The 57671-nt window shown below is 51.9% G+C and carries 52 protein-coding genes and 1 CRISPR repeat array (2 of these 53 only partly in view); of the genes, 18 read left to right on the forward strand and 34 right to left on the reverse strand.

The features are described from left to right. Positions 1–152: the final stretch of an SDR family oxidoreductase gene (locus tag MLD66_RS08730; protein WP_247217008.1), read on the forward strand. Its footprint begins 739 nt before the window's first position; the window shows 152 of its 891 coding nt (coding positions 740–891); the start codon falls outside the window, past its left edge; it ends in the stop codon at positions 150–152. A gap of 75 nt (positions 153–227) precedes the next feature. Here the strand turns inward: MLD66_RS08730 and MLD66_RS08735 are convergent, their stop codons facing one another. After that, positions 228–1970 (reverse strand): mechanosensitive ion channel family protein, encoded by a 1743-nt coding sequence (locus MLD66_RS08735; protein WP_247217009.1) that lies wholly within the window; start codon positions 1968–1970, stop codon positions 228–230. A gap of 450 nt (positions 1971–2420) precedes the next feature. Here MLD66_RS08735 and MLD66_RS08740 point away from each other — a divergent pair, with 450 nt between their 5' ends. Continuing rightward, entirely contained in the window at positions 2421–3926 is a 1506-nt protein-coding gene (locus MLD66_RS08740; protein WP_247217011.1) for a class I SAM-dependent methyltransferase, read from the forward strand. A gap of 10 nt (positions 3927–3936) precedes the next feature. On the opposite strand, the gene MLD66_RS08745 is transcribed toward MLD66_RS08740, so the two are convergent. Then, complete coding sequence (locus MLD66_RS08745) at positions 3937–5424, reverse strand: hypothetical protein (protein ID WP_247217020.1); 1488 nt, start codon at positions 5422–5424, stop codon at positions 3937–3939. Next, a complete protein-coding gene (locus MLD66_RS08750) occupies positions 5421–5759 on the reverse strand; it encodes a P-II family nitrogen regulator (RefSeq protein ID WP_247217022.1) in 339 nt (112 codons plus the stop codon). The genes MLD66_RS08745 and MLD66_RS08750 overlap by 4 nt, the downstream gene beginning before the upstream one ends. Positions 5760–5838: 79 nt before the next feature. Here MLD66_RS08750 and rsmH point away from each other — a divergent pair, with 79 nt between their 5' ends. The 5 genes from rsmH (at position 5839) to MLD66_RS08775 (ending at position 8840) form a co-directional block, all read left to right on the forward strand. After that, positions 5839–6684, forward strand: a complete 846-nt coding sequence (rsmH, locus tag MLD66_RS08755) for a 16S rRNA (cytosine(1402)-N(4))-methyltransferase RsmH (RefSeq protein WP_247217025.1) — start codon at positions 5839–5841, stop codon at positions 6682–6684. Positions 6685–6755: 71 nt separating this feature from the next. Continuing rightward, positions 6756–7904, forward strand: coding sequence for a citrate synthase (locus MLD66_RS08760; protein ID WP_247217027.1), 1149 nt, complete (start codon positions 6756–6758; stop codon positions 7902–7904). Positions 7905–8096: 192 nt separating this feature from the next. Beyond that, the gene (locus MLD66_RS08765) at positions 8097–8351 is read left to right on the forward strand and encodes a hypothetical protein (protein WP_247217029.1); all 255 of its coding nucleotides are present in this window, start codon (positions 8097–8099) and stop codon (positions 8349–8351) included. Between the two features lie 4 nt (positions 8352–8355). Then, positions 8356–8601, forward strand: a complete 246-nt coding sequence (locus MLD66_RS08770) for a 2-oxoisovalerate dehydrogenase (RefSeq protein ID WP_247217031.1) — start codon at positions 8356–8358, stop codon at positions 8599–8601. After that, positions 8598–8840 (forward strand): type II toxin-antitoxin system HicA family toxin, encoded by a 243-nt coding sequence (locus MLD66_RS08775; RefSeq protein ID WP_247217032.1) that lies wholly within the window; start codon positions 8598–8600, stop codon positions 8838–8840. Before MLD66_RS08770 ends, MLD66_RS08775 begins: the two co-directional genes overlap by 4 nt. 759 nt (positions 8841–9599) lie before the next feature. On the opposite strand, the gene groL is transcribed toward MLD66_RS08775, so the two are convergent. Together groL and groES are read right to left on the reverse strand one after the other, a co-directional pair. Then, a complete protein-coding gene (groL, locus tag MLD66_RS08780; protein ID WP_247217034.1) occupies positions 9600–11228 on the reverse strand; it encodes a chaperonin GroEL in 1629 nt (542 codons plus the stop codon). 21 nt (positions 11229–11249) lie between these two features. Beyond that, a complete protein-coding gene (gene groES, locus MLD66_RS08785) occupies positions 11250–11561 on the reverse strand; it encodes a co-chaperone GroES (protein ID WP_247217036.1) in 312 nt (103 codons plus the stop codon). Positions 11562–11807: 246 nt separating this feature from the next. On the opposite strand from groES, the gene psaK reads away from it, so the two are divergent. Both psaK and MLD66_RS08795 read left to right on the forward strand, forming a co-directional pair. Next, positions 11808–12062 (forward strand): photosystem I reaction center subunit PsaK, encoded by a 255-nt coding sequence (gene psaK, locus MLD66_RS08790; RefSeq protein ID WP_247217038.1) that lies wholly within the window; start codon positions 11808–11810, stop codon positions 12060–12062. A 222-nt stretch (positions 12063–12284) separates the two neighbouring features. Further along, a complete protein-coding gene (locus MLD66_RS08795; RefSeq protein WP_247217040.1) occupies positions 12285–13505 on the forward strand; it encodes a site-2 protease family protein in 1221 nt (406 codons plus the stop codon). Positions 13506–13512: 7 nt separating this feature from the next. Here the strand turns inward: MLD66_RS08795 and MLD66_RS08800 are convergent, their stop codons facing one another. Then, entirely contained in the window at positions 13513–14529 is a 1017-nt protein-coding gene (locus tag MLD66_RS08800) for a type I glyceraldehyde-3-phosphate dehydrogenase (RefSeq protein WP_247217042.1), read from the reverse strand. Positions 14530–14700: 171 nt separating this feature from the next. On the opposite strand from MLD66_RS08800, the gene murC reads away from it, so the two are divergent. After that, positions 14701–16113 carry a UDP-N-acetylmuramate--L-alanine ligase gene (murC, locus tag MLD66_RS08805; RefSeq protein WP_247217043.1) on the forward strand — a complete coding sequence of 471 codons (1413 nt, stop codon included), beginning with the start codon at positions 14701–14703 and terminating at the stop codon, positions 16111–16113. Continuing rightward, positions 16110–17006 (forward strand): UDP-N-acetylmuramate dehydrogenase, encoded by an 897-nt coding sequence (gene murB / locus MLD66_RS08810; protein WP_247217045.1) that lies wholly within the window; start codon positions 16110–16112, stop codon positions 17004–17006. Before murC ends, murB begins: the two co-directional genes overlap by 4 nt. 183 nt (positions 17007–17189) lie before the next feature. Here the strand turns inward: murB and MLD66_RS08815 are convergent, their stop codons facing one another. Next, positions 17190–18005, reverse strand: a complete 816-nt coding sequence (locus MLD66_RS08815; protein WP_247217047.1) for an FtsQ-type POTRA domain-containing protein — start codon at positions 18003–18005, stop codon at positions 17190–17192. Positions 18006–18226: 221 nt separating this feature from the next. Between MLD66_RS08815 and MLD66_RS08820 the strand changes: the two genes are divergently transcribed. Next, positions 18227–19111, forward strand: coding sequence for a metallophosphoesterase (locus tag MLD66_RS08820; RefSeq protein ID WP_247217049.1), 885 nt, complete (start codon positions 18227–18229; stop codon positions 19109–19111). Between the two features lie 23 nt (positions 19112–19134). Here MLD66_RS08820 and MLD66_RS08825 read toward each other — a convergent pair whose 3' ends face one another. From MLD66_RS08825 to MLD66_RS08870, 10 genes are all read right to left on the reverse strand, one after another. Then, a complete protein-coding gene (locus MLD66_RS08825) occupies positions 19135–21921 on the reverse strand; it encodes an FHA domain-containing protein (protein ID WP_247217051.1) in 2787 nt (928 codons plus the stop codon). 309 nt (positions 21922–22230) lie between these two features. Further along, positions 22231–22896: a HEAT repeat domain-containing protein gene (locus MLD66_RS08830; RefSeq protein WP_247217053.1), complete on the reverse strand. Its 666-nt coding sequence runs from the start codon at positions 22894–22896 to the stop codon at positions 22231–22233. After that, positions 22883–23569, reverse strand: coding sequence for a response regulator (locus tag MLD66_RS08835; protein WP_247217055.1), 687 nt, complete (start codon positions 23567–23569; stop codon positions 22883–22885). The genes MLD66_RS08830 and MLD66_RS08835 overlap by 14 nt, the downstream gene beginning before the upstream one ends. A gap of 58 nt (positions 23570–23627) precedes the next feature. Further along, positions 23628–24791 carry an MFS transporter gene (locus tag MLD66_RS08840; protein ID WP_247217057.1) on the reverse strand — a complete coding sequence of 388 codons (1164 nt, stop codon included), beginning with the start codon at positions 24789–24791 and terminating at the stop codon, positions 23628–23630. Position 24792: 1 nt separating this feature from the next. Beyond that, entirely contained in the window at positions 24793–27480 is a 2688-nt protein-coding gene (locus MLD66_RS08845; RefSeq protein WP_247217059.1) for a phycobilisome rod-core linker polypeptide, read from the reverse strand. Positions 27481–27721: 241 nt separating this feature from the next. Then, positions 27722–29443, reverse strand: coding sequence for a zinc metalloprotease HtpX (locus MLD66_RS08850; RefSeq protein ID WP_247217061.1), 1722 nt, complete (start codon positions 29441–29443; stop codon positions 27722–27724). A gap of 69 nt (positions 29444–29512) precedes the next feature. After that, positions 29513–29995 (reverse strand): chemotaxis protein CheW, encoded by a 483-nt coding sequence (locus MLD66_RS08855; RefSeq protein ID WP_247217063.1) that lies wholly within the window; start codon positions 29993–29995, stop codon positions 29513–29515. 282 nt (positions 29996–30277) lie between these two features. Then, on the reverse strand, positions 30278–30877 hold the full coding sequence (locus MLD66_RS08860; RefSeq protein ID WP_247217065.1) for a glycoside hydrolase family protein: 600 nt from the start codon (positions 30875–30877) through the stop codon (positions 30278–30280). Between the two features lie 73 nt (positions 30878–30950). Further along, positions 30951–31436: an allophycocyanin subunit alpha-B gene (gene apcD / locus MLD66_RS08865; RefSeq protein ID WP_247217067.1), complete on the reverse strand. Its 486-nt coding sequence runs from the start codon at positions 31434–31436 to the stop codon at positions 30951–30953. A 78-nt stretch (positions 31437–31514) separates the two neighbouring features. Next, a complete protein-coding gene (locus MLD66_RS08870) occupies positions 31515–31964 on the reverse strand; it encodes an LptA/OstA family protein (protein WP_247217069.1) in 450 nt (149 codons plus the stop codon). Positions 31965–31996: 32 nt separating this feature from the next. Between MLD66_RS08870 and bioD the strand changes: the two genes are divergently transcribed. The 4 genes from bioD (at position 31997) to MLD66_RS08890 (ending at position 34154) form a co-directional block, all read left to right on the forward strand. After that, positions 31997–32677, forward strand: a complete 681-nt coding sequence (gene bioD, locus MLD66_RS08875) for a dethiobiotin synthase (protein ID WP_247217070.1) — start codon at positions 31997–31999, stop codon at positions 32675–32677. A 92-nt stretch (positions 32678–32769) separates the two neighbouring features. Continuing rightward, positions 32770–33294: a response regulator gene (locus MLD66_RS08880; protein ID WP_247217071.1), complete on the forward strand. Its 525-nt coding sequence runs from the start codon at positions 32770–32772 to the stop codon at positions 33292–33294. 257 nt (positions 33295–33551) lie between these two features. Beyond that, positions 33552–33842, forward strand: a complete 291-nt coding sequence (locus MLD66_RS08885; RefSeq protein WP_247217072.1) for a hypothetical protein — start codon at positions 33552–33554, stop codon at positions 33840–33842. An 81-nt stretch (positions 33843–33923) separates the two neighbouring features. After that, the gene (locus tag MLD66_RS08890) at positions 33924–34154 is read left to right on the forward strand and encodes a hypothetical protein (RefSeq protein ID WP_247217073.1); all 231 of its coding nucleotides are present in this window, start codon (positions 33924–33926) and stop codon (positions 34152–34154) included. A 263-nt stretch (positions 34155–34417) separates the two neighbouring features. Here the strand turns inward: MLD66_RS08890 and rimO are convergent, their stop codons facing one another. From rimO to MLD66_RS08905, 3 genes are all read right to left on the reverse strand, one after another. Beyond that, a complete protein-coding gene (rimO, locus tag MLD66_RS08895) occupies positions 34418–35740 on the reverse strand; it encodes a 30S ribosomal protein S12 methylthiotransferase RimO (protein WP_247217074.1) in 1323 nt (440 codons plus the stop codon). A gap of 313 nt (positions 35741–36053) precedes the next feature. Next, positions 36054–36698, reverse strand: coding sequence for a Uma2 family endonuclease (locus MLD66_RS08900; protein ID WP_247217075.1), 645 nt, complete (start codon positions 36696–36698; stop codon positions 36054–36056). A 17-nt stretch (positions 36699–36715) separates the two neighbouring features. Beyond that, the gene (locus MLD66_RS08905; protein WP_247217076.1) at positions 36716–37114 is read right to left on the reverse strand and encodes a hypothetical protein; all 399 of its coding nucleotides are present in this window, start codon (positions 37112–37114) and stop codon (positions 36716–36718) included. Between the two features lie 356 nt (positions 37115–37470). On the opposite strand from MLD66_RS08905, the gene MLD66_RS08910 reads away from it, so the two are divergent. Then, positions 37471–38943 carry a leucyl aminopeptidase gene (locus MLD66_RS08910; RefSeq protein WP_247217077.1) on the forward strand — a complete coding sequence of 491 codons (1473 nt, stop codon included), beginning with the start codon at positions 37471–37473 and terminating at the stop codon, positions 38941–38943. A gap of 7 nt (positions 38944–38950) precedes the next feature. Continuing rightward, positions 38951–39967: a hypothetical protein gene (locus MLD66_RS08915; RefSeq protein ID WP_247217079.1), complete on the forward strand. Its 1017-nt coding sequence runs from the start codon at positions 38951–38953 to the stop codon at positions 39965–39967. Positions 39968–40898: 931 nt separating this feature from the next. On the opposite strand, the gene MLD66_RS08920 is transcribed toward MLD66_RS08915, so the two are convergent. The 14 genes from MLD66_RS08920 to MLD66_RS08985 form a co-directional block, all read right to left on the reverse strand. Further along, positions 40899–43241 carry a VIT domain-containing protein gene (locus tag MLD66_RS08920; RefSeq protein WP_247217081.1) on the reverse strand — a complete coding sequence of 781 codons (2343 nt, stop codon included), beginning with the start codon at positions 43239–43241 and terminating at the stop codon, positions 40899–40901. Between the two features lie 170 nt (positions 43242–43411). Then, positions 43412–46386: direct repeats of the CRISPR family, unit length 36 nt; unit sequence GTTTCCAATTTATTGAGTTCCCCAGCGAGTGGGGAG. Between the two features lie 180 nt (positions 46387–46566). Beyond that, entirely contained in the window at positions 46567–46845 is a 279-nt protein-coding gene (gene cas2, locus MLD66_RS08925; protein ID WP_281438446.1) for a CRISPR-associated endonuclease Cas2, read from the reverse strand. Between the two features lies 1 nt (position 46846). Then, entirely contained in the window at positions 46847–47836 is a 990-nt protein-coding gene (gene cas1, locus MLD66_RS08930) for a CRISPR-associated endonuclease Cas1 (RefSeq protein WP_247217085.1), read from the reverse strand. After that, positions 47836–48099 carry a CRISPR-associated protein Csx18 gene (gene csx18 / locus MLD66_RS08935; protein ID WP_247217087.1) on the reverse strand — a complete coding sequence of 88 codons (264 nt, stop codon included), beginning with the start codon at positions 48097–48099 and terminating at the stop codon, positions 47836–47838. The genes cas1 and csx18 overlap by 1 nt, the downstream gene beginning before the upstream one ends. Continuing rightward, positions 48089–48433 carry a hypothetical protein gene (locus MLD66_RS08940; protein ID WP_247217089.1) on the reverse strand — a complete coding sequence of 115 codons (345 nt, stop codon included), beginning with the start codon at positions 48431–48433 and terminating at the stop codon, positions 48089–48091. The genes csx18 and MLD66_RS08940 overlap by 11 nt, the downstream gene beginning before the upstream one ends. A 96-nt stretch (positions 48434–48529) precedes the next feature. Next, a complete protein-coding gene (locus tag MLD66_RS08945) occupies positions 48530–49117 on the reverse strand; it encodes a Uma2 family endonuclease (RefSeq protein ID WP_247217091.1) in 588 nt (195 codons plus the stop codon). Between the two features lie 178 nt (positions 49118–49295). After that, on the reverse strand, positions 49296–49961 hold the full coding sequence (locus tag MLD66_RS08950; RefSeq protein ID WP_247217093.1) for a Uma2 family endonuclease: 666 nt from the start codon (positions 49959–49961) through the stop codon (positions 49296–49298). Beyond that, a complete protein-coding gene (locus MLD66_RS08955; RefSeq protein ID WP_247217095.1) occupies positions 49958–51865 on the reverse strand; it encodes an RAMP superfamily CRISPR-associated protein in 1908 nt (635 codons plus the stop codon). The genes MLD66_RS08950 and MLD66_RS08955 overlap by 4 nt, the downstream gene beginning before the upstream one ends. A gap of 21 nt (positions 51866–51886) precedes the next feature. Continuing rightward, positions 51887–52540, reverse strand: coding sequence for a Uma2 family endonuclease (locus tag MLD66_RS08960; protein ID WP_247217097.1), 654 nt, complete (start codon positions 52538–52540; stop codon positions 51887–51889). Beyond that, positions 52540–53037 (reverse strand): hypothetical protein, encoded by a 498-nt coding sequence (locus MLD66_RS08965; protein WP_247217099.1) that lies wholly within the window; start codon positions 53035–53037, stop codon positions 52540–52542. The genes MLD66_RS08960 and MLD66_RS08965 overlap by 1 nt, the downstream gene beginning before the upstream one ends. Beyond that, positions 53037–53714, reverse strand: coding sequence for a Uma2 family endonuclease (locus MLD66_RS08970; protein WP_247217100.1), 678 nt, complete (start codon positions 53712–53714; stop codon positions 53037–53039). The genes MLD66_RS08965 and MLD66_RS08970 overlap by 1 nt, the downstream gene beginning before the upstream one ends. Beyond that, positions 53711–54526, reverse strand: coding sequence for a type III-B CRISPR module RAMP protein Cmr4 (gene cmr4 / locus MLD66_RS08975; RefSeq protein WP_339396954.1), 816 nt, complete (start codon positions 54524–54526; stop codon positions 53711–53713). The genes MLD66_RS08970 and cmr4 overlap by 4 nt, the downstream gene beginning before the upstream one ends. Next, positions 54523–55653, reverse strand: a complete 1131-nt coding sequence (locus MLD66_RS08980; protein WP_247217110.1) for a type III-B CRISPR module-associated Cmr3 family protein — start codon at positions 55651–55653, stop codon at positions 54523–54525. Before MLD66_RS08980 ends, cmr4 begins: the two co-directional genes overlap by 4 nt. Positions 55654–55764: 111 nt before the next feature. Further along, positions 55765–57671: the 3' portion of a type III-B CRISPR-associated protein Cas10/Cmr2 gene (locus MLD66_RS08985; RefSeq protein WP_247217111.1), read on the reverse strand. 1105 nt of this gene lie beyond the right edge of the window; only the last 1907 of its 3012 coding nucleotides appear in the window; its start codon lies off the right edge, out of view; it ends in the stop codon at positions 55765–55767.

Raw genomic sequence — 57671 nt, forward strand, 5'->3', positions numbered from 1 at the left:
TGCAACAGGAGGAAGACCTCGGTACTTTGAAAACCCTATTCAGCCATGAATTTATTTGCGGTGAAAGGGACATTAAACAGTTAGAAAATCACCTTGATATTCAACTCGAACCCCTCGAACAATTCTTGCAACGTTATTTGGGATTGAATTGAGAATCCCAGGGGCACTGTCCCCAAAGTTCGTTTTTTAGAATCGTGGTTTGCCCAAGGGTTTTGCCACCAGCACGATTAGGTGGGCTGGCGATACTTTGCGTCACTGTCCTCCCATACCTGATGCGGACGACCCAAGGCAATCCCATTTTGTGCCAAACTTTGGACAACCCGACGACGAAATTCTCGACCCACCAGCCATTGCTGTCCCGGTTGGGTTTTGAGCCAAACCCGCAGAAGTAACCCCTCATGCCCAGCCGCATCAATGCCTAACACTTCCGGGAATTCCATCAAACTTTGCCGCCAGTCCGGGTCAGCATAAAATTCCTGCGTAACTTTTTTGAGCACCTGGAGGGCTTGGGTAGGGTCGGTTTGACAGTCCACTAAAATCTCAAAATTGACCCGTGACCACAGCCGAGTCAAATTAGAAACTTTGATAATACTGCTGTTGGGAATCGTGATTAAACAGCCCTCGGGATTCCGCAGTTGGGTAATCCGCAAACTCATACTTTCTACCATACCTGTATATTCCCCAATTTGGACAATATCCCCAATTCCAAACTGGTCTTCCCAAAGAATTAAAAGACCATTGATAATATCTTTAATGACGTTCTGTGACCCCAGGGAAATAGCTAAAGCGATCAAACCACCCAAGGCAAATATCGAACTAATTGGTACCCCTAATGTATTAAGTATATAACTGGTTCGGATAAAATAAATTAGCGCATTTTTCACCCCCCGCAGGGTTTCCATCGTCGTCGAAATTCGCAGTGACTTACGGGTCAGTTCACCGGTTTCAAACAAATTATACTTTTCCCAGGCTTGCTGTAACCGGTCAATCAAAAAATCCCCGGCTTTACTGCCCAAACCTGTGACAAACCACATACTCAGCCATAGGATGGGCAGATGTAAAAGCTGGTTAGCAACCGCCCTGGTCTGGGGAAAAATCGCAAGAATATAGGATACTCCTGCCAACCAAACTGCAAATTGTATCCACAGTAAAATATACTCAAATAAAGAAATTACTTTCTTTCTATGTTCGTAGTCAAAATAGGATTTAATGTGGTTGATAAATTCAATTCTTTGTCGGTTTAAGCCGTGAGTATTCGGTGATGGTTGCTCTGGTTGTTTTGGAGTATTTTTTAAGGTCATAATTTGTTTTTGTATATACAATTTACGGCGGTTGATGAAGTATTGCAATCCCAGTAGAATTAAACTAATAAATAATACAAAAATAAGAGCCTGAACCGCTTGGTATATTTGACCTAAGAGGGCTTTGGGTGTCCTCTGGGAAATAGCCTCTTGAAGATTGTTTTGAATAATACCTCGCCATGCTTCAGCAAGTTCGGGGATAGGGATGCCATTGTAAGACGAATCAAGCTCTGTAACCGTCAGAATGGTAATATTTTGTTTTTGGTCTTCTGTCCGACCTAAAATTACGGTTTCATTGTTCAACGTCGCCACAGAAATGATTACTTTAGGCTCACGATTATCGAGTAGGTTTTGTGTGTAAGGTGCCACAATCCGGCGCAAATTGGCTTCAATCAGTTCCGCCCGAATTTCAACTGGGATCAGTTTATTAGCATTATTACGATCTCGCACCGTCGGTGAGGCAATTGTAAATAAACTTTTCCCATCAAATACCACATCAGTAGTTTCGATATTTCCATAACGGGTGACATGACTTGGTAAAACGACCTGGGATTGTTGCTGGGGAATGGGAAGTTGTCCCCAACCCACTTGGACAGGGAATAGCACCGTTGTTAACGTGATTAACCATACAGCGAACATTCGATAGATAAAATGCAATCGCATCGGCATCAATGGTCCTAAACCCATGACTTTCCATAGGTTACCAAAATTTGATAATCATTTGACGATGTTTGCTGAGGTTCAGTCACGTATTTGATGGTTAATCGCCTTGGCAGTATCACAACATTAGCGGGTGGGTTGATTGCCAGAGAGGACATTAAAGGCTTAACTTAGAGGGCATCTCTATTTATTTGAGCCAACCCATACGTTGGCATATCCCTAGTACCCAGAACCAAAGGCGGGGGTGCCCCTGCGACCACTAACTTTGAATTTATAGAGGTTCCCTAGAGTAACAAGCAGGGTGATTAACACTCTGAGATGCTTTTCCCAAGGTATTGGTACTCATCCACACCAGTCCTTGCTGGTCAATCGGGGTGTAAGTACGCCGTGAAACGTGGCTATTTCACAACCATTAGGGGATGGTTTATGCTAAAAGAATGACGTTATTTTTGGAACAACATGGTAGGGAATTGGCAGGATGGTTATGTCATAGAAATCCCTTATACCCAAGGGTTTTATCACCACCTCAGTCCGGCGAATTTGATCCTGTGTTTGTTGGCGAAACAGGTGAAGTTTCCCCCGATTGGGCAACCGTTTACCTATTGCGAATTGGCCTGCGGGCATGGGTTAACCACCAATCTGTTGGCGGCGGCCTATCCTCAAGGGGACTTTTATGCAACAGATTTTAACCCCACCCATATTCATCAAGCCCGGGACTTAGCGGCGGCGGCGGGTTTGAGCAATGTCACCTTTAGTGATCAGAGTTTTCAGGAGTATTTAGAGGCGGATTTGCCTGCTTTTGATTTTATTAGTTTGCACGGGATTTATAGTTGGATTAGTCCTGAAAATCGCCGGGTGATCCAAGCCTTTCTCCAAAAATATCTGAAGGTGGGGGGGGTGGTTTATGTGTCCTACAATACTCTGCCGGGTTGGGGGGTGCTGGCGCCCATTCAAAAGTTGATGAACTTTTATCGGGGGCGGAGCAGTGGGGTAGCGGTAGAACGCTTAAAATTGGCTTTGGAATTGGTGGAATTGTTAAAAACCAATCAAGCGGTGTATTTACAACATCCTTGGCTGGCCAGTCGTTTGGAACAATTAAAAACCCAGGATGTGCATTATCTCGTGCATGAATTTTTCAATGAACATTGGCATCCCCTGTATGTGGATGAAGTGATGACGGAAATGGGTCATGCCAAATTAAGTTATGTGGGTTCGGCGCATTTGGTGGATCATGTGGATGCGTTTAATTTGCCCCCGGCGGCGATCAACCATTTGGCAACCTTGAGTGACCCGGTGTTGCGGGAATTGGTGCGGGATTTTTACCTCAATAGCCAGTTTCGCCGGGATGTGTATGTGCGGGGGCCGGTCGGAATGCCTGGGGAAGCCCAGGCGCAGATTCTACAAAATATGGCTTTTATCTTGACGGTTTTGCCCAGTCTGGTGAAGCTGGAACATCAAACCACGGCGGGACAGGTGCAATTGCAGGCGAGTTTGTATCAGCCGGTGGTGGAGCATTTGGCGCAGGGGCCGGTGACGGTGGCGGAATTGGTGACCCGCTTGGCTCCCCAGGGGATAACGTTACAGCAGATCGGCCAGACGTTGATTGTGCTGACGGGGTTGGGGTATGCCCATCCGGTGGTGGGGGAGGGTGGGTTGTGCACGGAGCGGTTTAACCGGGTGATTGTGGAACGGGCGGAACTGGGGGGGGAATTGCAGTTTTTGGCGAGTCCGGTGATTGGTAATGGGGTGAAGGTTTCCCATTTGGAACTGCTGTTTTTGTTGGCGGCGCAACGGCAGGCACCCCCGGTGGCGTTTGTTTCAGAGATTCTCGCCCGGCGGGGATTGCAACTCACCCACGAGGGCAAGGTGTTGGATACCCCGGAGGCGACCCTGGGGTTTTTGCGGGAACAGGCGGTGCAATTTGCCCAGCACGGACAACCCCTGCTGCAACGGTTGGGGATTTAAGGGGTCGGGGTTAGGCTCGATATTCTCCCATCAGGCGCAGAATCGGTTCCGTGTTGGAAGGGCGCAGACTGAACCAGGCGTTGGGGGTGCTGAGTTTGATCCCATCGGTCATGTCCACGGTGACCTGATCCGGGTCAAACCGTTGCCAGAGATGCGCCAGTTCCGGGTGGTGCGCCTGGGTGGTGTGGGTGTCGGCGGGGGGGATATGGGTGTGCAGGGTTAAACCGTTGCCCGCAAATTCTAGCCTGATATGGGCTTCGGAAGCGCCGAGACGGATGTACTGGTTTTGGATGGTCAATGGCGGTAATGCCTCTCGCCAACGCCGGAAGAGGGTGCGTAGGGGTTCTCCACTGTCCCCCGCCAATGCCAGTTTGCATTTCACACTCCGCCAGGGGGGAATGTCCTGGATCAAGGCAGAAAGAGAACGGCCGGTGCTCGCCAAGAGGCTGAGGATCAACCCCATCGCCCCCATGCCGTCCCGGGCCAGATGCACCTGGGGGACAATGATGCCGCCACTGCCTTCCCCCCCCAAAATCGCCTGATGGGTCTGTACCCCGGCCACCACATTCATTTCCCCAACCGCCGTGCGGACAATTTTCACCCCCGGATAGGCTGTTTCCAGGGCGTGGGTCGTAACTGTATTTACCACCAAAGTGCCGTTGGGATGGCGACTCAACCGCTCCCAGGCGCACAGCACCACCGTGTGTTCCTCGTTGACCGCTTCCCCCCGTTCGTCCACCAACACCAACCGGTCCCCGTCCGGGTCGGCGGCAAATCCTAGGTCGCAGTGGGCCGTACGCACCAACCGTTGCAGGGTAGTCAAATGGGCGGGCAGGGGTTCCGGTTCCCGGCTGAAATACCCGTGCAATTCCGTATGGCAGGCCACCACCTCGCACCCCAAGGCCTGCAAAAATCCTTGCCAGAGCACCGCCCCGCTATTGCAGGCATCCAGGGCCACCCGAAACCGGCGGGCTTGAATCGCCCCGGTGGGGAGCATACGCAGTACCGCATTTTGGTGGGCCGTAAAGGCTTCGGGAGCCGTCACCACCGCAGGGACCTGGTCCAGGGGCAATTCCGGGGCGTGCAACTCCCGGCGGCAGGTTTCCAGGGCTTGCCAATCGGCGGTCGAGAGGAAAAACCCCTGGTGATTGAGAAACTTTAACCCGTTCCACTGGGGGGGATTGTGGCTGGCGGTGACCATTACCCCGGCGTGGCAGTCCGCCTCATGGCTGAGGGTAAATTGCACCGTTGGCGTTAAGGTCAACCCCAAATCCACCACCCGACAGCCCACACTTGCCAAACCCGCCCGCACCACATCCGCCACCATCACTGCCGAATTGCGGCCATCCCGTCCCAACACCACCGTCGGTCGGGGGTAGGTTTGCTTCACCCACACCCCAAACCCCTGGGCATAGCTGAGCAGGGTCGCCGGATTGAGATTTCCCCCCTGCTGGTCCACCGTCCCCCGCAACCCGGCAATGCCCGCCTGGAGTGTCATACGGCTTCCGCATCCCGTTCGCCCGTGCGGATACGAATCGCCCCCTCAATCGGCGAAATGAAAATCTTACCGTCCCCAATTTCCCCGGTGCGAGCCGCCGCAATTACCTTGTCAATGACCAAGTCCACCTGGCTGTCTTCCACAATGATTTCCAGTTTTAATTTTTGTAAAAATTCCACCGTGTATTCCGAACCCCGATACCGTTCGGTCTGCCCCCGTTGGCGGCCAAAGCCCCGCACTTCCGAGACGGTCATGCCCACGATGCCCGCATTCACCAGGGCAATTTTCACCTCATCGAGCTTAAAAGGGCGGATAATCGCTTCGATTTTTTTCATACACTCCTCAAAGGCAAGGTAATGGAATCCTCCTGACCCTGCTGTTTTATCATTGCTCCCAAGGGAGGACTTGTAACCAATGATACCGGATGGGGGGCACATTCCCGTATTACCGCAGGCGGTGCTGGACTATCTGCAACCCCGAGCGGGAGCGCATTTTCTGGATGCAACGGTGGGCTTGGGGGGGCATAGTGAATTATTGTTACAAACCCCGGGGATTCAGTTAACCGCTATTGACCGGGATGGGGAGGCTTTAGCCCTGGCGCAACGGCGGTTGCAGGGGTATCCGGTGACCTGGTGGCAGGGAAATTTTAGCGAGTATCCGGGGGGGGAATTTGACGGCATTCTGGCGGATTTGGGGGTGAGTTCCCTGCATTTGGATACCCCAGGGCGGGGGTTTAGTTTTCGCCACCCTGGACCTCTGGATATGCGGATGGACCAACGGCAAACCCTGACGGCGGCCACGTTGGTGAACCAGGCCAGCGAGACGGAGTTGGTGGCCCTGTTTAGCCGCTATGGGGAAGCCCCCTTTGCCCGCCGCATTGCTCGCCGGATTGTGCAAAACCGCCCCTTTACCGATACGTTGCGTTTGGCGGACACCATTCGGCAGGGTCTGCCACCGGGGGCCCGGTATGGGCGCATCCACCCAGCAACTCAGGTCTTTCAAGCCCTACGGGTGGCGGTGAATGGGGAGTTGGAGAGCTTGGAGCGATTTTTGGAACGGGCACCCACTTGGCTGAAACCGGGGGGGCGGTTGGTGGTCATCAGTTTTCACAGTCTGGAGGACCGGTTGGTGAAATGGGCATTCCGTCGGCATGAAGGGCTGGAAATTTTAACTCCCAAACCGATTACCCCCAGTGCCCAGGAACAGCGGCAGAATCCCCGTTCCCGCTCGGCGAAATTGCGCTCAGCCCAGCGACGGTAACCTTGGGGGCCAAGGGATTGGAACCTGGCATTCTATAATGGGCAAATCGAAAGTCTTGCCATCATTGCCCTATGACCAGCTTCGCCTGTGAATATCGCCCGGGGTTAGAGGGGGTGCCGGTCACCCAGTCCAGCATTAGTTATGTGGATGGTCAGCAGGGCATTTTGGAATATCGGGGGATTCCCATTCAGGAATTGGCCGCCAAAAGTAGTTTTTTGGAGGTGGCTTACCTGCTCATTTGGGGGGTACTGCCGACGGCGAGTGAATTGCACGCTTTTGAACACGAAATCACCTACCACCGGCGGGTGAAATACCGCATCCGGGACATGATGAAATGTTTTCCCGAAAGTGGCCACCCCATGGATGCGCTCCAGGCGTCGGCGGCGGCTTTGGGGCTGTTTTACTCCCGGCGGGCGTTGGATGACCCCCAGTACATTCGGGCGGCGGTGGTGCGCCTATTGGCGAAAATTCCCACGATGGTGGCGGCGTTTCAACACATCCGCAAAGGCAATGACCCGGTGCAACCCCGGGACGACCAAAACTATGCCGCCAATTTCCTCTATATGTTGCGGGAACAGGTGCCCCATGAACTGGAAGCCCGGGCGTTGGATGTGTGTTTGACCCTGCACGCTGAACATACGATCAATGCGTCCACCTTTGCGGCGATGGTTACGGCATCCACCCTGACCGACCCCTACGGCGTAGTGGCTTCGGCAGTGGGTACCCTGGCGGGGCCATTGCACGGGGGGGCGAATGAGGATGTGATGCAAATGATTGAACAAATCGGCACGGTAGATCAAGTGGAACCGTTTATTGAACGATTGCTGGTGGAAAAAGCCCGCATTCCTGGGTTTGGGCATCGGGTCTATAAGGTGAAAGACCCCCGGGCCACAATTTTGCAAAACCTGGCTAAGGAATTGTTTGCGGAATTTGGGGCAGACACCTACTACGATATTGCGGTGGAAATTGAACGGGTGGTCGTAGAACGGCTGGGACACAAGGGCATTTATCCGAATGTGGATTTTTATTCCGGTTTGGTCTATCGCAAACTAGGAATTCCCAATGATTTATTTACCCCCGTATTTGCCATCGCCCGGGTAGCGGGTTGGTTAGCCCATTGGAAGGAACAATTAAACCACAATCGCATTTTCCGTCCCACCCAAATTTATGTGGGGGGTCACGATTTACCCTACATTTCTATTGAAGAACGGACGGATTAGGGTTTTGGTAGGTTCTCAGAGTTGTGGGCAATATAATAATCCTACTTGATTTACATTGGGGCACCTCTATTTATTTGTATTACCAGGAGGTTATCTCGCTGGAATGCCAATATTATTGAGAACTACAGACGGGGGCGGTGTGCGACCCCTGTTCCATTTTCATTTAGGATTGCTATATATAAACGATGGAGAGTGGTAGAATTGGCTGTAGGTTCAGCAGATTTAGCGAGTGATGTGGAGTTTGAACGTCCGAATGATTATCTGGATAATCCAGGGTTTCGTAGTATGCACCGCAGTGTAGAGCAGAGTTTTGATGAAATTTATGTTATAGATTTACACGGCAATACCAAGAAGAAAGCAGTGGTTCCCGATGGTTTCAAAGATGAGAATGTGTTTGACGTTCAGCAGGGAGTATCGGTCAGTTTAATGCTTAGAAAAGGAGTTTAACACCATGACGGCACAGCAAGTAAATCAGCCATCTAGTCTAATTAAGGAAATTATTTTTTTGGTTGAAGAAGATGTGGAAGGCGGTTATTGTGCCCAGGCATTAGGGGAATCGATTTTCACACAAGCTGATGATCTGGAATCTCTGCGATTAATGGTTAGAGATGCTGTGGAATGTCACTTTCTTAATCCAGAGGAACGACCTCGGGTGATTCGGCTACACATTGTACGGGATGAGGTCTTTACTTTATGAAGTTACCTCGTGACATCACAGGGGAAACATTAGCAATTGCTCTCAATCGTTTCGGCTATAAAATAGTACGTCAAACAGGTAGTCATCTTCGCCTCACGACACAAAAGGAAGGTGAACATCATATTACTATCCCCAATCATTCACCCCTCAAAACCGGAATACTTAATGCTATCTTGAAAGATGTTGCTTCTCATTTCAAAATTAGTCGAGATGATTTGCTGAAACAATTATTCGATTAACTAATGACTCAAATCTACCACGTCCACCTCTACGGTACTCGTAGTGGAATTTCAACTGTACCCTATAAATATAGTCATTTCACAAATAGATGCGACACTTTTTAGGCACTGGTAATCGCTCTATCCCCTTCTAGGAAAGGGGTTGTAGGTAAAAGTGAATGTCGCAAACTTGTTTGAAATTACTATACTTAAAAGGCTGTATAACAATCCTATGTGATTAACGAATGGAAATTTCCCAGAACCAAATGCGGGGGCGGTGCCCCTGCGACCCCTGTTCTATTTTTTTATTTAGGATTACTGTATAACAATTCTATGTGATTAACAAATGGAAATTTCCCAGAACCATACACCGCAGGTGCTTCTTGTACGGGGGCGGCGCCCCTGCGACCCGTGTTCTTTTTTTTTTTTTCATTTAGGCTTTTCGGGAATTACAGCCTGTTCACCAATTAAAGGACGGATACCAAGCATCTGATTTCCAAGGGTTAGTGCTAATGAATGAGGCTTAGAGTCGGTGGGTTTACAGCCCTATTCCGTAACTATTGAAAAGGCTGTAACTAGGGTTGCCGTAGGATTGCTATAGCTAGGTAGGTTAAGGTTGTTGCCTTAAGATTCTGGGAAACCAATGTGGGGCTACGCCCAGCGACCCATATCATGTCAACCTTTGTATGCTTAGCTATAGAGCTACAAAAAACCCCCATTGCTGGGGGTCAGGGTTAATCATTCATTAGCAAAATGAGCCACTATTGCTTCAGCGTTGGGTTAGTAGTCAAAATCCCCGCCGCCGGGAGCCGCTGGTGCCTTTTCCTTGGGTTCCGGCTTGTCCACCACAATACATTCGGTGGTCAACACCATCCCCGCAATGGAAGCCGCATTTTGTAACGCCGAACGGGTCACCTTGGCCGGGTCCACAATCCCCGCTTCAAACATATTGCGGAAGGTGCCTTGGGCGGCATCGTAACCCACATCAAAGGCTTTGTCCTTCACCTGGTCGGCAATCACCGCCCCGTTCACCCCGGCGTTTTCGGCAATCCGCATCAGGGGAGCGGTCAAGGCACGGCTGACGATCAACGCCCCGGTCAATTCCTCGTTGCTCAGGTGTTCCTTCGCCCAGGCTTCCAACTCAGGAGCTAAGTGCGCCAGGGTGGTACCACCCCCAGGGACGATCCCCTCTTCCACAGCGGCTTTGGTGGCGTTGATGGCATCCTCCAGGCGCAGTTTTTTGTCCTTCATTTCGGTTTCCGTGGCGGCACCGACTTTGATCACCGCTACCCCGCCCGCCAATTTCGCCAGGCGTTCTTGCAGTTTTTCCTTGTCGTAGGTGGAGTCGGTTTCCTCGATTTGCTTGCGGATTTGTTCGCACCGGGCTTTCACCGCCGCCTCATTCCCTTCCGCAATGATGGTGGTGTGGTCCTTGGTGATGTTCACCCGCCGGGCTTTACCCAGCATATCCATCCGCACGTTGTCGAGTTTGGAGCCGGTTTCCTCGGAAATGACTTGCCCACCGGTCAACACGGCGATGTCCTGCAACATGGCCTTGCGCCGGTCGCCAAACCCAGGGGCTTTCACGGCGGCCACGTTCAACACGCCCCGCAGTTTGTTCACCACCAGGGTCGCCAGGGCTTCTTTTTCAATATCCTCGGCGATGATCAACAACGGTTTGCCCGCCCGCGCCACTTGCTCCAGCACCGGCACCAAATCCTGCACCAGGGTAATTTTCTTGTCGGTGATCAGGATCAGGGCATCTTCCTGGACGGTTTCCATCCGCTCCGGGTCGGTGGCAAAGTAGGGGGAAATGTACCCCTTGTCAAAGCGCATCCCTTCGGTGACTTCCAGTTCGGTGGTGGTGGATTTGCCTTCTTCCAGGGAAATGACCCCTTCCTTGCCCACCTTGTCCATCGCATCGGCGATCATCTTGCCCACTTCCTCGTCATTCCCGGCGGAGATGGAGGCCACTTGGGCAATGGCTTTGGAGTCTTCCACCGGGCGGGCGTGGCTGGCAATTTTTTCCACTACGAAATGGGTAGCTTTGTCAATCCCCCGCTTCAGGGCAATGGGATTAGCACCAGCGGCCACGTTGCGTAACCCCTCTTTGACCATCGCATGGGCCAATACGGTAGCGGTGGTTGTCCCGTCCCCGGCCACATCGTTGGTTTTGGAGGCGGCTTGGCGGATCAGGGCTACCCCCGTGTTTTCGACATGGTCTTCCAGTTCGATTTCCTTGGCGATGGTCACCCCGTCATTGACGATTTGGGGCGCACCGAATTTCTTTTCCAATACCACGTTCCGCCCCTTGGGCCCGAGGGTGACGGCGACGGATTCCGCCAGGATGTCCATCCCCCGCTCTAGGGCGCGGCGAGCTTCTTCGTAATAGAGAATTTTCTTAGCCATGAGTGAAAACCTCCTTCAGGGTTACTTGACCGTAGCGAGAATGTCTTTTTCCGCCAGCAGGACGTATTCCTCACTGCCGATTTTGATCTCGGTGCCAGCGTACTTGGAGTACAGCACCTTGTCGCCGACTTTGACTTCTAGGGGTTGCCGTTTCCCATCCTCATCCCGTTTGCCAGGACCCACGGCGGCTACTTCGCCAATTTGGGGTTTCTCCTTGGCGGTGTCGGGCAGGAGGATGCCCCCGGCGGTTTTTTCCTCAGATTGACTCACTTTCACCAGTACCCGGTCTCCCAACGGGGTGACGGTGGAGACATTCAACGTGATGGTTGCCATAAATGACGCTCCCAATGTCATTAAAATTAGACCTGGAGTTGCTGTCCAGAGGTTTGCGACCCTGACCTAGCACTCTCAGCCTTCGAGTGCTAATTTAGCGTACCCGGTGCCGGGACTTGGGTACGGGTTTCCGAACTGGGGGTTGTGTGAATCAGCGCAAAGTTTTGTGGGGAAGTATGACAAAGGGTGGGGCGGGGGGGCGGGCTGGTTTTAGGATGGGGGTGATTGATTTCTGGAGTGTTGCCCATGAATTCCCTACTGTTGACCGTACCGACGACGGTGCCCTGGTCCCCCAGTGTGGCTGTGGTGATGGTGGGTTGCAATTTGTTTGCGGTGGCGATTGGTTATTACGCCATCGAGGGCAAGGGGGTGGGGCCGGCTCTGCCTTTGCCGGAGTTATTCAAAGGGTTTGGGGTACCGGAGTTGTTGGCGACGGCGGCGCTGGGGCATCTGTTGGGGACGGGGATGGTGTTGGGTTTGGCCAATTCGGGACTGCTCTAAATATCAATTCTGAATTAAGGGCACTTCATAAAAATAGGTGGCAGGGGCGTAGCCCCCGTTAACCAAGCACCTGCGGTGTATGGTTCGGGAGAGTATGGGCATTCCAGCGAGATAAACTGGGTGCAAATCATGATAGGGGTGCCCTTAATCTGGCATTGCATTAGATGAATGCCCTGTCCCGACTTCTTACAATAGAGATAGTGACGTTTGGGGGTACAGGCAATGCAAGGGGGAATCCGGGTCGGTTCATTATTTGGCATCCCCCTGTACCTCGACCCGTCCTGGTTTGTGATCGCCCTGTTGGTGACCTGGGCCAATCGTCTGCGCTGGCGGCAGTTGTACCCGGATTGGCCGGGGAGTTGGGTATGGGGCATGGGCTTCCTGTTGGCGCTGGGACTGTTCGGCTCGGTATTACTGCATGAGTTGGGGCACAGTCTGGTGGCGAAGGCGCAGGGGGTGAAGGTGCGCTCGATCACCCTGTTTTTGTTTGGGGGGGTGGCGACTTTGGAGCAGGAATCCCGTACCCCCATGCAGGCGTTGCGGGTGGCGATTGCGGGGCCGCTGGTGAGTCTCGGGCTGGCGGTGGGGTTCATGGGCCTCACCCAGCAGTTGGGGAGTTCTCCCTGGGGGCGGATCACCCAGGAGTTGATGGCGATGAACTGGATTTTGGGGGTTTTTAACCTGATTCCAGGTCTCCCCTTGGATGGGGGACAGGTGCTCAAGGCCTGCATTTGGCAAGTGACGGGCAGTCCGTTTCGGGGGGTGCAGTGGGCGGCGGCCTTTGGTTGGGCGTTGGGTACCCTGGGGATGGTGTTGGGCATATTTGCCTTTTTGGGTGGGGCGGCGGGAGGGCTGTGGCTGGCCTTGATTGGCTGGTTTATGGCCAGCAATGCCCAGACCTATCGGCAGTATAGTGTCCTGCAAGAAATTCTTTTGAAAACCCGGGTTCACCAGATCATGAGCCGGGACTTTCGGGTCTTGGGGGCAGAATTGTGTCTGCGGGATTTTGTGGATTTGTATTGTTTGCCCGCCCAAACCCCGGAGATTTATTTTGCTGAGGCGGATGGGCGTTATTTGGGCTTGGTGGACAGCGGGCGATTGTCCCGGATTGAACGCAGTCAGTGGGCCACCACGTCCCTGGCGGCGATTGTGATCCCCTTGGACGAATTGCCCAGCATCCGGGAGCAGGACAGCCTGGCCCAGGCAATCATTACCCTGGGGGATGCCCATGCTTGGTTGCTGGTGCGTTCTCCGGCGGGGGGGGTGCAGGGCTTGGTGATGCGGGGGGATGTGCTGAAACCGTTGGCACCCTTTTTGGGACTGAGTGGGACGGACTTGGAGCGGGTGAACCGGGAGGGGCGTTATCCCCAGGGCTTGAATTTAGTCCCCTTGGCGCAAAAAGCCCTGGAATTGTCCGCCACGCTCCCAGAAACCCAGCATTAACCGGGACTCAAGCCGCCCAGCATTTGGCGACGTGTTCGGCTAAATCTACCACCCGTTGGGAGTAGCCCCATTCGTTGTCATACCAGGCCACCACCTTGACCAGGGTGCCATCCATGACCATCGTGAGGGCGGCATCCACAATCGAAGAAGTGTCCGTGCCCCGGTAATCGCTGGAAACCAGGGGTTCTTCGTTGTAGCCGAGGATACCTTTGAGGGGACCTTCGCTGGCCTGTTTCAAAGCGCCATTCACCTCTTCGGCGATGGTGGGCTGGCTGACTTCCACCACCAAATCCGCCAGGGACACGTTGGGGGTGGGCACCCGGAAGGCGATACCGTTGAGTTTGCCATTCAATTCCGGCAGTACCAAACCCACCGCCTTGGCCGCCCCGGTGGACGTGGGGACGATATTCACCGCCGCCGCCCGGGCCCGCCGCAAATCCCGGTGGCTGGCATCCAACAGCCGTTGGTCGCCGGTGTAGCTGTGGGTGGTGGTCATCATGCCCTTGACAATTCCAAAATGCTCATGCAATACCTTGACCACGGGGGCGAGGCAGTTGGTGGTACAACTGGCATTGCTAATAATGTGGTGTTCGTGGTGGTTGTAGTCCTGGTGGTTGACCCCCATGACAAAGGTGCCGATGCCTGAGCCTTTCCCGGGGGCGGTAATCATCACTTTTTTGGCACCGGCGGTGAGGTGTTTGCTGGCACCTTTTTCATCCACAAATACCCCGGTGGCTTCGATGATCAGGTCAATCCCCAATTCGCCCCAGGGCAGGTTTTCCGGGTTGCGGTCGGAATAGCATTTACAGGTTTTGCCATTGACCGTGATCGAATTTTCATCGCTGGTAATGTCGGCATCCCAGCGCCCCAACATGGAGTCATATTTCAGCAGATGGGCGTTGGTTTTGGGGTCGGAGGTGTCGTTGATCGCCACAACGTCCAGCCCGGTGGTCGCCCGTCCCGCCCAACAGCGCAGGAAGTTGCGCCCGATGCGGCCAAAGCCATTAATTGCAACCTTAATCACGGTAGTCCTCAACGGTGATGATGGCGTGAATTTGCCCTACATCTTACCACCGTTTGGGCTTTCCTACTGGGGATCAAGGAAACGAATGGTACCTGGTGCGTCCGTTCCCTCCGGGGAAAATTCCTGGTATGATAACGCCTGAACCCCGCTGTGGTGTCGTAAGGAGTTTGGATGCCACCCCGTGCAATTGACTTTTCGGGCCGTCCCTTTCATTTTATTGGCATTGGGGGCATTGGGATGTCGGCCTTGGCGCATATCCTGGCGCGCCGGGGGGTGCCGGTGTCCGGTTCGGATGTGTCGGTGAATGGGATCAGCGCCCGGTTGGCAAGTCTGGGGGTGCGGGTGACCCCCCAGGATGGTTCGGCTTTGCGGGCGTGGGGAGACTGCCTGCCCCAGGTGATCTGTTCCACGGCGATTAGCGACTCGAATCTGGAATATCAATTGGCGCAGGGGTTGGGTTGCCCGATGTTTCACCGTTCGGAGGTGTTGGCGGCGCTGGCCCAGGAGTACGAAAGTGTCCTGGTGGCGGGCACCCACGGCAAAACCACCACCAGCAGTTTGATCAGCCACATTCTGTTAGAGGGCGGCTGGGACCCGACGATTATCATTGGCGGGGAAGTGAATACCTGGGGGGGCAATGCCCGCTTGGGGCAGGGGCGGTTTTTGGTGGCGGAGGCGGATGAATCGGATGGCACCCTGGTCAACCTGCGGGGGCGGGTGGGGGTGATCACCAATATTGAATTGGACCATACGAACCATTTTGCTGATTTGGCGCAGGTGGTGGCGACCTTTCGGACTTTTGCCCAGCATTGCGGGACGATGGTGCTGTCGGCGGATTGTGATACGGCGGCGCAGTTGGGGCGGGAATTGACCACGCCGGTGTTGACCTATGGGTTAAACGTGCCTGCCACCTACACGGTGGGGGATGTGCATTATTTACCCACGGGGATCACCGCCGAGGTGTGGGAGCGGGAGTGCCTTTTGGGAACCCTGGCCCTGCCCCTGTTCGGGGAGCATAATTTGCAAAATACCCTGGCGGCGGTGGCGGTATGCCGGGAATTGGGGGTGGATTTTCCTTTGATTCAACGGGCGGTGACGACGTTTACGGGGGCGCGTCGGCGGTTTGAACTGCGGGGGCAAGGGGGGGGGATTGAGTTTTATGACGACTATGCCCACCATCCCAGCGAAATTCGGGCGACGTTGAATGCGGCCCGGCAACGGTGGCCCCAGGGGGAACGGCGGTTGGTGGTGGTGTTCCAGCCCCATCGTTATAGCCGCACGGCCAGTTTGCTGAGGGATTTTGGCCCCGTCTTTAGCGAGGCGGATGTGGTGATTACGGTGGACATTTACGGGGCGGGGGAGGCCAATCCCACGGGGGTGACGGGGGAGGATTTTGCCCAGGAGGTGCGCCAATACCACCCGGCGGTGACCTATGCGCCCACTCTGGAGCAAGTGGAACACCATTTGCGGGAAATATTACAGCCTGGGGATGCGGTGTTATTCCTGGGGGCGGGGAATCTGAATCGGGTCATTCCCCGTTTGTTGGCGTTTTATCAACCGAGTGACCCCTTGGCCGTGGGATGACCCCAGGGGCGCTCTGCCGGGAACAGGTGGACTTGGCGGTATTGACCACCTATCGGGTGGGGGGACGGGCCGAGTGGTTGGCTCTGCCCCGGTGTGTGGAGGAATTGCAAACCGCCCTGGCTTGGGCACACCAGTCCCACCTGCCGGTGACGGTGATCGGTGCGGGTTCTAACGTGCTGATCAGCGACCAGGGTTTAGCGGGATTGGTGGTCTGTACCCGTTATCTGCGGGGGGTGACGTGGGATGAACGCACGGGGCGGGTGACGGCGGCGGCGGGGATGCCCTTACCCCAACTGGCCTGGGATGCGGCGCGGCGGGGGTGGGATGGGTTGGCTTGGGCGGTGGGGATTCCCGGTACGGTGGGGGGGGCGGTGGTGATGAATGCGGGGGCGCAGGGGGGCTGTACGGCGGAGGCCCTGGTGGCGGCGCAGGTCTTCCAGGCTGGGGAGGTCATCACCTACCGGAACGCGGAATTGCACTACGCCTACCGTAGCTCTTGCCTGCAAACCGATGGGGGGGTGGTGCTCTCCGGCTGTTGGCAATGTACCCCCGGCCATGACCCCCAATGCCTGCTCCAGCAAACCAGCGATTATCTGCATCACCGGCGCAGTACCCAGCCCTACCATTTGCCCAGTTGTGGCAGTGTGTTTCGCAACCCATCGGCGGCAAAGGCGGGATGGTTAATTGAACATAGCGGATTGAAGGGCTACCAAATCGGCCAAGCCCAAGTTTCCCCCATGCACGCCAACTTTATCGTCAATCTCGGGGGGGCAACGGCACAGGATATTTATGATTTAATCCATCATGTCCAAGGGGTGGTGGCAGAAAAGTGGGGGATAGAATTACACCCGGAAGTAAAATTTTTGGGGGAGTTTCGCCGTCCCCCGGTTTGAATTTATTTATGGGCACTTCTAAGAATGGGTCGCAGGGGTGCTGTCCCCGTTTGTGGTTCTGGGGAATTTTTGTATGCCTACGGCACGCAAGCGAACGTTAATCAAGGGTGATTGCGATATGCTTCCCAATGCCAGGTGGAAACTTGGGGACTCCAGGGGCATCTAGCCAGCAAAAAGAGCAGTTTAATTCGTAACCGCCGGTTTGGTTTTGTCCTGCCGCAGTTCCACCAGGGGGGCTTGGGGGTCACTGAGATCAATGGCGGCAATCCGATTCAGGGGCACTTGCCGGGGTAAATTCCGCAGGCGGTCCAGGGCAACCAATTGCTCCGGGAGTTGTTGCAAATCCCCCCCCAGGCGAATCAAACCCAATTCTGTGTGCAGATGAATATCCCCGACCTGTTCCCAGTCAATCCCCGTGACCCGCACCGGACTCGCCATCACCGCCTGGTACACCTGGGGCCAAAGGGATTTTTGGGTGGGGTGCCAACCCGTCACCCGCAGTGGGGGAAAACGTTTTAACTGCCGCAGGGTCGGGCCATATTCCGCACTCAGTTGATTGCCCTCCCGGTCGAGAAAGCCCTGGTTTTGGGGGGTACAATGCCGTTGACAGACCAGCACCGCCACCGGATGCCGTTCTTCCACCCACACCTCGACCCGACTGGGAAACCCCTGCCGCCGCACCCGCACCTGCGCCACAATCGGTTCCTGCTGGAGTTTTTGGGTCAAAGTCGTGGGGGACAACTGCCAAAGGAATTGGGGGGATTCCAGGACTAACCATTTCCGCACCTGCGCCTCGGTCAATAGCCCTTCCGTGCGGATGGTGATTTGCCCCGGTTCCCTGATTTGCCACAGGGGATGCACCAACAGCCAGCCCAACCCCAAAGCCACCCCCCCACTCGCCAGGGTTTGCCAGACCTCTAGCCAAAAACGCCACTGCCTTTGACGACGCAGGGTTTGCCGTCGTTGGCGAAAGTTCATTCCTGCCGGAGAAGTTCTCATAAAATGTATTTAATCTTAATTCCCAGAAAATGTACAGACGCTGACCGTACTCCCGGCACGCTGAATCCACAATCCCTGGGGGTTTAGGGGCAATGCCTACGGATTTAGTTTAACATTTAACAATTTTTTATTAAAGTTGCCTTAATTTTTATCCCGGCGAAATCGGTTAACAATAGGTAGCGATACCTACGGTCGGGTCAAACGGGTACTGAGGGTTGCCGATGCACGGGTTTCTGGCGGGTTCCCTGAAGGTAGAGCGGGTGACGGTGCCCATCCGGGGTTTGCCATCGGCGTTGGCGGGGTTGCGGTTGGTGCAACTTTCCGATTTTCATTTTGACGGCCTGCGCTTGAGCAAATCCCTCTTGGGGGAAGCCTTGGCCACTGCCCAGGCGGAGCAACCGGATTTGATTGTCCTCACCGGGGATTACGTCACGGACGACCCCAGCCCGATTGGGGCATTGTGCGCTTATTTGGGGGAATTGCGGGCGACCTATGGGGTATGGGCGGTGCTGGGCAACCACGATATTGAATGGCCCGAGTCCCGGCAGGTAGTCACCCAAGCCATGACCCAGGTGGGGATTCGCGTGTTGTGGAACCAGGTGGCTTACCCGGTGGGCCAAGGGTTGGCGGTGGTGGGGCTGGCGGATTTTTGGTCGAAGGAATTTCGCCCTGCTCCAGTGTTGCAATCCCTACCCCCGGAATTGCCCCGCTTGGTACTTGCCCACAACCCCGATAGTGCGGAGGTTTTGCAACGGTGGCGGGTGGATTTGCAACTGTCTGGCCATACCCACGGGGGGCAGGTGGTGATTCCGGGGTGGGGACCCTTGCCCGCCCGTACCCGTACTTGGTTCCAACGGATACCCCGCTGGTTGCGCCGCTGGATTCCTTCCCCCTTGTTCAACCAAAACTGCGACCGGGTGATCCTGCATTGGGAATGGAGCGAGGGCTTGCATCGGGTGGGGCAAAATCAGCTTTATGTGAATCGGGGGTTGGGCACCTATTTGCCGGGGCGGTTGTTTTGTCCGCCGGAAGTCACGGTCATCACCCTGACGCAGGAAGCGGCAGTCAAACCGGAGGAGTCAGCGGCAGTGGGGGTTTTGGTGTGATTGCCTTGTCTGGGTAAAAGCCATTAAACCAAATCCCGGCGTTTTTGCAAAAAGGGCACCGCCACCAACATGACCAGGATCAATAGACCCAAATTGCGCCAACTGGTTAACACATTGGCATTGAACAACGGCCCATGATCCTTACGAAAGGTATCGAGCAAGCCTTCCGCTTCGTTGATGGAACGACTGCGCCGCTGTTGCCAATCCGTGAATTTATCCTGCCAAGCGGTGATTTGTTGCTGGTAGATTTTCATTTGGTTCTGATAGTCCCGCAGGGTATCCCGGAAGGTGGCAAAGGCCGCCGGGTCATCCGGCACCTCCCCTGGCTCGGCGGGTTTGGTGGGTTTGACTGGCTCCGGTTCATCCACTGCCGAATTGTACCGACTGCGAATCCCCGGAAATTCACATTGGCGAAACACATTAGCACCCAGACATTGACAGGTTTGTAATTCTGCCGCCGTCAAGGCTTTGCGGGCCGCCGCATCCTTCTGCCAACAGGGGTCCTGGATCAAATCCCGCCCCATCCCGGATAGGCTCACCAGGGCCTCGTAGGGCCAGCGGATCACCGACACCTGGGAAAGTAATTTGGCGCCGCCCCCCATACCCGTCACGGGCTGAATCCCGCCGCTGAAAATAATCATCGGCACCAAAAATAAAATACTCAGCAGGGGTGCCATATTCTGGTTTGGTGCCAGAGCGGAAACAAACAGCCCCATTACCATCCCGCCAAAGGTCGCCAGGGCAAAGGTGACATACATTTGCATGACTACGTCCCAACCGCCGGGAATGTCCACCGCTAATTTTTTCACAAGTAAAAAGACCGCCCCCTGATAAGCGGCAAATAGCACCGCCAACGACACCTTGGAGGCAATGTAGGGAAGCAATTGTAACCCCACCATCCGTTCCCGACGGTAAACCTCCACCTCCTTCACCAGGTCCCGCATGGTGGTCAATTCCCCGATCAATACTGCGATTAAGGCACTCACAAACAGCATGGTCATGGACTGGGCCGCATTGCCCGTGTCCGTGTTAAAAATATGCCGATCCCAAGCGATAAAATCCAACAGCCCCAGCAACACCGGGGTCAGCAAAATCAAAGCGAAACTGCCCATATCCTGTTGCAAAATCGCCACATTCCGGCGCAGGAGGATCAGAAATTGCCGCCAAGGGGAAATCCCCCGGTTCAGCACCCGCTTCTGGGGGGTTTGGGGCCGCAGACCAGAGGTTTTGGGCTTGACCATCTCCTGGAGGGATTGCTGCCGCTCCAGCACATATTGACGATACTGAGGCGAGGCTAGGTAGGCTTCCTGGAGTTGGATGGCCGTGGGCGCCTGGGGGTTCTTTTCCCGGTCCAACGCCCGATAAATGCCGGTAATATCCCGAATGTGAAACGGTGCCAAGGCGGTGGCAAAATTTTCCAGAAAGTAGGGCACTAATTCCTCCGGTGGGCCAAAATAGGCGACCCGGCCCCCCTCTGCCATATAAATCACCAAATCGCACAGGGCAACATTTTGGGTGGCATGGGTAATCAGCAAAATCGTCCGCCCCTGATCCGCCAACTGGCGCAGGAGTTCCATCATGTCGGTTTCCGTGCCGGGGTCAAGACCAGACGTGGCCTCATCCAGGAAAAACAAACTCGGTTTGGTGAGCAATTCCACCCCGATACAAACCCGCCGCTGTTGCCCACCGCTGAGGCTTTTCACCGGCACATCCCGCCGCTGGGTGAGACCCAATTCCGCCAGCACCTCGTTAATCCGCTGTTGCCGTTCCTCTGGGCGGGTATCGGCAGGCATCCGCAACTGGGCGGCAAAATCCAAAGACTGGGCAACGGTCAATTCCTCATGGATGATATTTTTCTGGGGCACATAGCCAATTTCACTGTGGTAGGCGTTGAAATTTCGGTACAAATCCACCCCATTCACCATCACCGTCCCGCCGGTGGCCGGGCGCAGACCATTTAGGGCATCCAACAGCGTGGATTTGCCGGAACCGGAAGGCCCCAAAATCGCCACAAATTCCCGGGGCATGATGGAAACCGATACCCCATTCAGCACCTTGGCACCGGATTTGACCACCTTGCTCAAATTCAGGGCATCCAGCCGCAGGTTCCCCACCTCGTTGGTCTGAACCAGGGTTTCGTTAATATTTAGTACTAATAAATGCGACCCAATCCGGATCGTATCCCCCGTCCTCAGGGTAAAGGGGGCGGTAACTTGTTTGCCATTGACGTAGGTGCCGTTGGTGGAACCCAAATCCGTCAGGACAAAGGAACCCTGCTTGCGCTCCACCCGGGCGTGGTACCGGGACACGGTGGGGTGGTGAATCACCAAGTCATTTTGGGGGTCCCGGCCAATGGTGAGCATCTGGCGTCCCCGCAGGTCCAAAATCGCCGGTTGGGCATCCACGAGGGGCAGGGGGTCATCCCCTAGCAGTACCGTTTTGCCACTGTCCCCCGGACTGGTTTGGCGGGTGGCGGGCTGGTCGGGCACCACCACTTGGTAGCCCAGGGTGACCCGGTTGCCAATGCTCAACACATCCCCGTTACGCAGTTCGTGCTGTTGCACCCGCTGCCCGTCATAGACCAAGCCATTGCTGCTGTTCAGGTCAATGATTTCGTAGCCGGTGGGACGACGCTCCAACCGAGCATGGCGACCGGAAACCACGCTTTCTTCAATGACAATATCGCAGGTGGGATGCCGCCCCAAAAGCAAGGATTCCCCCGTCAATGGCACCTTGCGGGTAGATTCGGGGGTGGTAATGACCAAAAAGGACAGGCCGGTTTGGGTCGGGCTGTCGGGGGGGGACGACATAGGGGTCATGGATAATGATTCAGCAACGGTCTATCGCTCCTCACACGTTTATTAAGGTATAACGAATCCCAGGCTTTTGGCAAAGTTCAGCCATCCCCCTCCCAAGCACTACAACAATTCCAGAAGATTCATGTGAATAACCAGGTTACTTAAAACCAGGAACGGGGCGATGCCCTCGGACTTTTAATTTTCTAAATTTAAAGTTTAACTCACAATTCAAATATGATTGCTACCGAGAGATTACCAAAATGCTGGATGTGCACCCCCGCATGGAGATTGGGCATCCGCTCAGCCAATGGGTGCTTTGGTTCACAGGGGAGGGGTCTGTGCCGCCTGGGCTACCATGTCCATCTCATCCTGCGCCAAAGTCGCCAAAAGGGCTTGGGCATCAGCACCATCCAAGCGTTGTAACGCCTGCGCCAGCCGCAACCGCACCTGCCAATCGGGATGGTTGACCAATGTCCCCAGATGGGGTACCGCCCGCATATCCCCCAAATCCGCCAAGGCACCAATTGCCGCCAATTGCAATAGGTCAATCTCCGCCGTCAAGGCTTCCAACAACAGGGGATAGGCACGGGCATCCCCCAACACCCCCAACCCGGCAATCACACTGAATTTGACCAACCACTCCGGGCTTTCCCGGTAGGCACGCTCCAAATCCTCGTAGGCTTCGGTTAACCCCAACCCCGCCAGGGCATCCGCCGCCGCCGCCTGTACATCCGCTTCACTATCGCCATACAACCGTTCCCGCAGGAGGGGCAGTAATTCCTGCTTTTGCGCCGCTGATAACCCTACCATATTCCCCAATTGGCTGACCGCCGCATAACGCACCCGGGCGTTGCGATCCGTGATCACCTCCTTGAGCAAAGCCATCGCCACCGCTGGTGCCAACTGCCGACATTGTTCCACCCCATGCAGACGGCGACCCCAATCCGCATCGTTCAATAGGGCTTGTACCGTTTCAGGAGCGGACATGGTTCACCCGACTCAACAGGGCGTGTAGTTGCTGAATTTCGCTCACGATACTCAGTAAAATTTTGTTTTGCTGATCCAATTGTAACTGTAACCGCTCCGTGCGAGCTTCCAAATGGCTCAGGCGATTTTCCTGGGATTCGCCCTGGGCATCCAATTCCAGCAACCGGGAGACGATTTCCCTTTGCACCAATCCCTCAATCCCCTGAATCAACAGGGTTTCGATATTGACTAATTTGTTCGCCAACGCCTGCATTTCCGTAGCCGCCACCGGAGCGGGCAAGACCTGAAATTCCCCGGTCAAGGCTTTATTGATATGTTGGTATAAATCTTCCTGTTGAAAAGGCTTTTCTAAAAAATCAAACCCCACAAAGGGCTGGGGCACTTTATTCACCACCTCATCCGGCAAACCGGACATCATAATCACCGGAATTTTTTGCAAAGTCACATCTTTTTGCAGAAGTTGCAGGGTCTCATAGCCGTCCAATTCGGGCATGACAAAATCCAGCAAAATCACATCCGGTTTATGCTCTTTTGCCAGTCGCACCCCCTCCCGCCCATTGCGAGCTTCCACCACCAGGAAGCGGTCTTCGAGCAAATCCACGACCATTTTGCGGATCATGATGCTGTCATCAATGACCAAAATGCGGTGTTTTTTGCCAATCATAGGGGTCATGGTTTTACTCAGATTTTGGAAGCTCCAACTTGTCCGTATTATACCCAGGGGTACAAGCTCAAGGAACAGTTTCCGGCAAACGGGCGAGTTGCACCCCCACCGCCAGCGCCAGCAACACCAAAAAAATCCAGAGTCCATCGGCACTAGGGCGGGGTAAATCCAAAAACCAGCCCCCCACCGGCGGCCCCAGCAAGTACCCGGCGGACCAACACAGGGAATTGACCGCCAAATAGGTGCCCCGCAGTTCCCAGGGAGCCAGTTGAGCCACCCAGGTGGAAGCCGTGGGCAGGTAAGCCGCCGTCGCCACCGCCAACAGGGACAACCCCAGCCAAGCCGGAAACTGGAGCAATCCCGTCAGGGCAATCCCCGCAAACCCCGCCCCCCAAAACCAGGACGACAGTTGCAGGGTACCAATCAACCCCAAAGGCTGGGACAGACGCACCACTGGAATTTGCAACGCCGCCGTCACCAGCACAAACAGGGTAAAAAAAGCCGTGATTTTCACATTGGACAATCCCTCCGTCCCGACAAAATTTTTCAAATAGAGGGGTAAGGCACTGTTGGTTTGCGCCAAAAAAAAAGTAAAAATAGTATTAATGACCACATAAACTTGCAGGGTTTTATCTTGCCTTAAAATTTGCCCCATGCCCTGCAATTGGCTGGTGGTTTGGCGCACCGGTTCTGTGAGTCCCACCGCCACAATCAGCCCAAACAGCAGAAAGCTCAACCCGTCAATGATAAACAACCAGCGAAATAATTCCCCCACCAAAATGCCCCCCAAGGCTACCCCCAGTCCCAACCCCACCGCATCGGCACTGCGGGTCAAGGCATAGGCGGTTTGGCGTTGCGATGGTGCCGTCAAATCTGCCACAGCGGCCTCATTGGCAGGCCAGTACAAACCCACCCCCAGCCCCAACACCAAATTCCCCAGGGTAAAAGTGACAAAATCCCCGGAACCGGCCAAGCCCGCACAGCCCAGGGCAGAAATCAGGGCGGCCAGGATCAACACGGGTTTGCGGCCAAAGCGGTCACTGCCCCACCCCCCGGCGATCCGCCCCGCAATGCCACTGAACGCCGTCGCCCCCAGCCCCACCCCCACCTGGGTCGCACTCAGTCCCACTTGATTCACAAACACAATCGGCGCATAAAACAGCGTAAAGCCGCTGCCCAACTGGGAGAGCAAGCGGCCGACGAAAAGAACCCAGATTTGGGGATGGAACACCCTAGAATCCCGCCCCCGGCTTGAAGCTGGGCACCACCAGGGAATCATCCTGCTTGGTCAAGCGGTTGTACAGACGTTCCGTGTTGGGGAAATTGGCCGCAGGCAGGGTGGGATAACGGCGGTAGGGCACCACATCCTCCCCAAACACCTCGGCGTATTCGGGACTCCCCACCATCGCCTCGATAAACGCCTTCAACCCTTGGCTGGCCAGGATTTGATTGTAACGGCGAATTTCCGCCTGATCCTTGGGGGCCCGTCCCAGGAAATGCTTGGTGCCCAATTCAATCACCTTGGTATTGGGATAGGGGGTGTAAAACTCCCGCAGATACAACTCCGACTGCCCCAACCCAATGATAAATTCCCGCACCGTGATTTCCCCATTCCCCAGGCGACTTTCCAAAGCGGTAAATTCATTCCCCACCACATAGGGTTCAATATCCCGCTCGAAAATTTGCCGGTAGGCCGCCCGCATCACCTGCCCCAAGGCCACCTTGTCCGCCGTGTTGGTCAGCTTGAAGACCTTGGTTTGCTCCCGCTCCTTGCTCACCCCCTGGTTCACCCGGAAGGCAATATCGGGAGCCGTCCGTAGGTTGGTTGGGGTCGCCAATTCCACAAACCGGGGCGTTTCCTCCGGCGTGACCGTCACCCCCAACTCCCCAATTGTCCCCGGGCGCAGACCCCGCAAGGCCAACCCCTGGGGCGTGAGATAGCGTTCGTAGGGCACCGTATCTTCGCCAAACACCTCGTTGTATTCCGGGCTTTCGATCAGGGCATCAATCAACCCATAAAAACCCTTTTTGGCGCAAATGTCGTAGTAGGCATTCAACTCCTGCCGCCCGTAGGTGGGACGACCAAGTAACCGCCGATGGATGTACTCAACCGCTTTACAAACGTACAGCTTTGTCCAGTACAAATCCCGGAACACATCCGAGCGAGCCAACTGGCGAATAAACTCCCGCACGGAAATTTCCCCATTTTCCAGCTTGATTTCCGCCACGGTTAACCGTTGCCCCTCATAGACCATCCGCCCAAACACCTGCAAGTAGGCCGCCCGAATCACCGCCTGCGTAGACACCTCACTAAACCGCACACTGGACTGGGTGCCTGCGGCTCGATTGCCCGTCCGGGGGGTTTGGGTCAGCTTAAACACCTTAGGCCCGAGGGAACCCGGTGCCTCCGCCCGTGCCTGGGGATTACTCACCTGGTTGGTGATCCCCGCCCCATTCCGGATCAAAATCCGCCGCACATCCTTGCCAATCGGGGCCGGAGCCGCCTTGGGACTGACCGTATCCTTCGGGAAAATCGCCCCAAATTGAATCTCCAACGGGTCATTCCCCACCCCGTAGGCATGGCGGTCGGGTAAAGGCCGGTCATACCCCGCAAACAAGGTCACAAACTGGGGCACCTTGCGAAACGGCGCACTGTAATTAAATAAATCAATCTGCGCCCCCCAATTGCGGCACTCCTGGGCTTCAATCCCCAACCCCCGCAAATAGGGCACAGTTTCCTCGCCAAAATAGTCCCCATACTCCCGGGAATCCACCAGGGCATCCACCAAACGGTTAATCCCCCCCTCGGAAATAATGCTGAAATAGCGGCTAAATTCCTCCCGGGAACCGATCCCCCGGCCCAGGAAATGGCGGAAGGCTAATTCCACCACCCGGCTATTCACAAACCGGTCCACAAACTGCTGGCGATACAGGGGGGATTTCCCCAACCGGCGGATAAATTCCTTCATGGAAATTTCCCCGTTTTTGACCTTCGATTCCAGGTCGGAAATGCCCAGACTATACGCCTTGACAATATCCCGCTCAAACACCTGCCGATAGGCCGCCCGCAATACCTCTTTTTTCTCTAACTCTGATAAACCCGGCTTCATGGCATAACGGGGTCGCCCCACCGTCGCCGCATAGTAAATTTGGGGCAATTCCAGCCCTTGCAAATCCCCAGAAGGACGCTGGCGCAACTTATTAGAAGGTGTGGGGGCAATAAATTCACGCAACACCACATCAAAATAACTTTTCACCATTTCTTGTATCTTGGGATCGGAACGGAAGTACCCCACCGCCGTCCGTTGCATCTCCTTAATGGCTACTACCGTTGCCGCCGTCGAACAGGCTCTTTCAATGATTTCCCGCAGGCCCCGCACATTCACCGTCAAAATGTTGGGGTCACCCGCCACCATCGCATAGGTAATATAGCGCAAAAACCAACTCAAATCCCGCAAGGATTTCTGCATATTACTGGCACCATAGCGGGAGATATTAATCGGTTGAAACCCCGGGGGAATATCCCCACCAGCGGTACTAAAAATATTCCGAATCCCCTCAAAAAATCCCCCTTGACTTTCCACATAAAAGGCCGTCCCCAACTTCATGGCCTCCTTGGTATCCATGCCGTTGGCATCCATCACCTGGGCATCCGCCGGTTTTTCCAGGTAGGCCATCGGCGAACCCCCCACAAAAATCCGGTTGGCCGCCCGGGACACGATCAATTCCGAATTGGTGGTCAATACCGTCGCCACCTCTAGCCGTTGTTGCCCCGAAGCCAAATAGGTTTCCAGTTGTTGCAACTCGGTTTGACTGGGGAAACGGTCTTCCTGCTCCGCCTGGGCAATCGTTTCCACCCCAACGGTGCGAAAAAGCTGGGGTTGCACCACCGGACTCCCGCCACTGGCCTTGACTGTCATGACACGGCTCCTCGATAACACATGGACTCTTCCCCAGTGATCATACCGGGCCGCGACCCCCATCTGAGAGCCAAGTAACGGTTTGTTACATTTCCCCTGAGCACCGAGATTGACCAAAATTTTGGAGAACCAAGGACGGGGATCACACCTCTGGGAACCGCTGATTGTGCATTAATCAAAAATTAACCAAAACAACCAGTTACGGTCAGATCGTGACGATGAAAAATCAAATTCCGGCTCATCAGGCAGGTATTCCCAACAGGAGAAATAGGGCACCAAAAAGTAGTAAAAAACCACTCCAAAACCACCCCCAAAATCTGTGGAAACTGGAAATACGGCGATTACCTAACCGTAGTTGAATCAAGTCCATATAGGACGCTAAACCCCGGCGGAACCAGCCCAGCACTTCCCCCTGTTGACCGATAAAGCCCTTGACTTGTTTGGCACCAAATAAGAAATTTCCTAGAGATCCAAATCGAGAAGCATAATGCAAAAATATCAACCCGGTTTTGTCCTGAAATTGCAGGTCAGAACCCCAGATATAACCACTGTCCCCCCGCCCGATCACTTGCCCTTCTAAACGTGCCGGACGTCCCCGCAATGGACTCGCATAGGGGTCAGACATGAGCGTGAGCACATCCATCGCCGGTGCTTGGCGGAAACTCGGATACATCACCCCCAATTTGAGCAGTCTTCCGAAGCCCCAGCCCAACAACCATGACCCCACAACCAACAAAATGACTTTGAACCAATGATTGCTAACCAGATCATGAGCCAGGAATACCGCCGTGATAATGCCAGCTACTAAACCTAAAAATCCCCCCAACCAAGGTGCGCCGTAAACCAAAATATCTAAAAGAAATCCCCCGTATAACCGCCCTTTGTCCAGGTAACGCCCCTCGCTGACAATCGCCCCCATATTAAACGCCGCCGACTGCCCCAACGCCTCCGCATAGTTTGCCAACGCCCGAATCCGTTTGCCGGTCAGGGGATGGGTCGAATTTAACTCCATCCAGGTCGCCCAGGGGTTGAATAAATCCCACAAAAATACCCGTCCCACCGCCTCCGTGCCCGCAGAACCATAGACCGTCCCCGTTGCCACCGCCGCTTTCGGATCAAAAATACCCAATGCCCGGGTGCCCTCCAACATCCGGCTGGGGGTCTCCGATTTCTGGCTCTGATCCACAATCCCGTAGGCAATTTTCACCAACGCCCGGGACAACGCATTGGGGTTCCCGGTAGCTTCAGCGGCAAAATGGTCAGCAAAATACTCCCGCACCCGAGATAAATACAACACCAAATAAGTGCCAACAATATAAAAAATATACGCCGCTAGGGCTACCGAACCTGCCACATTTGCCCCCTTATTGTCACTGTCCCCCCTGCCCATTTCCCGCAGAAAAATGTACAGTAAAAAGCAAATTTGCACCAAGGTCTGCGCCAGGGTCATGACTGCAAAATCCCAATGCACCACGTGTCCCAATTCGTGGGCATAAACCGCCGCCGCTTCCTCATCCGCCAAATAGGTAAATAATCCCTGACTCACCACCACCCGGGCGGTATCGGGCAGGGAACCATAGGTAAAAGCGGTGGGATTTTGGTCATTAATTAACCCCAATTTCGGTGTTTTTAACCCCTTCTCTGCACAAATTTGCCGAATAATGTTTGCCGAAGCCCGACTCTGGCGTTCAATATCCACCAAAGAAACCCAACGGGTTTGATAAAGCCCCCCTTGGATCATATCCATGATGTAAGGAGCCAGAAAAAAGACGATACTGTTTACGACAATCGTGGCTACAATTGCCTTGAACAGTCCCATCGCCGGGTCAGCACTATCCACAATCAGCATGACCGCTAAGCCCAAAACAAACACCATCCCCAACAGCAGACTTACGGTCACGGTCGAAGCCAAGGTCAAATTGCCAATACCAGCGGCTAACGGAAGTGGGTTACGGGCAGTCATAAACAACACTCCGAGGGCGACACCTTTATTCTAGGAGCCAAATTTGTCTCGTCAAGCACCTGCCGGAAATCAAGCGTTGGTATCCCCTTGTGCCAACCGTGCCAGCACCGCCGTGAGCGACACCAGGGCTAAGGCTTCCCCCCGGCGATAGACCAACCCCTGGAATAATTCCCGATACCAGGCGTGCAACTGCGGGGGCATGGGGACAATCTGGGATTGATCCGCCGTAAATAGCCCCTCCAAAGCCGTCACCACCCAAGCCAACCGGCGATTCCCCGTCGTCACTACCACCGTCGTCATGGGCAGATGCTCATTTGGGGTTGCCCCTGGGAGACGGAGAAATACCGCCAAATCCAGCACCCAACAGAGTTGACCAGAGCGGTTGACCACCCCCAACAGGGCGGCGGGTACCCCTGGTAGGGGACAAATTTCCTTTGGGGAGATTTGCGCCACCTCTCGCACCACCTCCGCGGGGAGTGCCAAACGCACGTTTTTCCCCAGCCGCACCGCAAAACATTCCTGGGGAGGGACAGCCACAGGGGTTCTGGTCATGCTCTGTGCCTCCTTTGTTGATGAGTAAATAATTCAGTAACTATAGCAATACTAAGTGAAAATCCAATAGGGGTCGCAGGGCACCGCCCCCGTCCCTGATTCTGGGAAATTTTTACTCGTTAATCAATATAGAATTGCTATGGATAACGTAGGGGTCGCAGGGCACCGCCCCTGTCCTTGGTTCTAAGTAATTATGATTATTCCAACGATGAGATTTATGGCTACGCCACGCAGGCTATGGGTTGGCTCAAATAAAATAAATAGAGATGCCCTATTGTTTAATTATCGTTGTTGTTGCGCCAATTCTTCCCGCAGAACCTGCCGATAAATCCAAGGCAACAGGGGTGTCAACCGATTGGATTCGCTCCCGTAGCCCAAACTTGTCCAGGTGGGGGATAGGGTACGCAACACCGACTCCAATTCCCCCCGGCGCAGGCTCGCCGCCACATCCAGATTCCAGGCACTGGGGTCGCTCAGCCAATGGTACACCACCTGGTCTTGAAATTCCGGTGCAAAGCTCAAACCATGAGCCTGGGGATGGTAACGCCGGGCTTTTTCGTACCAGGTGGTAGAAAGCAGTTGATACCGCCCCGCCGCCGTAGAACACCAACCGGGACGAATCGCCACACACTGGTCGGGATGGCGAGTGAAATTGACGATGTGCCCCCCCCCATACAGACGGCTGTACCCCTGGGGGCCGTAGGCTTCACTCACGGTGATCGTCCGCATCAACGCCCGCACGTAGGGGTCACCCCCCCGCATCACCAAAGGCGGCGAAAGCCAGCGGGTGAGCAACCAGGGTTGCAGGAGCGGCCAACAGCCCATCCCCATACCCACAACCATCGCTGTCCAGAAGGAATAACCCCCTGGCCGCCTCACCACCCGTTTATGCCCCATCACACCGAATTGGTTTGCCCTACATCAACCATACAACGGCTGTAACCGACCCCCATGCCTAGGACATGGCTTGGATCACGTAGTCAAAGTAGTCGCTGGCCGTATCCGCATCTTCCGCATCCAACAGCGCCAGGGAAGCGGTTTTCAGACAGCGAATCGCATCCGCCATCCCCACCACCGGCACCCCCAGGGAGTTGTACATTTCCCGCACCCCCACCAGCCCAATGCTCTCAATGGGGGCCTTATCCCCCGCCACAATCCCGTAGGAGATCAACCGCAAATACCAGCCATAATCCCGCAGACACAACGCCCGCTGCCGCTGACCGTAGGCATTGCCGCCGGGGAGGATGTAGTCCGGGTGCAACTGCCAGAGTTGTTGTACCGCCTTGTCAATAATCTTTTTCTCATTTTCCGCCAGGGTGCTGGCGATGCGAAGCCGTTGTTCACCGGTGGCAAAAAAATCCCGAATGGACTGCAATTCCCCGCTGGTGGGGTAACGCAACTCCTCATCCGCTTGCAAAATTACCTGTGCGACTAAAGCCATATGCCAAAACCTCGTTAGTACAGCCAAACAAACCCACCTGTTCCACTTTAGGAATTAATCGCCCCTTCCGGCAAGGGGTCAGGGAATGGTCGCACCGGGGGCGGGGGTCGGGCTGATTTGGGGGGCGGGTTTTTCCGGGTTTTCTTTGATCATGTACACGGACTGCACCTGCTTTTGGGGCACGGGTAGGGCTTCGATTTTGCCCGTATCAATGGTGTAAACCACCACGTCTGCCCGCAGGGTATTGTTTTCCTGTTGGACAAAGACATTCCCCCGTAGGGTGACAATCCGGCGACGGGTGTCGTATTCCGCCATTTCCGAAACCGCATCCACCTGGCGGCTGGGATAGACCATGCGGACATTCCCCCGGGCGATAAAAATCCCAGAACGGGCGTTCCCTTCCTGGGTATCGGAAGTGATGGTCAAGGGACCACCGCGGTTGGGGGCGGGGCTAGGTTGTGCCAACAGGGGCATCATGGCGGTCAGCAAGCTGAGACTCCCCAACACACCAATGGCAAATCCTTTCATAATGGTGACTGCAACACTACTGTTTATCTTAAATGACGCATTCCCCCTTGGGTCAGTGCCTGTTTATCAGTGGGAGTGATACGGATGCGGGGAAAACGGTGGTCACAGCGGCTCTGGCTTTGACCAGCGGGCAGGTGGGGGTGATGAAACTGGTGCAGGCGGGGACGGGCGACCGGGAGTATTACCAAAAAATTTTAGCGTTAGACCAAAGCCCGACGGAATTAAATCCCCTGTATTTTGCCGCTCCCCTGGCTCCCCCCTTAGCGGCACAGCGGGAGGGACGGACGGTGGACTTAGCCCAGGCGTGGCAAAGTTTAACCCAACTGCGGCAGCGGTTTCCCCGGGTATTGATTGAAGGGGCGGGGGGGCTAGGTTCGCCCGTGACCTGGGAGTGGACGGCGGCGGATGTGTGCGCCCAGTGGCGGTTGCCAACCATCGTGGTGATCCCCGTGCGGTTGGGGGCGATTGGGCAGGCGGTGGCGCAGGTGGCTCTGGCTCGACAGGTGGGGGTGCCCCTGCGGGGATTGGTCTTGAATGAACTAGAACCCTTGACCCCAGCGCAACGGCAGGATTGGGCACCGGTGGGGCTGATCCAACAACTGACGGGGGTACCCATCGTGGCACAATTTCCCCATGTGACGGACATCTTTTCCCCAGAATGTCTCAAAAGAGCGGCTCTATCTGCGGATATGGAACGGTGCTGGTCGGGTTAAATCTGGCTTTTGGGCGCAAAAACGGCATTTAGGGTTACAGCCCCGCAAATTATGTGGTTAAATCGGAAGTGAATGCCAAACCGTAGGGCGTTATGACCAGAAAAGTTTTGGTGATTGATGACAGCCGAGTGATTCGGATGCGGGTGAAGGAGATGATGCCCCAGGAAGGTTTGGAACTGCTGGAAGCCCGGGATGGGGTGGAAGGCATGAAAATGATCCGCCAACATCAGCCGAATTTAATTTTGCTGGATTTTATTCTCCCGAAAAAGGGGGGCTGGGACATTTTTCAAGAAATTCAACAGGATGCCCACCTACACCCCATTGCCCTGGTGATTATGTCAGGACGCAAAGAAGAAGTGGTCGAAAAAATCCCGGAACCCTTTGATTATTTTGCCTTTGTTTCTAAACCCTTTGAAAAGGCGGAATTGTTTGAAGCCATCCGGTTAGCCACCCGGTTTGCCAGTGAGCGGCTAAAACGCCAGCAGGTCGCCCCTAGCCCCAAGCCCGTGAGTGCGGATGTGGAGGCACGGGTGCAGGCATTGGAAGCGCAAGTTGCCCAACTGCGGGGGGAATTGCAATCCCTGCGTACCTGGATTCAAGAACGGCTAGGGGGTTGATGGTTGAGCAATATAGCCATCCTATTTGATTTGTATTAGCTTGCGTGCCGTAGGCATACAAAAATTTTCCAGAACCATACACCCTAGGTGCTTCTTTTATGGGGGCGGTGCCCCTGCGACCTATTTTTAGAAGTGCCCTTAAGCAGGTTTTAATTCCTTTAATTTTTTAATTTCTTTAATTTGATGAATAATCTGGCACCTGGAACCTGGATTTGTTTATCTGTGGGTGGGCGATACAATAGGATTAGGATTACTAAATGAATGGAGTACCTACCATGCAAACCCAACCACCGCCGGATGATTTTGAGAATCAAGTACTAACCGAACTGCGTAACATCAATAACCGGCTTTCTACCCTTGGGGCTAAGGTGGACAAACTAGAAGGGGATGTCAAAGACTTGAAAGTAGAACTAAACGCCTATCAAAAGGGTTTGGATGGCATGGTACGCATGGCAACAACGATCATCATTACCGCTGGAGCCGCTGTGATTTTTGCGCCTTTGATCAAAGAAATTGCTCCCGCTATTGCGTCACTGATTAAACCGTGATAGGTTATTTTTATAAATTAAATCTGGGCAAGATAAACTATAAAAAATATCAACGGCAAAAATATCAATGGAGTGCCTGCGATGCAAACCAAACCACCACCAGATGATTTTGAGAATCAAGTGCTGAGTCGTTTAGACCGCATTGATGCTCGGTTGGACAAATTAGAAATCGAATTAAATGCCTACCAAAAGGGTTTGGATGGCATGGTACGGATGGCAACAACGATCATCATTACCGCTGGAGCCGCTGTGATTTTTGCACCCTTGATCAAAGAAATTGCTCCCGCTATTGCGTCACTGATTAAGCCTTAATTCTGTACAACTTATTATGGCTTGTTTCTTATATTGCTATAGCAATCCCAGAGCAGTGAGGAGTAAGGAATGAGAAGCGAGAAGTGAGATTCTGAGATTCCCTAGAACCAGGGCGGGGCGGTGCCCCTGCGACCCATGTCCTAAATTCAGTTAGGAGATGAATTGCACCATTAATATGGCTACTGGGTGATATTTACAGGTAACTTCTTTGACTTTGGCTAAGCTATAACCATTTCATAACATAGGCTACAGATATTCTGGTTTTATGAGTCAATGACGGTTGTGCCCATGAGGTCATAGACCTCCGCTTGGGTGATTTTCACCGGCACAATTGACCCCAACTCCGCCCTGCCAGACACATATACCTGCCCATCCACCTCCGGGGAAAAACGGGCTGACCGACCGACTTTCACACCCGTTTGCGGGTTTTCCTGTTCGATCAATACCTCCACCACCCGACCAACGTACTGCTGATGTTTGGCGAGGGAAATGGGCTGTTGCCTTTGCATCAGGGCTTTTTGGCGTTGTCGTTTCACCGATTCCGCAACTTGACCAGGGAGTGTTGCCGCCGGAGTGCCCGCTTCCGCCGAAAACGTAAATACCCCCACATGATCAAATTGGTGTCGCTCTACGAAATCACATAAATGGGCAAAATGCTCCGCCGTTTCCCCTGGAAATCCCACGATAAAGGTCGTCCGAATCACCGCATCGGGGAGTTTTTCCCGGATTTGGTCAAGGAGCCGGTCATTGACTTCCTGTTGCCAAGGACGGTTCATCGCCCGCAAAATCTCCGGGTGGGAATGTTGCAGGGGCAGATCAATGTAGGGCAAGACATTAGGCACGTCTCGAAAGGCTTGCAGGACTTCGGGGGTGAGACCTGTAGGGTAACTGTAATGCACTCGTATCCACGGCACGGGCACTTCCCCCAGGGCATAAAGGAGTTGGGCAAGGTGGGGTTTCCCGTACAAATCCAGCCCGTAGTTGGTGGTGATTTGGGAAATCAAAATCAATTCCTGCACCCCTTGATCCGCCAATTCTTGGGCTTCCGCCACAATCGAGGCAATCGGACGGGAACGTTGGTCACCCCGCAGGTGAGGAATAATGCAAAACGCACAGCGATAGTCACAGCCCTCCGCCACCCGCAGATAGGCAACGGGCGCACAGGTGGTACGATAGCGGGGCACGGTTTCATCCGCAATATAGGTGGGTTTTGCCGTCACCTGGGAGACTTTGCGCCCCTGTTCCACCTCTTCCAGCACCTGGACAATGTGTTGATAGTCCCCCGTCCCCACCAGCGCCACCGCTTCGGGGATAGCCGCCAGTAATTCGCCCTGAAAATGTTGCGCCAGACAGCCCGTGATCACGATTTTTTTGTCCGCTTCCGCCAGTTCCACCAGGGTTCGCACCGATTCTTGCCGGGCGGCTTCCATAAAACTACAGGTATTGACAATCACATAATCCGCACTTTCCGGGTCACTGCCCACCTGATAACCCGCTGTCGCCAACAACCCCAGCATATGTTCGGTATCAATGCGATTTTTTTCGCACCCGAGATGGGTAAAGGCAACCTTGGGACGGGATGGCATGGTTGGGGTAACGTTGTTAATGAACAGAGCATTTCTTAATATAGAACAATTTAGAGCAATTTTGCCCGCTAGTACCGTTGGCAAAACCCAAAAACCCAATCCAGGGGTCACACTCTTAGAATCAGCGATTCGGGATTATCTAAATCTAACTAAAGGGCACTTCTAAAAATGGGGCGCAGGGGCACTGCCCCCGTCCTGGTTCTTGATAATATGAGCATTTTAGCGAAATAATCTGCCAGTGGTGGCAAATACATAGAGGTGTCCTAACAATTTAATCAAATTAATAATTAATAATTAATAAAAGTGCCTTAATTTACTGTTGAAAGGTTTGCCACAACCAGCGATGGATCATGCGGTCATCTGCTATTTGACTCTGCGTTAAAGCTTGCTCCACAATGGCAATGGGTAAGGCGGGTAAAACTTGGGAAACTTGAATTTGCCGACTGCCGCCATCGGATACGGCAAAAGCAATGACTTCGCCACTTTCCACATCCACCACCCAATACTCCTGTACCCCCAACCGTTCGTATAATAAACGTTTGCGTCCGAGGTCATCGTTGAGGGTGGTGGCGGCTACTTCAATCACCAAATGGGGTGCCCCAAATTCATTAATTTCTATGGGTTGGGAAGTTTTGGGGGGAATTTGAAAATCATCCCCCACATAAAAGGCTAAATCAGGCTGACATTCTCGCACCCCCGCTTGCCGAAAACTGCCATTGGTAAAGCCGACAATCCGAATATTTTTTGCCATGCAATAAAGGGTCACAACTAGGGTCAAAATGGTATTAGCCTGGCTATGTCCTGACCCAATCAGTGTGGTTTCGACCCTCATGGCGTGGTTATCGTAGTAAAACCGGGCTTTTTCATCCGTAAACTGAGCCGCCACAGTTAAAAACTCTGCCCAGTCCGCTTTGACCCAAGCATCGGTGGTCACATTTGGGGGTGCAGTGCTAACCATGATTAATCAAATAACGTCTATGTATCTTCGGATGCAAAGGTACAACGAATTCCTTTATTTTTACATAGTTTTTGAATCATCGTTTTATGCTTGGTTTTACCAAAAAGATGAATACGAGGTCGGTGATTGGGATAGGCGTGGAGATAAATTTCTACCTGTCCAATTGCCTGTTTCCACTGGGTTGCCCGCTTAACTTCGATGACTTCTGTAGGAGTGAGAATATCAATGCGACCAAATTCAGTAGTCACTTCAGTCTGGCTTCCTGGAATGCTCTGGGCAAGATGATTGCGGACTTGGGCTTCCGGGGACAATTTGACTACCGATTTTCCCCCAGTCATCTGTCGAACAAGGGAACCCGCTAAACGCTTATAGCCAGGGGGAGCTAGTTTTTGAGCAATTTCACTGAAAAAATTCATGGATTATGCTTGGGGGATTGACGAAAGGTTGTCTCTACCTATTGACACTATAGCAATCTCAAAGTCCTATCGCTACACCACGCAGGCAATCAGATGTAGATGGGAACGATGCCCCCAAACAATTGATTTTCTAAGCATAAAATTTTTGCTCACAATTCGGGTAAACTTAGTACAGTACTGGCGTAGCCTTTGTTAGTGAGAAACGGAAGTAGCGCCCCTGTGACCATTGATTCCAGATTAAGACAGGTATCCTAAAAAGCCAAGGGTTGACCCGACGACGGCTATGCCAACAGGAATCAGTCTCCCGCCCTGCCTACGAACTACAATAGAGTTTGTGCCGTATTGATGGGAAAGTTATGGACTTTTTGACGGTGACCACCCGCCCCCAGGACTGGACTGGCGATTTACTATGTATCGGCTTTTGGCAAGACCAGGTGGAATTGACCGGCGATGTCGCTGAGGTGGATAGCCGCTTGGGGGGGGCGGTGCAGGAATTGATCACCGAAACCGAATTTAAGGGCAAACCCGGTAGCCCTAGTGTGACCCGATTAGGGGCGGGTAGCCCGGTGAAAAAACTGGCTCTGGTGGGTTTGGGGAAAGCGGATACGGTCAACCTGGAAGCCTATCGTAAAGCGGCAGCCACAGCCGCCAAAACCGCCAAATCCCAGAAAGCCCACCGCCTGGGGTTATATTTTCCCCCCAGTGACCAGCCTGCGGACCAGGTAGCCGGGGCGTTCACCGAAGGCATCCTCCTCGCCCTCCACCAGGACAACCGTTTCAAATCCGACCCGGAAGATAAACCCCCCGTGCTGGAACAGGTGGAATTTCTGGGGCTTGATGGGGGAGCCGAGGGGATTACCCGGGCGCAACAATTGGTGTCGGGGGTCATTTTGGCAAGGGAATTGGTAGCCGCTCCTGCCAGCTTGGTCACCCCTACGACTTTGGCGGAAACCGCCCTGTCCCTGGCGCAGACCTACGGGTTCAATGTCACGATTCTGGAACGGGAGGACTGTGAAGGCTTGGGGATGGGGGCATTTCTGGGCGTGGCACGGGGGTCGGATACGCCCCCCAAATTTATCCATCTCACCTACACCCCACCAGTCACCCCCCACAAACGCCTCGCCATTGTGGGCAAGGGGGTCACCTTTGATTCCGGCGGGTTGAATCTGAAAACCCAGGGCGGTATTGAAACCATGAAGATGGATATGGCTGGTGCCGCCGCCGTTTTGGGCTGTTTCAAGGTCTTGGGGCAATGGCAACCGCCGGTGCTGGTGCATGGGATTATTGCCGCTACGGAAAATATGATCAACGGTCATGCCATGCATCCGGGGGACATTCTCACCGCCAGCAACGGCAAAACCATTGAAGTGAATAACACCGATGCGGAGGGGCGGTTGACCCTGGCGGATGCCCTGGTGTATGCGGAAAAGCTGGAGGTGGATGCCATCGTGGATTTGGCGACCCTGACCGGGGCGTGTATTGTGGCTTTGGGGGATGATATTGCGGGCTTGTGGAGTTCCCAGGATGAACTGGCGGAGCAATTACTCCAGGCATCGGCGGCGACCGGGGAAAAAATTTGGCGGATGCCCTTGGAAGAAAAATACTTTGAGGGCATGAAATCCCCCATCGCTGACATGAAAAACGCGGGCGGTCGCAGTGCCGGTTCCATCACCGGGGCGTTATTTTTGCAACAGTACGTCCAAAAAACCCCCTGGGCGCACCTGGATGTGGCGGGTCCCGTCTGGAGCGAAAAGGGCAATGCCTACTCTGGAGCGGGTGCCACCGGGTTCGGGGTGCGGTTACTAATGCAATGGCTGGTGAGCCAGTAGGTTCCCCATGACCTTGGATGGTGAGGTACTGGAACTGAATCCCGGTGCGGCTCGGAGCCGGTTGATTCTGCATATTAACGGGGTGACCGCCGGGGTGGATAACCACCAACGGGACCTGCAAGCCCTCCAGCGCATGGCGCCCACCGCCCATATCCGGGGGGTACACAACGCCAGCTTGGGATGGCAAACGGATGTCCTCGAGAGCATTCTCGGTCGTTCGGAGTTGTGGCAATACCAGCAGGATACCGGGGAAACCCAGCAACGGCTGGCGGGCTATAGCCAACTGCTCCAGGAATTACTCCGCTGTCCGGATTTGCCCCCTACGGCAGACCTGCACCAATACCTCCCCCACGCCGCCCCTGGCACGGGTTTATTGGATGGGGAACTGCTCCGCCAACTGCCGTTTATCAACCAACTCACCTGGCAGGATTTGCTCAAGTACCTCTACGGGGACTACCCGGCGGGAGCCTCCTGTGCCACCCTGCGTTTAGCCTATGAACTCGCCCAGGGGATTCATGCGGGGGTACCGGTGCTGGTGGTTGCCCACAGTCAAGGGCTGATCATCACCGCCCTGGCGACCCATATCCTGGGGCATTTTTTCGGCACCTATACCCGCTGGCAGGAGCAGGTTTTTATCCTGGGCTACGGACCGGTGATTCTCCTGGAGGAATTGCCGCCGGGACTGCGGGGGCAAACGATTTTGATCCAGGATCGCCATGACCTGGTGGCGGAAGCCTTTAGCAATATGCGCTACACCGACTTTTGGAATGTCCTGCAAACCCAATTTTGGCGCACCATCCAACGCCTTAACCAATTGCCCCAATTGGCTCGCCCCGATAGCCAGCACAGTGCCAGTTACTACCTGGGTTTACTGGGTACCCCTGCCAGCCGTCGTTCCGGGCAACTGATCCAGTATTTTGTCAGTCAGGAATGGCTGAAAAACCCAGTCATTGACCACTTCCGGGGGATTCGGTTCATCCTGGAAGACCTGGTGCCGGGGGGAGCCTTGGCGGTTAAGAATTAGTAGAATCAGCAAATTTCGGCATTTTCGGGCTTTTATGCCAAGAAATTCTTATCAATGGAGAGGGTGACAAACCCGTAAATCTGCTGTTATAGTAACCCTAGTGTGTGAGGAGCGAACCAGAAGGGACACCGAGACGAAACACGGCCAGTCGTCGGTGTCTTTTCTGCTTTATATCAAAGTTTTTAGATAAAATTTTTCTCCCCCCAAAGTCGTGATCAATTTATGTGTGGTTGTTTGAATATATAGCAGTCCTATTCGATTAACGCACAGAAATTCTCCAGAACCACGAACGGGGGCGGTGCCCCTGCGACCCCTATTCTATTCTCATTTAGGATTGCTATGGGAATCCTATTTGATTAACGCACAGAAATTCTCCAGAACCACGAACGGGGGCGGTGCCCCTGCGACCCCTATTCTATTCTCATTTAGGATTGCTATGGGAATCCTATTCGATTAACGCACAGAAATTCTCCAGAACCACGAACGGGGGCGGTGCCCCTGCGACCCCTATTCTATTCTCATTTAGGATTGCTATGGGAATCCTATTTGATTAACGCACAGAAATTCTCCAGAACCACGAACGGGGGCGGTGCCCCTGCAACTGGTGTTCTAAATGGCTCTATTTCCCCGTCCATGAATGATGCTCTTCTAACCAGCCTTTCCACTCAAGGGCATCTCTATATTATTTGAGCCAATCCATAGCCTGCGTGGCGTAGCCATAAATCTCATCGTGGGAATACTCATATTACCTAGAACCAAGGGCGCTACGACCGCTAACTTTGAATTGATAGAGGTGCCCTATCCAGCGTTCCCGCAAACTGCGTGACTTGTATGATCAACGGGGCTTCCAAAAAGTTGGCCCGGTAGATCATTACTCCCTTGAGAAACAATGGGTTGCAGGGCAGTTGATGACCCCACAACCCTAGCCAAGTTACGCTCCCAATTGCTGGGCGAACCAAGTCTGCCAACGCTCGACTAAATCAGCAGGCTCAGGGTCTGTTAAAGGTGGCGTTGTGCTGAGATGGCGTAACCATTGTTCCGCTTTTTGTGCTAGGCGTTGCCACAGCAATTCTGAATTAGCAAAGTGGTCTTTTAGAAAACGAAGAACGAAAAGGGTTGCAATAATCCGTTCGGCTTCTTCAGGGGTCGTATTTAACAGGGTAGCCATTTGCTTGAGTTGATTGGCATCCCCATTCACCGTATTCACAACCTGACTCTCCAGTGCCCAGCAACCTTCATAGGTCTGATGGGTAGCCAGTTCATACAGTAATCGGAAATTGTCTTTTTCATCGGTAAGACGCTCCTCATCAGAGTCTGTTTCATCGAAAACTTCGTATTGGCATAGGTCAATATCGACAATAATGTTTTCTTCACTGGTTGGGGGAGGAGACATCCGTGCCATAAAGGCATGTCTTGCAATTGTGCTTCTCGATCCCGAAGGCATCATTGAGGAGGCGATCTGGGAACCACCCCAGCCCCGGGTGAGCGCAATGGGCACCCTACGGAGTTTGATTTCTGCGGTTTTATCCCCATCGGGTCGCTGTTCAATCGCCACAAAACTCGTCGCCGAAGACATTAACTGATACCGACAACCCAGATTCACCAGCGCTTCCTGCCGCTGTTGCGAGGCTTCCTTGCGCTCCCGCTGTCGGGAACCCGTCCCCTGACTGGGGAGTTCTTCCCAATCCCGAATGGCACTGCGGGCAAACAGCAACGGAACCACCGGGGTCTCATCCACGCACTCCGGGTCAAGGGGCAGTTCCCAGGTGTAGGTTTGCCCCGCTAGCACCGCCTGCAAGCGAACCGTCGTAGCGCATAATTGACTGACTCGGGCGTAGGCTGTCCAACGCTGATTATGGAAAAGTGGCGGCCAAACCCTGGGGGTCACGACCTCCACCGACAGGCCACCCCAATCCACCTGCACCTGTTCGGCGTAGGGCACCCCCATCCGGTAAAACTGTTGCATCACCTTGAGTTCAATGCGCTCCCCTGGAAAGATAAATTCCGCCGCACCATCTGTCGCCCGCGCCACCCCCCGAATCAAATGTTCACTTACTCCCCGACCAATGCCAAACGCAAAAATACGCACCCGCCCCCGATACCTTTGCGCCAAGTGGATTACCTCTGGTTCATTACCGACTTGCCCATCCGTTAGCAGAACCACATTCGCCGCCAAATTGCCCACACGAGATAGGGCATCTTCTAAAGCGGCATAAATTTCTGTCCCCCCCAGGTTCGCATCTAAACGTTGCACGTGCTGAGTCGCTGTTGCTAGGGTTTCCGCTGTGTAGGGTTGACTGCGTTCAAACAGTTTTTCATAGGTCGAACCAAAGCCATAGATATTGAATTGATCCCCCGGTTGTAGCGATTTCAAACACAGCAACAAGGCAGTTCTGGCTTGCTGAATACTCTCCCCTCCCATCGAACCTGAGCGGTCAATGATAAAAATAAATTCCTGGGGTTGCTGTTGCTGGGTTTCCAACTGCGGCCAAAAATTCAGCATCACCACAAATCCATCGGAACCGATGTCTTTCCCCAAAAGAATGTGTGGTTCAGGGGATTTTTGTAGCGTGTAGTTCAAAACAAAATCCTGGTCAAGTTGGATGTTTTCACCTACCAATTCCACACTTGCCCGACCGTCTTGGAGGGTAAAGCGAATCGGATGAGAAGGAGATTCTAACCCCAGAATCGGACTACTGGTTGCCATGTCCACACGCATGGTCAAACCATAGGGCAACGTCCCCAATACCCTGGGCGGATTGATATGCAATAATTCAGCGGCAGGAGCCGTTTCCAACTGCTGGGCAGGCACATAACGAGGGGAAATTGTGGTAGGAATGACAAACCGTCCCCTGTCTGCTTGCATCTCCAATTCCTGGACATAGGAAATACGAATTACCACTGATTGTTGCGGCAGTAAATTCCCCACCGAAATTGTGAAGATATTCGGGCGATCCTGATCCACCAAATAGGCGCCATGCCCCTCCCGGATCGCCTCATCGTACTGGGCAAAAGCTGTTTCTTTTTCCTCCACCCGTCCGGTAATCACCCGTTCCCCCAACCGCACTTCAAACCCACAAATAGCCGCCGATTCTGGCAAAGGAAACGAATAAACCGCCTCAATTGGGTTACTTTCCTCATTTTGAAAATGTTGGGAAACCGTCACCTGGGCACCCATATCCCGAATGACTACCTGAAAATCCACGCCCCGCAAAGGAATAGGCGTGCCCGTAGTGGTGTACAACCCCGCCGGTGCTGTAGCAGTAGAAAACATACAACCATTACCCCTTAATCAATGTGGATGTACCTAGAATAACCCTAACTAGAATAGCTCTCTTCCAAGAATCGCCCTAATAAGGAGTTGGCAGGGGCACCGCCCCCGTATTTGGTTCTCAATAATATTGGCATTCCAGCGAGATAACCTTTTGGTAATACAAATAAATAAGGTGCCCTTTATTGAGTTCCCCAGCGAGTGGGGAGACTACTGGGAGGTCTCGGAAAACGAGGCTCTCTCGAGTTTCCAATTTATTGAGTTCCCCAGCGAGTGGGGAGATGGCAAGCAAGCGGAATTGGCTCTACCATTCATGTTTCCAATTTATTGAGTTCCCCAGCGAGTGGGGAGATGATGAAAAGTAAAGATGTGCGGGTGTGTAATGAGTTGAGTTTCCAATTTATTGAGTTCCCCAGCGAGTGGGGAGCTTCATGGGCTAACCGGGAATTTCCCGGATGTGCAGTTTCCAATTTATTGAGTTCCCCAGCGAGTGGGGAGACAGAGCTTGGTTCGAATTCCTCCACCAGGAGGAGTTGTTTCCAATTTATTGAGTTCCCCAGCGAGTGGGGAGAGATGCTCTGGGTACAGAGCAGATTCCAAGACACCCCGTTTCCAATTTATTGAGTTCCCCAGCGAGTGGGGAGATGAAGTATGCCGGTCGGGAATGGTGCTGGAAATGTGGCAGGTTTCCAATTTATTGAGTTCCCCAGCGAGTGGGGAGGTTCTTTGACGACCCGTTCTGCCAGCAATGGGCAAGGTTTCCAATTTATTGAGTTCCCCAGCGAGTGGGGAGTTGAATTTCATCAAAGCATCGCTCCCTTTTTTTGGGAGTTTCCAATTTATTGAGTTCCCCAGCGAGTGGGGAGTATCGTCACTACGTACGCTAGTACGAGCTGATAAAGAGTTTCCAATTTATTGAGTTCCCCAGCGAGTGGGGAGCCGAGCTAATGGAGGTGTTGAATTACTGTCAAGGTAAGTTTCCAATTTATTGAGTTCCCCAGCGAGTGGGGAGGTTCCCTGGCGCAGGTGATAGCTTTGAAACACCGAACGGTTGTTTCCAATTTATTGAGTTCCCCAGCGAGTGGGGAGGTTCCCTGGCGCAGGTGATAGCTTTGAAACACCGAACGGTTGTTTCCAATTTATTGAGTTCCCCAGCGAGTGGGGAGCTATCTGTTGACATCTAGGCTTGCCTAGGTTAATCTAAAGGTTTCCAATTTATTGAGTTCCCCAGCGAGTGGGGAGGATCAAAGTTGTGGATAAACCTTGGGGGGAATTGCCAGTTTCCAATTTATTGAGTTCCCCAGCGAGTGGGGAGAATCCTTTATGTATGCGTTTGAGGCGGTTTTAGCCTTCTGTTTCCAATTTATTGAGTTCCCCAGCGAGTGGGGAGCTGTCGTTGTCCAACTGCGGTTAGAGGAGCGTAAGAAGGGGTTTCCAATTTATTGAGTTCCCCAGCGAGTGGGGAGTATGAAATCAATGGCAGAGGGGGATTTGTTCCTAGCCAAGTTTCCAATTTATTGAGTTCCCCAGCGAGTGGGGAGTATACCCCTTGGGAGCCACAAAACAATGGCGGCTAGTGATGTTTCCAATTTATTGAGTTCCCCAGCGAGTGGGGAGGTTCCAGTTACACTTCTCTCGAGAAAAGCGGGGAGTGTTTCCAATTTATTGAGTTCCCCAGCGAGTGGGGAGACGGAAGCCCTCCTCCGGGTTTTTTCTGTTTCCTACAGTGGGTTTCCAATTTATTGAGTTCCCCAGCGAGTGGGGAGTCCAAAGCCGCACACCCCCGCCGACGTCTTGCCTTGTTTCCAATTTATTGAGTTCCCCAGCGAGTGGGGAGTTGAATGGTTGCTCGACCTCAACCAACCCCACGTGGGTTTCCAATTTATTGAGTTCCCCAGCGAGTGGGGAGAACTCGTCATACTGCCGTAAGTCCACTTTCGACCAAGTTTCCAATTTATTGAGTTCCCCAGCGAGTGGGGAGGCCACCAGAGTGTACAACGAAGGGGTAGATATACCCGTTTCCAATTTATTGAGTTCCCCAGCGAGTGGGGAGCAATAGGGACAAGAGCTCCACCCGGATCTCCCGGTCGAGTTTCCAATTTATTGAGTTCCCCAGCGAGTGGGGAGCCAGGCACGGGATTATCCTGGCAATCCGGCGTGAATAGTTTCCAATTTATTGAGTTCCCCAGCGAGTGGGGAGGAAACTCCAAAGCCCGCTGTGTAGTTTGTTCAATTAGGTTTCCAATTTATTGAGTTCCCCAGCGAGTGGGGAGTTTGTAGGCAAAACCGGGAGACTCTACCACCCGTCGTTTCCAATTTATTGAGTTCCCCAGCGAGTGGGGAGGAGCGTTTGAAACGGATCGAATTGCTAATTTGTGAGGTTTCCAATTTATTGAGTTCCCCAGCGAGTGGGGAGATATCGTGGGAACAATCACACGTTAAGGATGCAATGTGATTGTTTCCAATTTATTGAGTTCCCCAGCGAGTGGGGAGCGCTATCCCCCCGCACCAGCGGTTGGATCGTGGGAAAGTGTTTCCAATTTATTGAGTTCCCCAGCGAGTGGGGAGAAAGTCCAACGCCAGCGTAGAGACTGGGCAATTAGTTTCCAATTTATTGAGTTCCCCAGCGAGTGGGGAGGTCAACCCGTGTAAAATCACGGTAATCAACGCTGCCAGTTTCCAATTTATTGAGTTCCCCAGCGAGTGGGGAGGCGTGCGTCGCTATTATAGAGTCTAATGTTGTCATGTTTCCAATTTATTGAGTTCCCCAGCGAGTGGGGAGAAACCTTATATAGACTCGAGTTACCCCCGCTCGATAAAGTTTCCAATTTATTGAGTTCCCCAGCGAGTGGGGAGCGCGTTGATTCTAGCGGCCAATCTGGAACGCTTGAGTTTCCAATTTATTGAGTTCCCCAGCGAGTGGGGAGAAGAAGATAATAAAGAAGAAATCACCGCCACCGCCGTCAAGTTTCCAATTTATTGAGTTCCCCAGCGAGTGGGGAGATCTTCTCAACGCCCCAATCAACCCAAAGGACAACGCCGTTTCCAATTTATTGAGTTCCCCAGCGAGTGGGGAGAGGCCTACTTAGCCGCCGGTTGGCGGCCATCCCCCGTTTCCAATTTATTGAGTTCCCCAGCGAGTGGGGAGTCACCCTATTAAAACCCGCATGGATAGGGAATGGCAAGGGGCATTTGCGAGCAGAGAGCAAAATTGTTATACATTGTACTGTTTCTGACCCCGAAAAATTACCCCAAACCCCGTCTGGGAGCCATATCGAGCATCCCAACGGAAAAATCGGCATTTCCCGGTTTTGGCTCGATCCTCGCATTAGATAATCACCGAATCCGGTTCTTGGGCGAGTGGCGGTCCACCCCATAACTCGACTTGCCCGATAGTGTGTTGCGAAATGGGATAAAATCGAATGCAATCTTCTCCCTCCTTGTATCGCTTTCGTAAACGCTTTTTTAATTCTTGATATTTGTCTGGTGGCAAAACACATTCAAACACACTGTATTGCACCCTGCGCCCATAACCTTCTAACAAATCTGCCATTTTTTTGCGTCGCTTATCGGAAGGCGTATCATAGCACACTATGTACAGTAGCATTTTAACGAATTTGATAGGGTTGATACCTTTGTTCTGGGTTAAAAATACACCGTTTATATTGACGCACTTGTTGCGTTAATACATCCCAAAAAGGCTGGGTTCCATCCTCGGTATTTATTTTAACCGACATCCGCTCCACAAAACTTTTCAAAAACTTTTTTCGCCCCGATTCATTCAAAAAACATCCCCCCTTTTCATAGTGAAAATCCTCCTCAGAATTCATGATACGCCGATTGACTAAACTTAACATTAATGAGTCAATAATCGGTGCCCGAAATTCCTCTAACAAATCAGAAACCAATGCCGCGTGTTTGGGATTGCTTTGATGAAAACACCCCTCATATGGATGTAAATCCTGCAATTCGATCAGGCTAAATAAATGATTCCACAGGACGCTATAGCCAAAACTCAGCAGAGCATTAGCAGGATTGGTTGGCGGACGGCGTGTCCGAGTCAGGAGCATAAACCCTGGCTGCCGTAGGCAATTCCCCAATTCCGGGAAATAGACTGCCGCCCCTGCCCCCTCGATTCCCCGCAATTGCTCTCGACTCCCTGCTTGCAACGCTTGCATAGCCAAATAACCCAAACTCTGTACCGCCAGTGCCCCTGATTCCGTAGCCGTTTCCCGCAGTTGACGCATCAATACCACCCGACTATTGAGCAGTTTCGCCCGCACAATCCGCTGAGCCGTCTGCAACCGCCATTGCTCCGGCAGAGACTGTTGCCGTTGCGCCAAACCCCGATACCCCCGCTCCAGCGGCATGACCCGCCCGTAGCAGTAGCCCATCCGGGACAAATAAGCAATGGGAATATCCCGGCTCAAGCAGGCTCGCACCGCCTGGGTGGTCATCTGGGCGTGCCCAAAAATTAAGACCTGCTCCAGGGTGGGCAGGGGTACGGTGTACAGTTCTTGTCTGCCAGATAATACCTGCAAAGACTCCTGTTTAAGCGTTACCCAGCACCCCTGTTGCGAAAGATAAAGCGTCCGCATTACTCCCGGTCACGATAGCGAGTGATACTGGTGTGCAGGTGATCCGGTTCAATTTCCCCGGCAATACTTTTGCGCAATATTCCCACCAAAAAGTCCGTGATTTCCTCCCCCAAAAAAGTGCCCACCATGACGAGAATTGTATTAATCATTACCGCCGCCAAACCCAAGGGAGCAATCAATAAAATTGTGAAGGTAATTCCCCCATTCACCAGGGCGGCTAGGAAATTTCTCGCCCGTCGAATTAACCACCGATTACGTCTCATGATTTGGCTCCCCCATTTTCCGGCGTGCCCAACGAATGGCTTGCACATTATCTGCCGTTGCGCCCAGCCCCCCCAAAACCATTAAAACTGGGGATGGCTCCCATTCTTCCGACTCATTTTCGGGCGTAAAAATCACACCCATTAACCCAGCTAGTGCGAGAAAAATCAACATTGCCCGCCACCGTCGGGTGTAAAGATATGCCCCAATGGGAATCAATAATCCCAACAACACCGTGACCCAATAGGCGCGCTGGGATAGGTGGTACACCCGCCGAATCTCCCTTTCTCGGTCTCTTTGCTGTTCCTCAGCAATAATGTCTTCCGGTCTATCCATCAAAGTTTTCCCAAACCCAACATCCCTATCCTAAAAGGGTTTAGAAGGGTCTATTTCCAGACAGATGACAGGGATCAGCGATTGGCAATGGATTACCTATGGTTCATTGGGGGTTGTTGCTAATTCCACATCTTCGTACAATTCTGCCAATGTTGCGGTCAATTCCACGCTCTGGAGGGTAAAGTATTTTGATTCCGGGGTATAGGATTGCAGTATCCACATACCATCACCATACCGACGAAAGCACTCCACCCGTTGGTGTCGGGTGTTAACTAAAACGTATTCTTCAAGGCTTGTCAGGGTTTGGTAATCAGCAAATTTATCCCCCCGGTCAAAGGCTTCTGTTGATGCTGAAAGTACCTCCACAATCAGCTTAGGAAAGCATTTATAGGTAGAATTTTCCCGGTCACGACTGTTGCACGTAACCATAATATCCGGGTAATAAAAACAATTAGGGGTTTCGAGGCGTACCTTCATATCTGTGATGTACACCCGACAGCCACTGCCCCGGATATGATTTCGTAATAGAGCCGCCATATTCAAAACAATAGTGACATGGGCATCATTTGCGCCCGCCATTGCATAAATTGCACCATTAATATATTCGTGTTTGACCAGACTGATACGTTCCATCTGAAGATATTCAGCCACCGAAAGCAAAAGGGATTGGGAATGGGCAACCATAGGTACAAATCCTTGGGGGATAAATGTATTATAAAAGCGCAGGACTCAATTATGATTCTAGGCACCTCTATCAATTCAACGTTAGCGGTCGTAGCGCCCTCGGTTCTGGGTAATATGGGTATTCCCACGATGAAATTTTTAGTTGGTTCAAATAAATAGAGATTCATCGGTAATAGAGTTATGGTTTTATTTTTCCCATCCACCATTGTCCTAATTGGGCGTTATCTAGTGCTTGACTCTTGTGCAGTGCCTCAGTGATGGCATCCATTGCCAACCCTTCTAATACAACAGACTGCTGAACTCTCCGACTACCTAAATTTTGATCCACAGCAAAGGCAAACATTTCCAAAGATGATACATCTACCACCCAGTATTCCTTCACCTGCATTTCCTCATAGAGTAAACGTTTCATACCCAAGTCATCAGCTAACGAAAAATCAGCAATTTCAATCACCAAGTCTGGGGGAGAATAATTGTCTAAATCAGGAATCTCTCTGCCAGTAGGTGATGCGTTTACAGAGTCACCAAAATAAAAAGAGCTATCGGGTTGACACTCTCGTAAACCGGGTTTTCGATAACTCGCATTGGTCAAACCACGAAATGGAATCCCACGCATAATGCAATACAATTCAACGAGCAGAGAAACAATGAGATTGATTGCCGCATGATTCGCTCCCACACCCATAATAAACTGATACGCTCCTTGGCAATAATAGGCTTTGGCTTTTTGATAGGTAGGTTGCTGAGAAAGAGCGAGAAAAGTTTCCCAGGAACCTGTTTGCCAAGTTTGAGTTTCCCCTGAAAACTGGTCATTAGGCAAAGTCTTTGCAGTAGCAATTGTCATCTATTTCCTCCTTGGGGTGATGGGAAAACCTGAATAGCCCTTTCCCTTTTAAGTTCGTCAACAAATCGCCTGCGTGGCTCTGCCGTTGCACCAAATACGGTAACGGCTTCATAACCGTCAAAATCTGCAATCCACACTGGAGAAGGAATCACATCTCTATCTCTTCCCACGCCTCCACACAAAAAACGGTCATATTGTTCACCCCGCCTGCCCAGTTGATGCAGTTTTGCCAACGCATAGGGTTTGTTCCCTTCAGGGTTTCGTTGAGTAATCAGAATTTGGCAATGAGCATCTACTGCCTCTGTCCAGCGTGGTTGAGTGGGTTCAGCACATATTCTCAATTGTTGGGGATTGATTGGTTGTCCTGTAACAGTTGCTAAGGCTTCAAAGAAATTTTTAATTCTCTTACGAAACAGTTCTGCAAACTCACGGGCAGACTCGGGCAATTCCCAGAATTTATCTTGTGTTTTAGGTATCAAAGTGGAACCCCGCCACCAAGGTGCTCTATCCCTATTTTTACGAGAATAGCAAGGTCTTCTTGCACCTTGTCCAACACCCCCAAGATGAAACATTAGCCAAGTTAAATTGCGAAATAATCGTTGGCTCGATTCTTTTTGCTCATCAGGGCATTCGTCAGATAGAGAAAGTACCAAAATACCCGATTGTTGACCTACTGGATCATTTTTGCCTTGATAATTTGGTCGTGGCTCTTTTTGTACAATTTTTCCATCCAAAACTTCAACCTGAATCCATCCCCGTTGCGGGTGCGGTGTAATTGCCCCAAACAATTTACCTTCCCATTCCTGCACCTTAGAAGCTGGTAATACACCTAATCCAAATGCTCGAAACCAATAACGCATCATGTTTTTGAATGCAACGGGGCGCACTTCGGCAATAGATTGGTTACGATAATTACCTAAATCTGCTCGCCAAGTAACTGTTTGTCGCCCATGAATGAGTTGCCCTTCTAACTCAAAAGGCAAACGCAAAAATTCTCTAGGGTTAGGCGAGGGTTGTTCACTCACCAGCCGCCCATAACCCGAATTAATTTGTGAGCCAATTCCTTGAGCCAAACCTTTGATGAGCCATTTTTTGACCGTTGTTAACATCTCATCCATGCAGTTAATTCCCTTGCGAATACCAATCAAAAACGTTGCCTGCTTCAGTGAAAAGAATACATTAGGATTTGGATGGTATTCCAGGTTATTACCTTCCCAATTCCAGATATTATTAGCAATATCTACCGCTAGACCACCAGATTTTAGCTCATTTGTAGCTACAGGGTACGCATCTAAAAAGACGATCTTGCCAGCCTTGTGCCTATCCTCAGCATCCAAATCCCCTAAATACTTAGCAATTTCCTGCTCTGCCTGGGCACGGGACAACCCTTGCGTCATAAATTCACAAATTCCTTGTGCTCGTGTAACACCCCGTAGCGTAGAACTAGGAATATAAGGCATCCCTAACGCATCAAAAGCAGGCAATAACATCTCTTCAGGACCTTTTGTACCTCCCACACGAATCCGCCACGGACAAGTCACTGTAAAGGTATTACTATCCCCAGCAATCAAACGAGTGCGGCGATTCATTTCTTGCAACCGCTGGATATAGTCACCCCGACTCTCTGCAAAACTCACTAGTTGAACTTTTGTTCCTTCGTTATGTTGAGCATCGTGTGTTCTCATCCACCGCAAATACTCCACAAAACTCGCTGTTTTATGAGGTTGCGGATTGGGGTCTAGTATATGTCCCAACCAGGGTGATGGCTCAGGATGATGATTAGAGGGATGATGACCACCACCTCCCTGACCACCGCCACGATTATTGCCTTGATTACCACCACCACGACCCCCTGGTTGTTGATGAGGGTTATTATTTGCAGGTCTAGGTCTTGTGGATGACATGGCTAGATTCTCCTAGAAAAACTAACTCTTTTTTAGACTATCTGCGAGGGATTGCCGAAACTCTCTTAACATGGCACTTGCCCCAATAGACATTCCTTGTTTGACCAATTGGGGAATCAGTGTCTTAACTAGCAAATCTGGAAACAATAAACTACTCTCAGACTCACTGTACTGTCCATTGTTCAGCAAAAATATTTTGAGGCTACTATTATGATATATCCAAATTTCAGGCACAGCAATCGCTTCATAAGCCGAGAGAAAACTTTTAGAAGTTGCATCTGATTCAATTGCCAAATCAGGCGGTGGATAAATATCTACATCAATCCTTGCCATACAATCACGCACTAAATCAGCGTTAGTTACATAAAAACACGTATCAGGCTCAACACCCGCCCTATCTTTGCGATAAAAAGTAGTCGAGCCAAAATCTTCCCAATCTCTGCCCTGAGCATCTAAAATTGCCGTCACAATGTAACCGATAAGGCGATGGGGGCGTTCATGTCTGGATAACGGTGACATAATTTCCAAAGCACCTTGATAGTAGGCAATCCGGGTATGGCGGTCTTCACTTAATTCTTCAAGAATGTTTTCCCAATCCTGCCAAGTTTGAGAATGAAGGATGATAGAGCTTCCTTCTCGTAAATCAATGCACTTAAGCGGAATAGATACAGTCATTAGCGATCATCTCCTGCTACATCGTGATAAACAGCAGATACCCAAAAGCTAAATTCACGGGCAATTTCCAAAGCAAGCCCAGTCAGACCAAGATAGTCATCAGCACTCAAGTTTTTTAGATTATCCAAACTTAAATCTGGCTTACCAGAAAGCTCTTGCAGACACTCAAAGAATATCCTTACAGGGTCTTCCCTACCATCTTTGAGAATAGTTTCTTCAGCCTTAAGACGCATCAATCCCCAGGTGGAGAGATAGGTGTAAATCTCCTGAGCCATGCTTTTTTGTTTTCTGAGCTTTGCCTGATCATTAGTTCGAGTTCTAAGCTCACTCAAGCGTTCATAAACAGGCGTTCCTATTGTGCGTGGATCAAATAACATAGCTTCATTTTTTGGTTGTCTTGGATTAGGAACAGTAGCAACAGGTGCAGGGGTAACTGCGGGAGTTGATGGCGAATTCGGCTTCGGAAATTGAGAGCCATGTTTGTTCTTTTTAGACATTAGGATTCCTCCTTAGATAGGGAGTGCAATAACTGTTGGCTGAACCAAGAGGCGGCTGAGATGTTTGAGCCTAGTTTCATTTGATCTATCGCTTCAGATAAAAGTTGCTCAGTAAACCCTGATATTAGTTGAGAGACTTCATTTCTATAATACTCTTGATTACTAAGAATGAAAATAAAAACTTGGCTACCTTGGGCATCAATAACCCAGTATTCAGAGATACCTAGTGCGGCGTAGAGGTGTTTCTTTTGATCTAAATCAGAATCCAAAGTAGTATCGGCGACTTCAATCACTAAATCTGGCGATCGCTGTTGCTCGAGATTGATTCTTCTGGATTCACCTTTTTGATATTGGGGCAGATTTTCTCCTAAATATACCAGAATATCAGGGGCGGCGGCTTGTTGACCTACCTTTTCCATTAGACAACTTCCCAAAATTTTAGATTTAATTTCAGGATGTTGCATTAGCCACAATCCCAGAATCAAGCCTAGAAGTTCACGCACTTCTGAATGTAAAATTCCTTCCCATCCCATATTTTCTACTAAAAGCTGATGATTGTAATAGAATAACTGTACTCGCTCCAAAGATGGGTCGTCTCTCAGTCGTTCATAATCTTGCCAAGTAGCCGTTTGCCATTGAGCATAGGGTTTAACTAAACTACCCACTAAAATTGTCATGACGCACCTGCCTGTGTATCTTGGTTACTATTAAATGTTAATTGTACAAAACCACGACCTAAACTTTCTTGACCGCCAATTTGAAGCACATCGGAGCGTTGCAAGAGTCTGGTAAATTCATTGTGGGCTTCCTGACACATACCATTTGCCTGTGCTGTAATGCCCCAGGAAAAGTACATGATAGTATCGGGAGGAATCGCTTCTTCGTATCGAAAGCCACCTTCTACCGTTTTATGTTCATTAAGTTTCACTTTAACCTGTCGCCATAAACTCATTTGCACAATCGTAGCGCAGTGCTTATCCGGTAAAACCAATACATGGTTGACCATTCCCCCTCCATTCAATCCAGGAATAGCTTGTTTCCAGTCTGCCCAATTATGTAAACTATCTCGCTTTAAAATCGCATCTTTAAGATACACATTGCCGTTGGGAATATTCGTAGAATACTCAGGCGGAATTGCTAACATTGAACCAGACAATCGTTGCCAACGCCGCAACAACATGGGACTGGTCACCCACACAACGCCATGACTGAGGGAAGGGACGGGAATCCAGAGAAGAGAGCCATCACCAATCCAAATAGTCCCCTGTTCAAGCTGTTCACCATTATCAATTTCGTTGCCAAATAAGAAGAATTTTTTTGATTTTTCGCTACTAGGAATACTGGCTCGCAAGCGTCCCCGGATGGTACTCGATGGAATATAGGGTAAATTCGTATGCGATTCACGGGCGATTCCCAGCAAATTTCCTTCTTGAGTCGTGCCACCAGTATGCAATGGCGAGAGCAAAGTTAAATACACAATCTCCATCATTGAACCTCCTGAAATGGATTAGACAGCCAAAGCATTTCACTGTATCCTAGTTGTCGCCAGCGATGTATTGGATTAGGCACACCATTGATAGTTTCATTATCCTGCATTAAAGAAGTAGGGTATTCCAAGTAGTACACACTCCCTGGCGGTGCGGCAAATACTTGGGGTGCGGGTAAACTAAATATTTCCTGCTGAGGATTGACAGCCCGAGTCCGACCATTGATGGGAATGGGTTTATCTGTTGCTACACTGACCAATGACCCTGCGGTAGCATTGGCATTGCTACGATTCGCTAATTTCCACTCCCAAGGCCAAGCACGGCACATGGAAATGCCATTGGTTTTACGCACAAATACACCAGGCGTGACCAAATAAGCCAAACACCTTTTTTTGCTTTGAAAATTAGCTTGAGAAATCGTCTGCAACTCCTGCCACTGCCTAGCAAGTTCTGAACAGGAAGTAACCAATACTTGATGTCCCTCTCCGCCCAAGCGTAGGTATGTTCCTTCCGGTATATTAAGAGGATGCCAAGTGTGGGTTTGTTTATCCTGTATTTCTATGGAAACAGCGAGACTCCATCCCAATTTGAGACGGATACAAATCTCTACAAAATAACCATCTTCCTCCTTAACTTGTCGCTTTCCTTCTTGAAGAGTATTGTGAGGACGAGTTTCTTTGTAAAAAGGCTCATCAATCCCCTCAACCGTAGATTCTTTTTCGCCTTTCAACAGTTTAAGTATTTGGGTTGTAGGTAAATAAGTTGCACCTTGCTCTTTGGTAGAGTCATCAGAACGATATTGGCTAATCAAGGGCGCAGGTCGAGTCTGATCCCACTGGCACTTTTGATAGGCATCTTCCGGCGGCAACCAGGGAATTGGTACCATTGGAAAACCTTTGTAAATATGCAGGGGTTTGGGAAAATATAGTTGCTCATCAAAACACAAAAATGGACCCCGGATACGTAAGGTGACTCGCTCCTGTAAATAGGTCTGAATGGCACCACTAATGACATGACCTGTGGGTGGAAAACGTCCACTAGCCCAGGCTCTCTCACCGGGGGTAAACGGTTTTGCATCCCGAAACATCAAGACATCAAGGGGTGTCAGAGTGTACCATGAGCTAGCCATAAATCTCCTTGGAAGTCATAGTTGCGTGGAAAGAAGTAAGATATAATAAAGAGGACGGGAGGCATTGAAACAATATTTCAAATAACGTAAGTATGCTGGCGGTATTCATCATCACTCTCCAAGTCTAATAGAGCGATTGCGTAAATTAAAAGCGGCTAATTTTAACCAATTTTGAATTTGCCTATCTCGTTCCTTTACTTGGCTATACTCCCAGATATGCTCCAGAAACGCACAGAGCTTTTGGTGGAAATCATTCTTTGCATCTTGGTTACCTTGGAATATATCCCGCCGTTCACAAAAAACAACTACCCACTTTGAGATGGCTTCTTGAATCGGCGCAGGATGTTGCTCCCAAATTTGTACGGCTTGTTCAAATAGAGACCCTTCCTCTTCCTCTAAATTATATTTCTTCCAGTCAAAGTCCAAAATGTCTTTCCATTTATCAAACGTCTCGAATTTACTCGTAGCCTGTAGCTGATTACCATTGGCGTAAAGTACCCGCACCTGCACGGCATCTTTTTTATTGCCCTGATCGTCTTCATGTTGCTTGGCTTGTTTTTCTGCTTCCCAAAGATTCTCTAAAGCAATCGCTAATGGTACGGATTGATGAGCAATCACAATACCAAAACTGATGGTTGCTGCTGAACCCATCGTAAATAAAGGACGCTTGCTCAATCCCTTGGGCAATGTTGACTTTTTCCATAGCCAGTAATTGCCCCGATTCTCAAATTCTCCGGCAGGGTCATCTTGTCCCCGAAAACACTGACGAATATCCCACAACCACTCATCCCATTCCCATAGATTGGTGTAAGCTAAAACATCATCCCCACCTCCATAAATCAGACGACCTGCATACCGCCGCTCTGTTAAATAAGGTACAAGTTGATTGGAAAAATCTAATAGCGCACGGCTCAAGGCATTGTGGGTGGATGGTCCCATGCGTTTTTTGATTTCTTGGTTCTTAACAAACTCACTAAATTGAGACCGAACCTCGGCAAGTTCTTGGGCATTAAACACATCACCAATTTGTTGTTCATGACCATCGGCAAGGTATTTTAATGGTGTGGGTAAATACTCATAGTATTTTTTCATTCTTGTACCCTTGAGCCATTCACTCATGCCGTCCCCATCGCCCGCCGCTAGCACGTACCAATTTGCTGGATTGACGCCGGGATAAAACTCCTTCAAAATTTGATTAATTTGATTTTGATACTCTTTTTTAATCACATCATCAACATCAGCATCTTCTACCAGCCAACCTGCATTTAACAAACGAGGATGATACTGAAATTTTCGTTGATGTTCATCTGCCCAAGGAATTCCCCATCTATTGTGCATATCTCGAATGACTTCATTGACCCAAGGATGTTCTTGCTGAATTGCTGCACAAGCACGTTCAAAATGTTCTCTCTCTCTTTGTCCATGCCTCTCTCTTTGTTCATGCGTTTTAAGGTAACCAGCAACACCACCGGTTAAATCGGGATAGGATGCAGCAATTTTTTCCTCTTCACAACCAGGGAAAAGTTTAGGCACAATTTTGTGCAAAACCCGCTTGACAGTTTCGGTGGCATTGAGCTGTTCCCGACCATCAAAAAGCCCTGCACTTCGTGCCCAATAGTGCTGGCTCTCTCCCTCTGTAATCCAGGAATCACCCGGAGAGGGATGCACCACTGAGCCGATACCAGAGATAGTGCTACGAGGACCAAAAGCTACAGGTAACTCCCAATCACGGGCATTTTTACAAGCCGCTTGTACCCTGCGGGTTTCATCCACCACTGCCGCCCACCAAGAACCGATATTCACTCCAGGCTTATATTGCCGACGTTCTTTAGTTTTAGGGTCAATGAAACTCGCACGCAAAAATGCCAGCTCTTTATCCAGAAATAGTCGCTGTTTATCAGTCAAGTGATAGGTTTGATTCTGAGAACATACCCATTGATCCTCATCAATAGACCCTTGAGAACGTAAAATTCCTGTATCTTTTAATAGATAGTTAGGATGACCCAACGGAACCGCCG

It is taken from the genome of Synechococcus sp. C9 (genome assembly GCF_022984075.1).
In the GTDB taxonomy this organism is placed as follows: domain Bacteria; phylum Cyanobacteriota; class Cyanobacteriia; order Gloeomargaritales; family Gloeomargaritaceae; genus Gloeomargarita.

What these genes read in the sequence shown, in the direction of transcription:
- MLD66_RS08775 (WP_247217032.1), top strand. Translation starts at nt 8,598, where the DNA reads ATGAAGTTACCTCGTGACATCACAGGGGAAACATTAGCAATTGCTCTC.
- MLD66_RS08750 (WP_247217022.1), bottom strand. Translation starts at nt 5,759, where the DNA reads ATGAAAAAAATCGAAGCGATTATCCGCCCTTTTAAGCTCGATGAGGTG.
- bioD (WP_247217070.1), top strand. Translation starts at nt 31,997, where the DNA reads ATGACGCATTCCCCCTTGGGTCAGTGCCTGTTTATCAGTGGGAGTGAT.
- cas2 (WP_281438446.1), bottom strand. Translation starts at nt 46,845, where the DNA reads ATGCTACTGTACATAGTGTGCTATGATACGCCTTCCGATAAGCGACGC.
- MLD66_RS08890 (WP_247217073.1), top strand. Translation starts at nt 33,924, where the DNA reads ATGCAAACCAAACCACCACCAGATGATTTTGAGAATCAAGTGCTGAGT.
- psaK (WP_247217038.1), top strand. Translation starts at nt 11,808, where the DNA reads ATGAATTCCCTACTGTTGACCGTACCGACGACGGTGCCCTGGTCCCCC.
- MLD66_RS08915 (WP_247217079.1), top strand. Translation starts at nt 38,951, where the DNA reads ATGACCTTGGATGGTGAGGTACTGGAACTGAATCCCGGTGCGGCTCGG.
- csx18 (WP_247217087.1), bottom strand. Translation starts at nt 48,099, where the DNA reads ATGAGACGTAATCGGTGGTTAATTCGACGGGCGAGAAATTTCCTAGCC.
- MLD66_RS08910 (WP_247217077.1), top strand. Translation starts at nt 37,471, where the DNA reads ATGGACTTTTTGACGGTGACCACCCGCCCCCAGGACTGGACTGGCGAT.
- apcD (WP_247217067.1), bottom strand. Translation starts at nt 31,436, where the DNA reads ATGGCTTTAGTCGCACAGGTAATTTTGCAAGCGGATGAGGAGTTGCGT.
- MLD66_RS08830 (WP_247217053.1), bottom strand. Translation starts at nt 22,896, where the DNA reads ATGTCCGCTCCTGAAACGGTACAAGCCCTATTGAACGATGCGGATTGG.
- MLD66_RS08970 (WP_247217100.1), bottom strand. Translation starts at nt 53,714, where the DNA reads ATGACAATTTTAGTGGGTAGTTTAGTTAAACCCTATGCTCAATGGCAA.
- MLD66_RS08835 (WP_247217055.1), bottom strand. Translation starts at nt 23,569, where the DNA reads ATGACCCCTATGATTGGCAAAAAACACCGCATTTTGGTCATTGATGAC.
- MLD66_RS08820 (WP_247217049.1), top strand. Translation starts at nt 18,227, where the DNA reads ATGCACGGGTTTCTGGCGGGTTCCCTGAAGGTAGAGCGGGTGACGGTG.
- groES (WP_247217036.1), bottom strand. Translation starts at nt 11,561, where the DNA reads ATGGCAACCATCACGTTGAATGTCTCCACCGTCACCCCGTTGGGAGAC.
- MLD66_RS08950 (WP_247217093.1), bottom strand. Translation starts at nt 49,961, where the DNA reads ATGACAATTGCTACTGCAAAGACTTTGCCTAATGACCAGTTTTCAGGG.
- MLD66_RS08845 (WP_247217059.1), bottom strand. Translation starts at nt 27,480, where the DNA reads ATGACAGTCAAGGCCAGTGGCGGGAGTCCGGTGGTGCAACCCCAGCTT.
- cmr4 (WP_339396954.1), bottom strand. Translation starts at nt 54,526, where the DNA reads ATGATGGAGATTGTGTATTTAACTTTGCTCTCGCCATTGCATACTGGT.
- MLD66_RS08900 (WP_247217075.1), bottom strand. Translation starts at nt 36,698, where the DNA reads ATGGTTAGCACTGCACCCCCAAATGTGACCACCGATGCTTGGGTCAAA.
- MLD66_RS08815 (WP_247217047.1), bottom strand. Translation starts at nt 18,005, where the DNA reads ATGAGAACTTCTCCGGCAGGAATGAACTTTCGCCAACGACGGCAAACC.
- MLD66_RS08740 (WP_247217011.1), top strand. Translation starts at nt 2,421, where the DNA reads ATGGTAGGGAATTGGCAGGATGGTTATGTCATAGAAATCCCTTATACC.
- MLD66_RS08745 (WP_247217020.1), bottom strand. Translation starts at nt 5,424, where the DNA reads ATGACACTCCAGGCGGGCATTGCCGGGTTGCGGGGGACGGTGGACCAG.
- MLD66_RS08795 (WP_247217040.1), top strand. Translation starts at nt 12,285, where the DNA reads ATGCAAGGGGGAATCCGGGTCGGTTCATTATTTGGCATCCCCCTGTAC.
- groL (WP_247217034.1), bottom strand. Translation starts at nt 11,228, where the DNA reads ATGGCTAAGAAAATTCTCTATTACGAAGAAGCTCGCCGCGCCCTAGAG.
- MLD66_RS08885 (WP_247217072.1), top strand. Translation starts at nt 33,552, where the DNA reads ATGAATGGAGTACCTACCATGCAAACCCAACCACCGCCGGATGATTTT.
- cas1 (WP_247217085.1), bottom strand. Translation starts at nt 47,836, where the DNA reads ATGCGGACGCTTTATCTTTCGCAACAGGGGTGCTGGGTAACGCTTAAA.
- MLD66_RS08735 (WP_247217009.1), bottom strand. Translation starts at nt 1,970, where the DNA reads ATGCCGATGCGATTGCATTTTATCTATCGAATGTTCGCTGTATGGTTA.
- MLD66_RS08960 (WP_247217097.1), bottom strand. Translation starts at nt 52,540, where the DNA reads ATGACTGTATCTATTCCGCTTAAGTGCATTGATTTACGAGAAGGAAGC.
- murC (WP_247217043.1), top strand. Translation starts at nt 14,701, where the DNA reads ATGCCACCCCGTGCAATTGACTTTTCGGGCCGTCCCTTTCATTTTATT.
- MLD66_RS08825 (WP_247217051.1), bottom strand. Translation starts at nt 21,921, where the DNA reads ATGTCGTCCCCCCCCGACAGCCCGACCCAAACCGGCCTGTCCTTTTTG.
- MLD66_RS08965 (WP_247217099.1), bottom strand. Translation starts at nt 53,037, where the DNA reads ATGTCTAAAAAGAACAAACATGGCTCTCAATTTCCGAAGCCGAATTCG.
- MLD66_RS08880 (WP_247217071.1), top strand. Translation starts at nt 32,770, where the DNA reads ATGACCAGAAAAGTTTTGGTGATTGATGACAGCCGAGTGATTCGGATG.
- rimO (WP_247217074.1), bottom strand. Translation starts at nt 35,740, where the DNA reads ATGCCATCCCGTCCCAAGGTTGCCTTTACCCATCTCGGGTGCGAAAAA.
- MLD66_RS08940 (WP_247217089.1), bottom strand. Translation starts at nt 48,433, where the DNA reads ATGGATAGACCGGAAGACATTATTGCTGAGGAACAGCAAAGAGACCGA.
- MLD66_RS08850 (WP_247217061.1), bottom strand. Translation starts at nt 29,443, where the DNA reads ATGACTGCCCGTAACCCACTTCCGTTAGCCGCTGGTATTGGCAATTTG.
- rsmH (WP_247217025.1), top strand. Translation starts at nt 5,839, where the DNA reads ATGATACCGGATGGGGGGCACATTCCCGTATTACCGCAGGCGGTGCTG.
- MLD66_RS08945 (WP_247217091.1), bottom strand. Translation starts at nt 49,117, where the DNA reads ATGGTTGCCCATTCCCAATCCCTTTTGCTTTCGGTGGCTGAATATCTT.
- MLD66_RS08955 (WP_247217095.1), bottom strand. Translation starts at nt 51,865, where the DNA reads ATGTCATCCACAAGACCTAGACCTGCAAATAATAACCCTCATCAACAA.
- MLD66_RS08980 (WP_247217110.1), bottom strand. Translation starts at nt 55,653, where the DNA reads ATGGCTAGCTCATGGTACACTCTGACACCCCTTGATGTCTTGATGTTT.
- MLD66_RS08905 (WP_247217076.1), bottom strand. Translation starts at nt 37,114, where the DNA reads ATGAATTTTTTCAGTGAAATTGCTCAAAAACTAGCTCCCCCTGGCTAT.
- MLD66_RS08855 (WP_247217063.1), bottom strand. Translation starts at nt 29,995, where the DNA reads ATGACCAGAACCCCTGTGGCTGTCCCTCCCCAGGAATGTTTTGCGGTG.
- murB (WP_247217045.1), top strand. Translation starts at nt 16,110, where the DNA reads ATGACCCCAGGGGCGCTCTGCCGGGAACAGGTGGACTTGGCGGTATTG.
- MLD66_RS08770 (WP_247217031.1), top strand. Translation starts at nt 8,356, where the DNA reads ATGACGGCACAGCAAGTAAATCAGCCATCTAGTCTAATTAAGGAAATT.
- MLD66_RS08760 (WP_247217027.1), top strand. Translation starts at nt 6,756, where the DNA reads ATGACCAGCTTCGCCTGTGAATATCGCCCGGGGTTAGAGGGGGTGCCG.
- MLD66_RS08870 (WP_247217069.1), bottom strand. Translation starts at nt 31,964, where the DNA reads ATGAAAGGATTTGCCATTGGTGTGTTGGGGAGTCTCAGCTTGCTGACC.
- MLD66_RS08920 (WP_247217081.1), bottom strand. Translation starts at nt 43,241, where the DNA reads ATGTTTTCTACTGCTACAGCACCGGCGGGGTTGTACACCACTACGGGC.